The organism is Amycolatopsis sp. NPDC049688 (assembly GCF_040674975.1).
Lineage (GTDB): Bacteria > Actinomycetota > Actinomycetes > Mycobacteriales > Pseudonocardiaceae > Amycolatopsis.
Genome location: NZ_JBFANY010000003.1, coordinates 1 through 57,671, shown reverse-complemented (window position 1 = coordinate 57,671; position 57,671 = coordinate 1). Strand labels below are relative to the sequence as shown.

Below are 57,671 nucleotides of genomic sequence, written 5' to 3'. Positions count from 1 at the left end.
GAGGGTCACGCTGCCTTCGGCCGCGGTGTAGGTGCGGTCACCGTCGAGGCCGGGCACGCCGGGCATGCTCAGGTTGTAGACGTTCAGCACGCCTTCGCCCTCGGCGACGCCGGTGCTGGCGTACACGGCGGCGCCGGTCGGGAGGGTCGCGAAGGTGGCGTACCCGGTGTCGAAACGGAGGACGCCGACCGTGCCGTCGAAGCCGTCGCGGATCTTCGTGTACGTCGTGGCGTGCCGTTCCCGCACCGCAACGTTCGTCGACGGCAGGAGCATCGGGTTCGCGCCGCCGAGCACGAACAGCCAGTCGTCGTGGTGCGGCTGCCAGGCGAACTTCACGAAGCCGGGCTTGCTGACCGTCCCGGCCCAGGCGGCGGGGGAGCGGTGGGCGAGCAGGCCCGGCCCGGCGCCGAAGTCGGCGACCCCGGCCGCGTGGGCGGCGAACTCCCGGTCGCCCACCGGGACGACCGGGCCGCCGTGGCTCGCCCGCCACTCGTGCAGCAGGTAGCTGATGGCGAGCTCGGCGCGGGCCTCCGGCTCGTACTTCGGCTCACCCGAGAACTTCGTGATCCGATCTGCGGGAGCGTAGGCCTGGTAGGGCTCGAGCCGCGCAGCCAGCTGCGCTTCGGCGTGGGCGGCGTGGCGGTCGCCGAGCACCTGGGCGCGGAAGGCCAGCGGGATGACGTCGCGGCCGTAGAGGTGCTCGCGGTCGGCGACCATCGGCATCAGCGGCTCGCCGGCGTCGCTGGTCATCAGCAGCATCGTGCGCCAGAGCAGTTCGCCGTTCGGCTGCGCGGTGAGCACCTCGGGCAGCGGCGTGCCGGCGGCGAGGAAATGCATCGCGTTGCGGCCGGACGTCCGCCAGAGCTCCTCCTGGTAGTGCGGGCCGAACGAGCCGTGGTTCTCGACGAGGAAGGTGTCGTAGAGGTTCGCCGCGGTGTTCGCGCTGATCGGGCGGCCGTCGACGAGCCGCGGGTTGGCCAGGTCGGCGGCCGGCAGCCCGGCCTCGTTGCGGCTCCACGCGCCGAACGCCTCCCGCCAGCCGCCCGCCCGCGGGTCGGCCGGCGCCCACGCGAGCGCGGGGGCGAGCGACTGGGCGTAGACCCCCATCTCTTCGAGCTTGGTGTCGCCGACGTGGCCGCCGCGCAGGCCGTTCGGGGTCCAGCTGCCCGAATCGGGGTCGTCGCCGGTGCCGAGCGCGGTGGTGTAGGCGGCCTGGCCGGCGGTGATGCGCTCGACGTTCCCCCGGGTCGCGTCGTCGAGGTCCGTCCACAGCAGACGGGCGGCGAGCACGAAGTACGACTGGAAGGTCGTGTCGAAGAACAGCTTGCGGCCCCACTCGGTACCGCCGACGAGCCGGTTCGACGCGGCGAACCGGCGGATCGTGGCGAGCGTGTGGTCGCGCAGCGTCTCCCGGCCGACGCCGGCGATCGCGGCGTCGTAGCCGTCGCGGGTCAGCAGCACGGCGTTGCCGAGCACCACGGCGAAGGTGAAGTCGCGCAGCGGATAGGTGCCGGCGACCGGGTCGAACTGCTGCTCCGCCCAGCGCGTGTGCCGCAGCAGCACCCGCAGGTAGGTCGCCGCGACGGCGTCGGGCGGGCCGCTGTCCGCGGCCCGGGCGATGCTCGGGAGCAGACCCGACGCCAGTGCGGCCGCCGCGCCGCCCGCACCCAGCAGCCGCAGCACCTGCCGCCGGTCCAGCTCGCCCATGCTCCGGCCTCTCGCGCTGACAACCTTGTCAGCGCGGATTCTGGGATGCCACCGCCGTGCCCGGCAAGCCCGGCGGCGGATCCCGTCCGGTTTCGGACAACCCTTCGTATAACGCCCTATACCCGGCGGTCGTACCGCGCGATCAGCACGCCTTTGGTCGTGGGAACGCAGCTGACGAGGGAGAACTCGGTGAGCGGCGCGTCGCCGAACAAGCGCGCGCCGGTGCCGAGGGTCAGCGGGTGGATCAGCAGCGTGTAGCGGTCGACCAGGCCGGCGGCGTGCAGTGCCCGCACCAGGGATGCGCTGCCGATCACCGACAAGTCTTTGCCGGGCTGCGCCTTGAGTCCGGCCACGGTTTCGGCCGCGTCGCCCCGGAGCAGGACCGAGTTCTGCCAGGCGCCGGCGTCCTCGAGCGTGGTGGAGGCGACGTACTTGGTCGCGGCGTTCATGTGCGTGGTGAACGGATTCCCGTCGTCCCGCCCGCCCCACGCCGTGGTGAAGTCCTGCCAGGTCCGGCGGCCGAACAGCATGTCGCCGGGCCGGTTCATGCCGTCGGCCATCTCGCGGGCCATGACGTCGTCCTGGTAGCGGGTGCCCCACCCGCCGTGGGTGAACCCGCCGCGGGTGTCCTCGTCGGGCCGGCCGAGGCCCTGCACGACGCCGTCGAGGGTGACGCTCATGGTGACGGTGATCGAACGCATCGGATCTCCTCCTGATCGGTGTGTCACCACCCATACGAACGGCGGCGGCCCCGATCGGCAGCGGACGCGGCGTGATCTGATGACAACGTGATCACCGACCCGTGGGTGCTGCTCCTGCTCGTGCTGGCCGGCGTCGGGGCCGGTCTGACCGGGGCGACCGCCGGGCTCGCGTCCCTGGTGTCCTACCCGGCGCTGCTCGCCGCGGGGCTGCCACCGGTGACCGCGAACATCACCAACACCGTCGCGATGCTGGGCACCACCGCGGGCGCCGCCGCCGGGGCCCGGCCGGAACTGGCCGGCCAGCGGCGGCGGCTCGTCCCGCTCTGCGCCCTGACCACCGTGGGCGGCGCGTGCGGTGGCCTGGTGCTGCTGCTGACGCCGTCCGGCGCGTTCACCGTCATCGTGCCGTGGCTGATCGGCGGGGCGTCGCTGGTGCTGATGGCGGGGCCGCGCCTGCGCCGGCTCGCCGAAGGCGCCGAACACCACGGCCTGAGCCCGGTGACCGCCGTCGTCGCGTTCCTGATCGGCATCTACGGCGGGTACTTCGGCGCCGCCGCGGGCGTGCTCATGCTCGCGCTGCTCGTGACCGTCTGGAACCAGCCGCTCGCCCGGACGAACGCGGCGAAGAACCTGGTCACCGGGTCGGCCAACTTCCTCGCGGCGATCGTCTTCGCGGTCACCGGCAAGGTCGTCTGGTCCGCCGCGCTCGCGGTCTGCCTCGGCTCGCTCGGCGGCTCGTGGCTGGGGTCCGCGCTCGTGCGCCGGCTGCCGGCGACGCCGTTGCGGATCGCGATCGGGATCGGCGGACTGGGCCTGGCGGTCGTCCTCGCCCTGAGGGCATGATCGGCGGGGTATCGGCGAGCAGGAGACCAGATGAGCATTGTCGGGACCAGGGTGGTCCGCCAAGAGGATCGGAACCTGATCACCGCGGGCGGCACCTACGTGGACGATCTGCGGGCGGAAGCGCTTTCCGGTGCCGCGCACGCGGTTTTCGTGCGAAGTCCGATCGCGCACGCGCGGATCGGCGGCATCGACGTGAGCGAAGCGAAGGCGGCACCGGGCGTGCTCGGCGTGTTCACCGCCGCCGACCTCGGCCTCGACCCGCACCCGGCCGGGCCGGTGAAGGAACCTTGGCTGGCCGACGAGGTGGTGCGGTACGTCGGCGAGCCCGTCGCGCTGGTCCTCACCGAGGAGCGCTACCAGCTGGCCGACGCCGCCGAGCTGGTCGACGTCGACTACGAGCCGCTGGACGCGGTCGCGGGCATCGGCGCCGCGCTGGACGGCGAGACGCTGCTGTACCCGGAGACCGGCAGCAACATCGTGCAGGTCAACGGCATGGCGGAATTCGACGACGCGATCTTCGAAGACTGCGAAGTCGTGGTCACGCAGACGATCGCCAACCAGCGCGTCGCGCCCGCGCCGCTGGAGGTGCGCGGCGCGTCCCTCGCGTGGGGCGAGGACGGCAGGCTGACGGCCTGGCTGTCCACGCAGAACGCCCAGATCGCCCGGTCGCAGCTGGCGGGGAGCCTCGGTGTCGGCGAGGAGTCGGTGCGGGTGATCGCCCCGGACGTCGGCGGCGGGTTCGGCGCGAAGATCGGTGCGGACCCCGAGGCGACGGTGCTCGGCTGGGCCGCCAAGCAGCTCGGGCGGCCGGTGCGCTGGGTCGAGTCGCGCAGCGAGAACCTGACGTCGATGACGCACGGCCGCGCGCAGCTCAACACCGTGACCATCGGCGGCAAGCGCGACGGCACGGTCCTGGCGTACCGCCTCGACGTCGTCCAGGACGCCGGCGCGTACCCGCGGACGCTGTTCCTGCCGACGCTGACCGAGCTGATGGCCGTCGGCGTCTACCGGTTCCCGCAGGTCCAGACGCGCAGCCGCGCGGTCGTCACGAACACCACCCCGATCGCCGCCTACCGCGGCGCGGGCCGCCCGGAGGCGACCGCGGCCGTCGAGCGGGCGATGGACCTGTTCGCCGCCGAGCTCGGCCTGGACCCGGCCGACGTCCGCCGGGCCAACTTCATCCGGCCCGAGGAGTTCCCGTACCGGACGCCGACCGGCGCCTTCTACGACACGGGCGAGTACGCGGCGGCCTTGGACAAGGTCCTGGAGACCGCCGGCTACGCCGAGCTGCGCGCCGAGCAGCGGCGGCGGCGCGAGGCGGGCGACCCGGTCGAACTCGGCCTCGGCATCGCCGCCTACGTCGAGATCACCGGCGGCGACGGCGGCGGCGAGAGCGGCCGCGTCGACATCCACCCGGACGGCTCGGTCGTCGCGTGGACCGGCAGTTCGCCGCACGGGCAGGGGCTCGGCACGTCGCTGGCCATGCTGCTGGCCGACCGGCTCGGCGTGCCGCTGGAGAAGATCACCGTCCGCCACGGCGACACCGACGAGGTGCCGAAGGCGATCGGCACGTTCGGCTCGCGGTCGCTGCAGCTGGGCGGTTCGGCGATCCGGCAGGCGGCCGACGAGGTGATCGCCCAGGCCCGCGACCTGGCGGCGAACCTGCTGGAGGCCGCGCCCGAAGACCTGGAACTCGACGTCGAGCGCGGGGTCTGGCAGGTCCGCGGCGCGCCGTCGAGCACCGTGCTCAGCTGGGCGCAGGTCGCCGAGACGGCCAGCGACGGCAAACTCACCGCCGACGTCTGGTTCGGCGACGGCCAGCCGACGTTCCCGTTCGGCGCACACCTCGCGGTGGTCGAGGTCGACACCGAGACGGGCAAGGTGCAGCTGCGCCGGATCGTCGCCGTCGACGACGCCGGCCCGATCGTCAACCCGCTCACCTTCCGCGGCCAGCGCCACGGCGGCCTCGGCCAGGGGGCCGCGCAGGCGCTCATGGAGGTCGTCACCTACGACGACGACGGCAACCCGACGACGGCGTCGCTGGCGGACTACTCGTTCATCACCGCAGTCGAGCTGCCGGACTTCGAGCTGGTCGACATGGCCACCCCGACCGACCGGAACCTGCTGGGCGTCAAGGGGATCGGCGAGGCCGCGACGATCGGCTCGACCCCGGCGGTGCACAACGCCGTGGTGGACGCGCTTTCCACGCGCGGCGTCAAGCACCTGGACATGCCCACGACCCCGATCCGGGTCTGGGCCGCACTCTCGGAAGGAAACGTGCAGTGAAGGTCTCGATCGAGGTCAACGGGCGGCCGGTGACCGAGGAGGTGCCGGACCGGACGCTGCTGGTGCACTTCCTGCGCGACACCGCCGGGCTCACCGCCACGAACATCGGCTGCGACACGACGTCGTGCGGTGCCTGCACGGTGCTGCTCGACGGCGAGTCGGTCAAGTCCTGCACGGTGCTGGCCGCCCAGGCCGACGGCCACGAGGTCACCACCGTCGAAGGACTGACCGCTGCGGACGGTGCGCTGCACCCGGTGCAGCGGGCGTTCCGCGAGCAGCACGGCCTGCAGTGCGGGTTCTGCACGCCGGGGATGATCATGGCGTCGGTGTCGCTGCTGGCCGACAACCCGAAGCCGACCCGCGACGAGGTCCGCGCCGGGCTCGAGGGCAACCTGTGCCGCTGCACGGGCTACCACAACATCGTCAGCGCCGTGATCGACGCTTCGGGGCAGGAGGTGGACCGGTGATCCCCGCGGCTTTCCAGTACCTGCGGGCGTCCACAGTGGACGAGGCGCTGGCGTTGCTGGCCGCCCACGGCGACGACGCGAAGGTGCTGGCCGGCGGGCATTCCCTGCTGCCGCTGATGAAGCTGCGCCTGGCCGCCCCGGAGTACCTGGTCGACATCGGTGCGCTCGACGAGCTGCGGTACGTCCGGCTCGAAGGCGACGAGGTCGCCATCGGGGCGCTGTCGCGGTACAGCGCGCTGGTGCAGGACCCGGTGCTCCTCGCGCACGCGCCCCTGCTGGCGCACGTTTCGGGGCTGGTGGGCGACCGCCAGGTCCGCCACCGCGGCACGATCGGCGGCTCCCTGGTGCACGCGGACGCGGCGGCGGACCTGCCCGCGGCGGTCCTGGCGTCGGACGCGGTCCTGGTGGTCCGCGGGCCGTCGGGGGAGCGCCGGATCCCGGCGGCGGAGTTCTTCCTCGGCCCGTTCACGACGCCGCTGGAACCGGCCGAACTGCTGACGGAGATCCGCCTGCCGGCCCAGACGGGCCAGGGCTGGGGTTTCGAGAAGTTCACCCGCCGCGCGATCGACTGGGCGATGGCCGGGGTGGCGGTCGCCGGCGGCCGCGTCGGCCTGGTGAACCTGGGCGGCGTCCCGCTCCGCGCGACGGCCACGGAGGAGGCGCTGGCGGCCGGGGCGTCCATCGAAGACGCGGCCGCACTGGCGGCGGAGGGCACGAACCCGCCGGACGAGCCCCACGCGACCGCGGAGTACCGGCGCCACCTGGCGCGGGTGCTGACGCGGCGGGCGTTGCAGCAGGCGGCTTCGCGGAGCTGACGGACGGGGGCGGCGCTGCGGCGCACCGCCGCCCCCGTACCGCGACGGCCGATTCCCGCCAGCCGCGGGTCCGGTGTGGACGGCAGACTCGGCCGCGTGGAAACTGTTGCGCACACGGCGATCGAGCCGGGAATCCTGTACTTCGGCACCCCGGTCGTCCTCATTTCCAGTACCAACGAAGACGGTTCGGCCAACCTGGCCCCGATGTCCTCGGCGTTCTGGCTCGGCTGGCGGGCGATGCTCGGCCTCGGGGCCCGCTCCCGGACGGCTTCGAACCTGCTGCGCACCCGTGAGTGCGTGCTCAACCTGCCGTCGGACGCCCTCGCCCCGGCCGTCGACCGGCTGGCGCTGACGACCGGGTCCGATCCGGTTCCGCCCGGGAAGCAGGAGCGGGGGTACTTCCACGTGGCGGACAAGTTCGGGCGGGCCGGTCTCACATCGGTGCCGTCGGAGACCGTGGCCCCGCCGCGGGTAGCGGAGTGCCCGGTGGCCATGGAGGCGGTGGTCGAGGCCCACCACCCGGTGGGTGACGGGGGTGTCGTCGCGTTCGAGGTGCGGGTGCAGCGGGTGCTCGTCCACGATGCGGTCCGGACGGCCGGCACCGCGGACCACATCGACCCCGACGCCTGGCGCCCGCTCATCATGAGTTTCCAGAAGTTCTACGGGCTGGGGGAGCAGGTGCACCCCTCGACGCTGGCGCGGATCCCGGAACGGCTGTACCGGGGGCCGGACATCGAGCGGGCCCGCCGCGTCGGGGTCTGACCTGGTCGCGGGCCCGTCACGCCAGGGCGGGCACCGTCTCGTCCGGCGGCGGCGGGCCCGGCGGGGTGCCGTCGCCGAACGGGCGGCCGCCGAGTGCCTCGCGGCCGTGCGGGGCCAGCCAGCCCGAGACGTCCGGGCCCGCCGGGATGATGCCCGTCGGGTTCACGTTCTTGTGCACCACGTAGTAGTGCTCCTTGATCTGGGCGAAGTCGATCGTGTCGCCGAAGCCCGGCGTCTGGAACAGGTCGCGGGTGTAGGCCCACAGCACCGGCAGCTCCGTCAGCTTCTGGCGGTTGCACTTGAAGTGGCCGTGGTACACCGCGTCGAACCGGACCAAGGTCGTGAACAGCCGGATGTCGGCCTCGGTGATCGTGTCGCCGACCAGGTAACGCTGGTCCGCCAAGCGCTCGGACAACCAGTCCAGGCGGGCGAACAGCTTTTCGTACGCGCGCTCGTACGCCTCCTGAGAACGCGCGAAACCGGCCTGGTACACCGCGTTGTTGACGTCGGTGAACACCTTCTGCGCCACGTCGTCGATCTCGTCGCGCAGCTTCTCCGGGTACAGCTCCGGCGCGCCGTCGCGGTGGTACGCCGTCCACTCGGTCGACATGTCGAGCGTCATCTGCGCGAAGTCGTTGGTGACGACCTGGCCGGTCGGGATGTCCACGAACGCCGGCACCGTGATGCCGCGGGGGTAGTCCGGGTCGCGCTTGAAGAACGCCTCCTGCAGGCGCTCGATGCCGAGCACCGGGTCGCGGCCACCCGGGTCCAGATCGAAGCTCCAGCTGCGCTCGTCGTGCACCGGGCCCGCGATGCCCATCGACAGCACCGGCTCCAGGCCCAGCAGCCGGCGCACGATCACCGCGCGGTTCGCCCACGGGCACGCCCGCGCGACGACCAGCCGGTAGCGGCCGGGCTCGACCGGCCAGCCGTCACGGCCGTCCGCCGTGCTGCGGTCCGGCAGGTAGTTCAGGTCCCTTTTGTACTCGCCCTTGTCGCTCATCGGCGCCCTTCAGCAGTCGTCGGTCGGGGGAGCGGTGTCCAGTGCCGCGGCCAGCCGGGCCAGCACCGGCCCGGCCGTGCGGACGTCCTCGGCGCTCAGGTGGTCGAACACCGAAGCCCGCACGCGGGCGAGGTGGCTCGGGAAGGCCGCCTCCAGTTTGGCCAATCCCGCCGGAGTCAGCACGGCGTTGGACGCGCGCCCGTCCTCGGCGCACCGGCGCTTCTCCACCAGGCCGCGGCGGGTCAGGTCGTCGACCACCCGGCTGATCCGGCTCAGCGACAGCCCCGTGGTCGCGGCCAGCCCCGAGATGCGCAGCAGGTGGTCCGGCGCTTCGGACAGCGCGACCAGCACCCCGTAGTCGGTGATGGTGAGCCCCGTCTCGGGCAGGAACTGGTCCTCGAGCGCGCGTGGCAGCGCGGTCATGATGCGCATCAGCGGCCGCCAGAAGGCGGCTTCGTCGAGGTCGAGAGCGGACAGATCACCCATGTCGGCGACTCTACCGAAAGCTTGCTTGCGCAACCAGCCAAAGTGAGTACAGTGTCGTTGAACCCTCAATCACCGGGGGGTGCCACCACGAGGAGAGAAGAACAACGATGACCAGCGCGACCACCTACCCCCAGCTGACCGGCGAATACACCCTCGACCCCACGCACTCGCGGATCGGGTTCGTCGCCCGGCACGCCATGGTGACCAAGGTGCGCGGCAGCTTCAACGAGTTCACCGGCTCCGCCACCATCGACGGCGACGCGCCCGAGAAGTCGTCGGCCCAGGTGACCATCCAGGCCCACAGCATCGACACCCGCAACGCCGACCGCGACGGGCACCTGAAGAGCAACGACTTCCTGTCGATGGACGAGTACCCGCAGATCACCTTCGCCTCGACCGAGATCAAGCAGACCGGCGAGACCAGCTTCGAGGTGACCGGCGACCTGACGATCAAGGACGTCACCCGTTCGGTGACCATCCCGTTCGAGTTCGAGGGCGCCGCGAAGGACCCGTTCGGCAACGACCGGATCGGCTTCGAGGGCTCGACCACGATCAGCCGCAAGGACTACGGCATCACCTGGAACGCCGCCCTGGAGACCGGTGGCGTGCTGGTGAGCGACAAGGTCACGCTGGAGTTCGAAATCTCCGCGATCAAGTCCGCCTGATCCCGGCAGCGGGGACCGGTCACCGGTCCCCGCTGGCCCGCAGGTTCTCGATCCCCACGTCGAGGGCCGCTTCGAGGTGGTCGATGCGGCCCGTCGACAGCATCACCACCACGCCGCCCTGGATGCCGGCCAGCAAGGCTGCCGCCGTGCGGTCCGCGTCCAGCTCCGCGGCGACCTCGCCGGCCTGCTGCAGATGGCGGACGCCCGCGGCGATCGCGTCCTGCCAGCGCCGCAGCATCTCGCCGACCACCGCCTGCGCCCCCGGGGTCGACCGGCCGAGCTGCGAGATCAGCACGTTGAGCGGGCAGTGCCGGCCCCGGCCGTCGTAGTGCGAGACGACCGTGTCGCGCCAGCGCCGCCACGCCGCCCACGACGTCAGCTGCCCGAGCTCCGGCTGCTGGACCTCCAGGACCTGGTCCGACTCGAACCGCGCGACCGCCAGCAGCAGCTCCTCCTTGCCGTCGGGGAAGTAGTGGAACAGCTGGCTCTTGCTGGTCCCCGTCCGCGCCCGGACGTCGTCGAGCGTCGTGACGGCGACCCCGCGCTCGCGGATCTCCGCCGCGGCCCCTTCGACGATCCGCTGCCGCGTCGCGGCACCCTTCGGGGTCAGCTCTGGACTCACAGGTCCACTCTAGTCTTCGCGGATCGGCAGCTCCGCCCCGTCGCGGAGGAACACCGGGATCCGCTCGGCCGGGGCCGTCGCCTCGACCCAGCTGCCGCCCTCGTGCCGCGTACCGGTCACCGCGTCCGTCCAGTGCGCGCCGGCGGGCAGGTACACCCGGCGGGCCGTCACCCCGGGTTCGAGGACCGGGGCCACCAGCACGTCCGGACCGAGCAGGAACTGGTCGTCGACGTCCCAGGCCGCACTGTCCGCCGGGAAGTCGACGAACACCGGGCGCATCGGCGGGATGCCCTGCTCGTGCGCCACCCGCATCTGCTCCATCAGGTACGGCCGCAGCCGTTCCCGCAGCCGCAGCGACGCTGTGATCGACTCGTACGCCGGCTCGCCGAACGACCAGACCTCGTTGGGACCGCCGGTCATCTCCGGCCCGAACGCCGGACGCGGGTCGCGGAAGCCGTGCAGGCGGAACAGCGGGCAGAACACGCCGTACTGGAACCAGCGCACCATCAGCTCGCGGTACTCCGGCGACGACGGGTCGCCGCCGTGGAAGCCGCCGATGTCCGTCGTCCACCAGGGGATCCCGGCCAGCGCCACGTTCAGCCCGGCCCGCACCTGCGCCCGCAGTGACGCCCAGGTCGCCCCGACGTCACCCGACCACAGGGCGGCCCCGAACCGCTGGCTGCCCGCCCACGCCGACCGGGACAGCAGCACCACCTCGTCGTCGCCTTCGCCGCGGATGCCGTCGTGGAACGTCTGCGCGTTCACCTGCGGGTAGAGGTTGAACACCTCCGCGCCCGGGCCGGCGTGGAAGCCGAGGTTGTGCGGGTGCCCCGGCTGGATCTCCGGCTCGTCGCCGTCCAGCCACCACGCGCGCACGCCCAGGTCGTAGTAGTTCTCCTTGACCTTGGTCCAGACGAACCGCCGCGCCTCCGGGTTGGTCGCATCGTAGAACGCCACCGGCATCTCGACGCCGAACCCCTTGTCCTTCCACGGCGCGTGCGCCGGCACGCCGCTTTCGGCGGCCACCAGCAGACCCTGTTCGTGCAGCTCGCGGTAGTTCTCCGACAGCGGGCTCACCGACGGCCACACCGACACCATCAGCTTGACGCCCAGCTCGCCGAGCTCGCGCACCATGCCCGCCGGGTCGGGCCACTCGGCGGTGTCGAACTTCCAGTCGCCCAGATGCGTCCAGTGGAAGAAGTCCGTCACGATCACCGACAGCGGCAACCCGCGTTCGTGGTACTCCCGCGCGACGGAGAGGAGTTCCTCCTGGGTGCGGTAGCGCAGCTTCGACTGCCAGAACCCGGCCGCCCACTCCGGCAGCATCGGGGCGTGCCCGGTCGCGTCGGCGTAGTGGCTCAGGATCTGCCGAGGGCCGTCGCCGGTGGTGATCCAGTAGTCGAGCTGGCGGGCGTCGTCGGCCACCCAGCGGGTGCCGTTGGCGGCCAGCTCGACGCGGCCGACGGCGGGGCTGTTCCACAGGAACCCGTAGCCGCGGCTGGACAGCAGAAACGGCACCGACACCTCGGCGTTGCGCTGCACCAGGTCGAGCACCAGGCCCTTCTGGTCGAGCCGCCCGTGCGTGTGCTGGCCCAGGCCGTAGATCCGCTCGTCGTCGTAGGCGCTGAACCGCTGTTCCAGCCGGCCGTAGCCGTTGCGCGACGGCATGAACAGCCGGGCGCCGGGCCACCAGAAGTGCGCGCGCTGCTCGGCCAGCAGTTCCTCGCCGGTGTCCGTGCGCACGAACCGCAGCTGCGCGTCGATGCCCGTGTCGGTGTCGGCGATCTCGACGATGGCGGTCAGCCCGCCGTTGACCACCCGGCCGGTGCGCCCCTCGGCCGATGCGGCCGCCGCCGACGGCTTCGCGGGCAGCAGCGCGCCCGGGACGTCGTCGAGGATGCGGTGCCGCCCGGCGCGCACGCGCAGGCTGCCCTCGCCCCACGGCTCGATGCGCAGCACCTCGTGCCGCACGCTGACTTCGAGCGAGCGGCCGTCTTCGGTCGTGGCGATCAAGCGGACTCCTTAGTCTTTGACGGCGCCGCTGGTCAGCCCGGCGACGACGTAACGCTGGGCGACCACGAGCAGGACGGCCGCGGGGATCGCGGCGAGGACGGCGGTGGCCATGATCCCGTTCCAGTCGGCGGACTGGTTGCCGACGAACCGGTAGATGCCCACGGTGATGGGCTCGAACGACTGCCCGGTGGTGAGGGTGACGGCGAACAGGAAGTCCGCCCAGGCGAACAGGAACGCGAACAGCCCGGCGGTGACCAGCGCGTTGCGGCTGACCGGCAGGATGATCGAGAAGAACGTCCGCCAGTACCCGGCACCGTCCACCCGGGACGCTTCGGTGAGCTCCTTCGGCACGGAGATCATGAACGCCCGCAGCAGCAGGATGGCGAACGGGATGGTCGCGGTCGAGTCCGCCAGCACCAGCCCGAGGTAGTTGTCGATCAGGCCGAGGTTGCTGAACACGGTGTACAGCGCGTTCGCCATCACGATGCCGGGGATCATCTGCACGATGAGCAGCACGAACACCATGACCGGGCCGCCGCGCACCCTGAGCTGGGCGAGTGCGTACGACGCGGGCGCCGCGACCACCAGCGACACGAGCACCGTGCCGGCCGCGACGACGACGCTGGAGAGCAGGTTCGGGCCCTGCGTGGCGAGGGCCTTCCGGTAGCCGTCCAGGGTGCCGCCGACGGGGAAGAAGGCCGGGTCCGGGCGCAGCAGCGCACCGCTCGGCTGCAGCGAGGCGTTGACCATCCAGTACAGCGGGAACAGCAGTACCGCGACGATCAGCACACCGAAGACGGTCCGGGCCGGGATCCTCATGCCGCCTCCGCCAGGGTGGCCTTGGCCGAGCGCAGGTACAGCAGCCCGAACACCGTCGCCACCACGATCAGGACGTTGCCGACCGCGGCGCCCTGCCCGAACGCGAAGTCCTGGAAGGACAGCCGGTACGACCACGTGGTCAGCGTCTGCGTCGCGTTCGCCGGGCCGCCGCCGGTGACGACCATGATCACGTCGAACACCTTGATCGTGTAGACCAGCCCGAGCATCAGCACGATCCCGGTGACCGGCCGCAGCAGCGGCCAGGTGACGTGCCGGAACCGCTGCCACGCACCCGCGCCGTCCAGTTCGGCGGCTTCGTAGAGCGACGCCGGGATCGCGCGCAGCCCGCCGTGCAGGATCACCAGGTTGAACGGGATGCCGATCCAGATGTTGGTCAGGATCACCGCCGGGAGCGCCCAGTTCGTGCTGCTCAGCCACGGCACCGCGTCGAGGCCCACCGCGCGCAGCCCGGCGTTGAGCACGCCGTGGTCCTGGTCGAACATCCACCGCCAGACCGCGCCGCTGACCACCAGCGGCAGCAGCCACGGCAGCAGGAGCAGCGAGCGCAGCAGGGCGCTGCCGAGGAACCGGCCGTTGAAGAACACCGCGAGGGCAAGGCCGATGCCGAACTGGAAAACCAGCGACCCCGCGGTGAACAGGACCGTGTTGAGCGCCGCCGTCGAGAAGAGCGGGTTGTTCAGCACGGCGGAGTAGTTCGCGAAGCCGACGAACGGTGCTTCGCCGGTGTAGAACGACTTCACCGTGTAGTTCTGGGTGCTCATCACCAGGTTCGCGGCCAGCGGGTAGCCGAAGAACACGACGACGTAGGCCACCGCGGGCAGCAGGAACGCCCACGCGGCGAACCGGCTGTCCCGGCGGGACTTCCGGCTCGCCCGGGGTGCTGCCGACACCGTCGGGGCGGCGGCGAGCGTCACGAGCCGCTCGCCTGCTGCGCGGCCTTGAGGGCCTGGTCGACCGGGGTCTTGCCGGTCAGCGCCGCCTGGAGCGCGTCGGCCAGCGCCTGCGAGACCTTCGGGTACTTCTCGCCGAGCTCGGCGGTGCGGGACCGGGCGGTGCCGACCTCGTCGACGAACGCCTGCATCGCCGGCTGCCCGGCGCCGAACTTCTGCGCCGTGGCCGTCTTCGACGGGATGTAGGCGTGCGCCTTGCTCCACTCGAGCATCGTCGGCTCGGACAGGATGCAGGAGAGCACCTTGCCGGCCGCCTGCTGGCCCGGCCCGTTCGTGACCGGCACCGTGCCGACCTCGCCGCCGAGCGCGACCACCGGCTTGCCGCCGGCCTGCGGCACCGGGATGGGCACGACGCCGTAGTGCAGCGACTTCTGCTCGTCGAGCCGGGCGATGTTCCACGAGCCGTTGATCATCATCGCCGCGTTGCCGGCGACGAACTGGTCGGCGACGTCGTTCTGGTTCCAGGTCACCACGGACTTCGACGCGGAACCGGAGTTCACCAGGTCCGTGACGTACTGCAGCGCCTGCGCCGCCTTCGGGGAGTCCAATTGCGACAGTTCGGCGCCGTTGCTCCAGAAGAACGGCAGGAACTGCCAGGTGCCCTCTTCGGACGGGACGGCGGAGAAGGCCAGGCCGTACTTGCCGTCCTTGGTCAGCTTCGCCGCCGCGGCCTTCAGCTCGTCCCAGGTCTTCGGCGGCTCGACCCCCGCGGCCTGCAGCAGGTCCTTGTTGTAGATCAGCGCGAGGCCGTTGACGCCGGGGGCGACCCCGTACACCTTGTCCTGGTAAGTCCCGGCCTTCACGATGCTCGGGTAGTAGCCGTCGGTGGTGATGCCGTAGCCGTCCAGCGGGGTCAGCGCGCCGGTGGCGGCGACCTGCTGCAGCGTCGGGTTGTCGGTGAACAGCAGGTTCGGCAGTGTCTTCGAGCTGGCGCCCTGCAGCACCTTCGGCAGCATCTGGGCCGTCGGCACCTTCTGGCGCTCGATCTTGATCCCGGTCTGCTGGGCGCAGGTGTCGAGGATCTTCTGCCAGGCGGCGGAACCCTGCTCGTCGGCGTAGTAGTCGAGTTCGGTGATCGACGTGGCGGCCGGGGCGCCGGAGCCGGCCGGCGCGGACGGCGCCGGGCTGGGGCTGCAGGCGGCCAGCAGTGCGGCGCCCGCGGACAGCGCGAGGGCACGACGAAGTACGGTCATGATGATTCTCCTTCGGCGGCGGAGCAGAACCCGTTCAGGCGCGCGGTGAGGCGGTGCTCTCGCGCCGGGTGAGCCGGGGCCCGAGCAGCCGGACCTCCGGGGTGGTGTGGCCGGCGAGCCGGCGCATGGTCATCTCGACGGCCTGGGTGCCGACCTCCTCGGCCGGGATGGCCACGTTGGTCAGCGCAACCACGTGCTGCTCGGCCATGCTGTCCGGGCACACGGCGATGACCGAGATGTCCTCGGGCACCCGCAGGCCGCGGTGGCGCAGATCCGACAGCAGCCCGGGCAGCACGGCCTCGTTGTGCACGACCAGGCCGGTCAGGCCGGGGTCGGTGGCGAGCAGGTCGTCCAGGCAGGCGCTCACCGCTTCGTAGGAATGGGCGCACGACCGGGAGGCCGCGCGCACGTCACGGCTCTTCGCGGCTTCGTCGAAACCGCGCAGGAACCGCGTCGCGTAGCTCGTCCCGCGCCGGTAGACCGCCGGGGAGGGGCCGATCAGCGCGATCGAGCGGTGACCGAGGTCGGCCAGGTGCGCGACGCACGCCGAGCCGGCCGCGGTGAAGTCGAGGTCGACGCAGCTGAGCCCGGCCGGGTGGTCCGGCACGCCGATGAGCACCACCGGCAGGTCGAGGGCCAGCAGCATCGGCACCCGCGGGTCGGCGGTTTCGACGTCCATCACCATCAGCGCGTCGGCGATCGCCGACGAGGCGACCCGTTGCAGCGCAGCGGGTCCTTCGTCCTTCGTGAGCAGGAGCAGGTCGTGGTCGTGCGCGCGGGCCGCGGTGACCGCCGAGGCGACGAACTCCATCACGACGGCGACGTTGAGGTCCGTGCGCAGCGGCACGACCAGCGCCAGCACGTTGGTCTTGCTGCTGGCCAGGGCCCGCGCCCCGGCGTGCGGGTGGTACCCGAGCTTGCGGATGCTGTCCTCGACCAGCCGCCGGGTCTTCGGCGAGATCGAGCGCTTGCCGCTGATCACGTACGACACCGTGCTGGGGGCGACCCCGGCCGCGTTGGCGACGTCGTTGATCGTGACCACGGGCGGCCTCCTGGGGACGGGGGAGGAATGCGTCGGTGTCGAAGCGCATCGACGATGGCACGAAGGTAGGTGACACCGGGCGGAAACACAAGCGCCATTCGCCGTTCGCCCGCATTCGATTCGGATTCGACAACGGGCTCTCGCGTCGAATTCGTCGAAACTGCCTGATGACGATTCTTGTTGCAGCTCAGCGCCGGATTACCGGCATCCAGCCGGCCGCCCTGGGAGCGTTCCCAGGAACTCTTGACCACATGCTCACACGGCTGTAATAGTCGTCACGCTCCCCACCCTTCGACGCGAATGTTCCGCGCCGCGCCGTCGAAACGATTCGACGATTCCGGAGGCTGTCCGTGCGCAAGTCCCTGTTCCGCCGTGCCCTCGTCCCGGCGGTGGCCGCGACCCTGCTGCTGGCCCCTTCGCCGGCGCTCGCGGCGCCGCCACCGCCGTTCCGCGACCCGTCGCTGCCCCTGGCCACCCGGATCGGCGACCTGCTGTCCCGGCTGACGGCGGACGAGAAGATCTCGCTGCTGCACCAGTACGAGCCGGCCATCCCGCGGCTCGGCATCGGCGTGTTCAAGACGGGCACCGAAGCACTGCACGGCGTCGCCTGGTCGACCGACTACGACAACAAGGGCGCCGTCGTGAAGGCGGACGGCACGGTCTTCCCGCAGGCCATCGGCCTGGCCAGCACCTGGAACCCGGCGCTGGTCAAGCAGGTGGGCGCGGCCGTCGGGCAGGAAGCCCGCGGGTTCAACGCCCGCAACCCGACGCTGTGGGGCCTCAACCTCTGGGCCCCGGTGGTGAACCTGCTGCGCGACCCGCGGTGGGGCCGCAACGAAGAGGGCTACTCCGAAGATCCCTACTTGACCGGCGAATTCGCGAAGGCCTACGGCCACGGCATCCAGGGCGACGACCCCCGGTACCTGCAGGCCGCGCCGACGCTCAAGCACTTCCTCGCCTACAACAACGAGGTCGACCGCGACACCAGCAATTCCTCGGTGCCGCCGAAGATCCTGCACGACTACGACCAGCAGGCGTTCAAGATCCCGCTGCAGGCGGGCGCGGCCAACGCCGTGATGCCGTCGTACAACCTGGTCAACGGGCGGCCCAACCACGTGAGCCCGGACCTCGACGGCGCGCTGCGGAAGTGGGCGCCGCAGGACATCGCCGTGGTCAGCGACGCCGGCGCGCCGTCCAACCTGGTCAACTCCGAGAAGTACTACGCCACCAAGGCCGAAGGGGACGCCGCGGCGATCAAGGCCGGGCTCGACAGCTTCACCGACAACGACACCGACGGCTCGATCACCGTCGCCGCGGTCAAGGAAGCACTGGCCAAAGGCTTCCTGACGATTGCGGACGTCGAGAACGCCGACCGCCACCTGCTGTCGCTGCGGTTCCGGCTCGGCGAGTTCGACCCGCCGGGCCGCAACCCGTACGCCGGGATCACCCCGGCCGTCATCGGCTCGCCCGAACACCAGGCGCTGGCCCGCAAGACCGCCGACGAGCAGCTGGTGCTGCTGCGCAACAACGGGAACGCGCTGCCGCTGAACACCGCGCAGAACAAGAAGATCGCGGTCGTCGGCCCGCTTTCGAACACCCTGTACGAAGACTGGTACGCCGGTGCGATGCAGTACAAGGTGACCCCGGTGCAGGGCATCAAGGAGCGGCTCGGCTCCGCGGGCACGGTCGCGTCGTCCGAAGGCGTGGACCGGATCGCCCTGAAGGACCTGTCCACCGGCCGGTACCTGACGGCCCCCGCGACCACCGGCAAGATCACCGCGGGCGGGACCGTCGCCGGCACCGCGGAGTCCTTCGACGTCTACGACTGGGGCGCGGGCAAGAACACCCTGCGCGCGGCCGCGAACGGCAAGTTCCTCAGCTACTCCGGCGGCGCGCTGGTCAACGACGTCGACCAGCCGGCCGGCTGGTTCGTGCAGCAGCAGCTGAAGCTCGACGCCCAGCCCGACGGCAGCTACGTGCTCGAGTACGCGGGCAACGAGGTGAACGAGCCGTGGTTCGGCCCGAACAAGTTCGCCGTGGTCGGCGCCGACGGCGTCCTGACGATCTCGTCGCCGGACGCCGCGCACGCGACCAAGTTCGGCCGTGACGTGCTGACCAGCGGTGTCGGCAGCGCGGTCGCCGCGGCCAAGGACGCGGACACCGCCGTCGTCGTGGTCGGCAGCATGCCGTTCATCAACGGCCGCGAGGCGAACGACCGGACGAGCACCGAGCTCGCCCCGGCGCAGCGCGCGCTGATCGAGGCCGTGCAGAAGGCCAACCCGCACACGGTCGTCGTGGTGGAGAACAGCTACCCGACGACCGGCTGGGACACGCTTCCGGTGCCGGGCATCCTCTGGACCAGCCACGCCGGGCAGGAAACCGGGCACGCGGTCGCCGACGTGCTCTTCGGCGACCAGGACCCGAGCGGCCGGCTCACCCAGACCTGGTACGCCTCCGACGCGGGGCTGCCGAGCATCCTCGACTACGACATCGCCAAGACCGGGATGACCTACCAGTACTACCGCGGCAAGCCGCTGTTCCCGTTCGGGTACGGGCTGAGCTACACCAGCTTCCGCTACGACCACGTCCGCGCGGCGCTGGCCGGCGGGACGGTCCGGGTGAGCGTCGACGTGACGAACACCGGCGCCCGCAGCGGGTCCGACGTCGTCCAGCTCTACTCGAAGAACTCCGGCGTGCAGCGGTTGCGGGACTTCTCGAAGGTGACCTTGGCGCCGAAGCAGACTCGCACGCTGCGGTTCGAGGTGCCCGTGGCGGACCTGGCGTCCTGGGACGTCGCGCGGGACCGGTCCGTGGTGGCCGACGGCGTCTACGAGTTCTCGGTGGGCCGCAACGCCACCGACCTTTCGGCGCCGCAGCCGGTCCACGTGCCGGGGGAACGCCCTCTGCCGCGCGACTTGAGCCGTCCGACGCAGGCCCAGAACTTCGACGACTACTCCGGGACGACCTTGACCGACACGTCGAAGGTGTCGGGCACCTCGGTCGCGGGCGTGGCCGGTAGCTGGGTGGCGTACCGCAATGTGGCCCTGACCGGCCCGGCGCGGTTCTCGGCCTCGGTGTCCGCGCCCGCGGCATCGCACATCACGGTCCGGCTCGGCTCGCCGACCGGCCGCGTGCTGGCCACGGTTCCGGTCCCGTCGACGGGTGACCACTACGCCTACACGACGGTGACGGCGGCGCTGGCGAAGGCGAGCGGCCGGCACGACGTCTACCTGACGTTCGACGGCCCGGTGAACCTGGCGACGTTCACCCTGCGGTAAGCAGTCTTACGACGGCTTCCGGCCGACGCCGGCGTACGGGAGGGAGTTGACCGACGGGGTGTCGGACATGTCGCCGGCGCCCTCGGGGTTCCACATCGCGCAGCCGACCAGGCCCGGTTCGACCAGGTCGAAGCCCTGGAAGAACCGGAGCACCTGGTCGTGCGTGCGCGGGAACGGCCGGTTCTGCTCGTTCTGCCGGCTCGTGTACACCTCGATCGCCTCGTCGAGGCCCGCCGAGCCGGAGTCCGCCGCGACGTGCGTGAGGGCCAGGAAACTGCCCGGGGCAAGCCGGTCGCGGTAGCGGGCCAGGATGCCGGCCGGGTCCCACGCGTCGGGCACGAAGTGCAGCAGCAGCAACATGAACACGCCGGTCGGCTGGGCGGGGTCGAGCAGCCGGCGCGCCGGCTCCGCGTCGAAGATGTCGTTGACGTCGCGCAGGTCGGCCTGGAGCACCGCGCAGTTGTCGTTGCCCTGCAGCAGCAGTTCGCTGTGCGCGACCGCGACCGGCTCGCGGTCGACGTAGACCACCCGGCACGAAGGGTCGGCCTGCTGGACGATCTCGTGCAGGTTGCCGGCGGTCGGGATGCCGGAACCGACGTCGAGGAACTGCCGGATCCCGGCGGCCACCATGTACCGCGCGGCGCGGCGCAGGAAGGCGCGGTTGAGCCGGGCCGCGTCGCGGACACCCGGCATGATCTGCAGGATCTGCTCGCCGAGGGCGCGGTCGGCGGCGAAGTTGTGGTCGCCGTCGAGCCAGAAGTCGTACACCCGCGCCGGGTTCGGCACCGTGGTGTCGATCTCCGGCGGTACCCAGCTCAGCTCTCCGGTCACGGGACCCTCCCACCCTCGCGGACTCTGCGGTGGCGAAGCTTAGCCGCCTCCTCCGTTCGTGTGGACTCGTGCGCCGGGGCCGCGGCGCCGGAGCTAAGGTGGCCCGGTCGCGAGGAGACGAGGCCATGACGAACCCGCGTCCCGTTCCCGGCCGGCGGCCCGTGCTCGGCCATTCGGTGCCGCTGCTGCGGGACCCGCTGAAGTTCCTCACTTCCCTGTCCGCGCACGGAGAAGTCGTCAAAATCCACCTCGGCCCGCTGCCGGTGCACGTGGTCACCACCCCGGAGCTGGCCTGGCGGGTGCTGGCCACCGACGCCGGCAAGTTCGACAAGGGCCTGGTCTTCGACAAGATGCGCCCGCTCTTCGGCGACGGCCTGGCCACCTCGAACGGCGAGGTCAACCGCCGCCGGCGCCGGCTGGTGATGCCGGCCTTCGGGCACGCCCGGATCGCCGGCTACGCCGAGCACACCATGACCGGGCTGGCCGCCGAGCTGGTGGATTCGTGGCGGCCCGGCGAAGTCGTCCAGTTCGACCAGCGGATGCAGGACCTCGTGCTGACCATCGCCGGGCAGACGCTGTTCTCCACCGCGCTCGGCGACGAAGCCCTGGCGGAGATCCGGCGCTCGATCCCGGTCATGCTCAGGTACGTGCTGGTCCGGGCGTTCTCGCCGGGATTCGTCGAGAAGCTGCCGATCCCGCCCAACCGGCGCTTCGACGCCGCGGCCGCGCGCCTGCGCGAGGTGATCGGCGAAACCGTCGTCAAGGCCCGCGAGGACGGCGCCGACCACGGCGACCTGCTTTCGATGCTGCTGCTGGCCCGCGACGAGGACACCGGCGAGGGGATGTCCGACCGCCAGGTGCACGACGAGGTCATCACCATCCTGACCACCGGCGCCGAAACCACCGCCGTCGCGCTGGCCTGGTTCTTCCACGAGCTCGGGCAGCACCCCGACGTCGAACGGCGGTTCCACGCGGAGGTCGACGAAGTCCTCGCCGGGCGCCCCGCGCGCTTCGAAGACCTGCCGGATCTGGGGTACACGCACCGGATCGTGAACGAGATCGTCCGCCGCACCCCGCCGCTGATCCTGATGCGCCGCGCCCGCGAGGACGTCGAGCTGGGCGGGGTGGCGATCCCGGCGGGCAGCGAGGTCGCCGTCAGCCAGCACACCCTGCACCGCGATCCGCGCTGGTTCCCCGACCCCGACCGGTTCGACCCGGACCGCTGGACGCCCGGCCGCGCCGCCGAACTGCCGAAGGGCGCGTACATCCCGTTCGGAGCCGGCGCCCGGCTGTGCCCGGGACACGTCTTCGCGCCGACGGAGATCGGCATCGTCGCCGCCACGATCGGGGCGCGCTGGCGGCTGGTCCCGGTGCCCGGGCAGCGGGTGTACGCGCAGATCAAGGCCACGATGCAGCCGAACCGGCTGCCGATGACCGTGGTGCCCCGCCGGACCTGACGGTACCGGTTCCACTACCGGGTGTAGTGTTCTCGGGTCCTGAACAGCCAGCTGTGCCCGACGAAAGGGAACTACGGCGTGAGACGGCCGCTCAAGCTGACGTCGGCGTTGTTCGCCTTCGGTGTCCTGCTCGCCTCGCTGACCGCGGCGGTCCCCGCCGAGGCCGTCGCGATCTCCTGCACCGACACGGACCTGCCGGTTTCCGGGCCCGGCCTGCCACCCCTGGTGCCCGGCGCGCCGGCGACCGTGCACGGCCGGCTGTGCCTGCCCGCGGGGGAGGCGCCGGACACCGTCCAGCTGCTCGTGCACGGCGGAACGTACAACAGCGCGTACTGGGACCTGCCGTACGAGCCGGAGCGCTACTCCTACCAGCGCGACATGGCCGCGCACGGCTACGCCACCTTCGCCGCCGACCAGCTCGGCGCCGGGCGCAGCAGCCGGCCGCTGAGCCTGCCGCTGTCGGCCTGGGCCGAGGCGGAGGCGATGCACGAGGTGGTCGGCCACCTGCGCGCCGGCCGGGCCGGCGGGGGGCCGTTCGCGAAGGTGGTCATCGTCGGGCACTCGGTCGGGTCGGGGGTCGTCGCGGTGGAGGCGTCGACCTACCACGACGTCGACGGCGTCGTCCTCACCGGCATCACGCACCTGCCCGCGCTGCCGGTGCTCGCGCTCGGGGCCGCGCTCGGCCTGCAGCCGGCGATGGTCGACAGCGGATTGGCCGGCCTGGGCAGCGACCCGCTGTACTTCACCACGAAGCCGGGCGCCCGGGCCGGGTTGTTCTACGCCGCGGGCGATTCCGACCCCGCCGTGATCGCCGCCGACGAAGCCACCAAGGACCAGGTTTCGGTGCCCGGGATGGGCACCGTCGCGTTGTTCGGCATCGTGGTGCCCTCGACCCGGGGGATCACGGTGCCGGTTTTCCAGGTGGTCGGCGAAAAGGACGTCCTTTTTTGCGGCGTGCTGGCGTTGCGTGACTGTTCGGACGCCGGGGTGTTACGGGCCCAGGAGGCGCCCTACTACGCCGATCCTTCGAAGTTGTCGATGTACGTGCTGCCCGGGGCGGGGCATTCCGTGGCGTTGCACGAAAACGCCGGCGAATACCGCAGCGCGACCCGTTCGTGGCTGCAGGACCGCCTGGGTATCGCTCCGCAGGGTTATCACTCGATCGGACGAAACTGAATCCGTGCGTCCCGTGCAATTCCGAGACAAGATGGATCGGTTGACCCGATCCGGTGGGCGTACTGAACTTTTGGACAGCCTCAAGTGACTGCTGCTCATCCCCGCGGCGGCGGCCCGCGGAAGAAACCGTCCGCCGAACGCGCGGCGCGCCGGCTCGGCACGCTGGCGCGCAAATGGGGTTACCTGGTCAGCACCACGGCCTACCTGCCGCACACCCCCGAGGAGATCGAACGTGAACTGGCGGCCCTGTCCGGCAGGCTGTTCGAGGCGGTCGTGAGCGATCCGCCGGACCTCGAGGCGGCCGCCGCCGCGGGCGGGCGGCTGGTCGAGCTGCGGTGCGTCGGCGCGGACAGCCTGCGGCGCAGCCTGGAGGTGCTGGCCAAGGCGCTGCTGCGGGAACCGGAACTGCACGGGGTCGACGGGCTCGCCGAGCGGGTCGTGCTGGTGCTCGGCGCGTTCAGCTCGGGCTACGGCGAGATGCTGCGCGAGGACATCCAGAAACGGCAGGAAGGCTTGAGCCGCGCCCTGTTGAAGGTCGAGCAGGAGACGCGGCAGAAGCAGGTGATCACCCGCGCGCAGTTCGAGGAGGTGTTCGCCGGCTCGGCCAGCGGCGTCGCGCTCACCGAGCTGGACGGCCGGGTGCTGCGGGCCAACGCGGCCCTGGCCAAGACGCTCAACCGGACGCCGGCCGAGATCGCCGCGCGGACCCTGTTCGACCTCGTCCACCCCGAGGACGTCGAGCAGCTGCGGGAGGGCTACCGCGAGCTGGTGGCGGGCCGGCTGCACCGGCTGCGCACCGGGCGGCGCCTGGTCGGCAAGGACGGCGAGCCGATGTGGGCCACGTTCGCCGCGTCGGTCATCCGGGACGCGGTCGGCACGCCCCGGCAGGTGCTCACCATCGTCGACGACGACACCGAGGTGTCGCTGCTGCAGCGACGGCTGAGCCACCAGGCCCTGCACGACGTGCTGACCGGGCTGCCGAACCGGCAGTTCTTCGGCACCCGCCTGGAAACCCTGCTGCGCGACGCGGACCCGGCCCGCGGCGTCACGCTCTTCCACCTCGACCTCGACGGCTTCTCGCAGATCAACGGCGGGCTGGGCCAGGAGCTCGGGGACCGGGTGCTGCGCGGGGTCGCGGCCAAGCTGAAGACGGTCTTCGAACCGGAGAAGGCGCTCGTGGCCCGGCTCGGCGGCGACGAGTTCGGCGTGCTGGTGCAGAACACCGAGGACACGCCGGACGTGGGGACGCTGGTCCGCCGGATCACCCACGAGCTCGCCGAGCCGGAGTACGTCGACGGGCAGCACGGGGTCGCGGTGTCGGCCGCGGTCGGCGTCGTCCACCGGCCGCCGCGGGACGTCACGCCGGCGGAACTGCTCCGGGCGTCGGACCTGACCGTCCGGCGCGTGCGCCGCACGGGGCACCAGTGGGGCCTGTTCGACCCCGAGCTGGACCGGCGGGACCGGCACGGTTTCGGTCTCGCCGCGGCGATGGCCGGCGCGTGGGAGAACGGCGAGGTCGCCGTCGGCTACCGCGTGCTGGTGCGCCCGGAAGACGGCTCGGTCGAGAGCGTCGAAGCCCGGCTGCGCTGGAACCACCCGGGCGAAGGGGTGCTGGCGCACGACGAATGCGTCCGGCTGGCCGCGGAGACCGGCCTGGCCCTGCCGCTGGGCACCTGGCTCCTGCGCGCGGCGGCCGAGCGGCTGGCGGCCTCCGGGCTCGGCGTGCCGCTCGTCGTCGAGCTGACCGTGCCGCAGGCGGCGGACCCCGAGCTGGTCGGCGAAATCCGCCGCGTCCTGGACGACACCGGCCTGGCGCCGGACCGCCTGCGCCCCGGCTTCCCGGCCGCTGCGCTCGCGGCGGACGCCGGCGACGCGGCCGACAACATCCGGGTGCTGGCGGAGATCGGCGTGCCGGTGGAGATCCACGGCTTCGGCGACGCGACCTGCCTCACGGAGTTCCCGGTCCGCGCGGTCCGGCTCGCGCCGAACCTGGTGGCGCGCCGGGAACACCCGCTGGTGACCGGCACGTTGTCGGCGCTGGTCGACGCGGCCCACGCGGCCGGGGCGGCGGTCTCGGTCGACGGCGTCGAGACTGCCGGGCAGGCGGAGTGGTGGCAGGAACGGGGCGCGGACCGGGTTTCGGGCCCGGCGTTCCCCGGGCCGCCGGGCGGCTTGCCGTCCTGCTGAGGCGGATCCGGGTCAGATCCGGACGAGGACCTCGCCGAGGGGTTTGCGCCGCAGGTCCGGCACGACGCAGTCGTCGGCCGGGTAGCCCACCGGGATCACCGCGAACGCCTTTTCGTTGCGGGGACGGCCGAGCAGCTCCCCGAGGAACCGCATCGGCGACGGCGTGTGCGTCAACGCCGCCAGGCCCGCCACCTGCAACGCGGTGAGCAGCATGCCGACCGCGATGCCCACCGACTCGTCGACGTAGTAGTGCTTGCGGACACCGCCGTCCTCGGCGAGGGCGAACCGTTGCTGGAACACGACGATGAGGTACGGCGCGTCCGTGAGGTGCGGCTTCACCGCGTCGGTGCCGAGGGGGCGCAGGGCGGCGAGCCATTCGTCGCCGAGCCGGCCGTCGTAGGAAAGCTGTTCTTCGGCCTCGGCGGCCTCGCGGATCCGGCGGCGCACGCCGGGATCGGTGACGAGGACGAACGTCCACGGCTGCTGGTGGGCCCCGCTCGGGGCGGTCGAAGCCACCGCGATGGCGTCGAGCACCGCGCGTTCGGGGACCGGGTCGGGGGAGAACATCCGGACCGAGCGCCGCGCCTCCATGCGCTGCCGCAGCGCGGCGGCCCGGGCGAGGCTTTCGTCGTCGGACAGCCGGGCGGGACGGTAGGGGACCGGGTGGTAGGTCATGTCCGGATTGTGGCGGGGGACACGCGCCCGGCAGCAGGGCCGAACGTACGATTCGCGGTGTCGAGTGTCCGATCTACGGACAGTAAGGTCATCCTTGCTTCGAAAATTGCCCCGAACAGCCCAAGGTAACTGGACCGTTCGGTCCTGTCGCGTCCGGTGATCTCCTCATTACCCTCCAGTAGCAGACAGTGGTGCCGATCACAGTCGTTCCAGGAGGCCCCATGGCGTCGCGCGTCCGAGGACCCGGCTCCGAAGACCGGCGCGAACTGCGGCTCAGGCACCTCACCGGCTGCCTCACCTGCACGCTCAAATGCGTGTACTGCGGGCTGCCGGTGCGGCTCGCCGGCCCGGGCGACCACCCGGGTTACGGCGTGGTCGAAGAACTGACCGGCGACCTCGTGCTGCTGCACCGGTTCTGCCGCAGCGCGCTCGGCCGCTGCCGGACGCGGGGGTGCGTGCTGCGGCGCGCCCACCTCGGCCGCGCGACCGAGCAGTACGAAACCGGCCGGCGGCCCGGGCGTTACCAGCGCCTCGGCGTCCGGCGGTCGCCCGACCTCGATCTGTACCGGAAACGCTGGCGGGTCGCGAAGATGCGGTACGCGTGCCAGGCGTGCCGGTACTACACCGGCTCGCACTGAGCCGGTCCTTCCATCACGACGCGGAGGACTCGTGCTCGTTCGTCTCATCCTCGGCCTGCTCATGACCGTCGTCGGCCTCGCCGTCGCCGGCAAGCGGGTGGCCTTCCTGTACCGGCTGATCAAGGCGGGCCAGCCGGACACCAAGCGGTCCGACGACCTCGGCGCCCGCGTCTTCGCGCAGGTGCGCGAGGTGTTCGGCCAGCGCAAGCTGCTGAAGTGGTCGGTGCCCGGCCTGGCACACTTCTTCACGTTCTGGGGCTTCGTGATCCTCGCTTCGGTGTACCTCGAGGCGTACGGCGCGCTCTTCGACGAGCGGTTCGCGATTCCGTGGATCGGCCACTGGGCGGTGCTCGGCTTCCTGCAGGACTTCATCGCCGTCGCGGTGGCCGTCTCGCTCGCCGTGTTCACCGTCATCCGCATCCGGAACGCCCCCGAGCGCAAGGACCGCGCGTCCCGCTTCTACGGTTCGCACACCGGCGGCGCGTGGCTGATCCTGTTCATGATCTTCAACGTCGTCTGGACGATGTTCTTCTTCCGCGGCGCGTCCTCGGCGTCCGGGAACTTCCCGTACGACAACGGCGCCTACGTCTCGCTCGGCGTCGGGAACCTGCTGGAGCCGCTCGGGCACTCGACGACCGAGGTGCTGGAGACGGTCGGGCTGCTGCTGCACATCGGCGTCATGCTGGTGTTCCTGTCGATCGTGCTCTACTCCAAGCACCTGCACATCTTCGTGGCCCCGATCAACGTCTCGGCGAAGCGGCTGCCGGACGCGCTCGGCCCGCTGCTGCCGATGGAGTCCGCGGGCAAGCCGATCGACTTCGAGGACCCGGGCGAGGACGACACGTTCGGCCGCGGCAAGATCGGCGACTTCACGTGGAAGGGCATGCTCGACTTCGCCACGTGCACCGAGTGCGGCCGCTGCCAGTCGCAGTGCCCGGCGTGGAACACCGGGAAACCGTTGTCGCCCAAGCTCGTCATCATGAACCTGCGCGACAACCTGTTCGAGGAGGCGCCCTACATCCTGGCGGGCACCGAGCACGAGGGCGCGCGCCCGCTGGTCGGCCCGGAGGACGACGGCGGCGTCATCGACCCGGACGTGCTGTGGTCGTGCACCACCTGCGGCGCGTGCGTCGAGCAGTGCCCGGTCGACATCGAGCACGTCGACCACATCGTCGACATGCGCCGCTACCAGGTGATGATCGAGTCGGCGTTCCCGACCGAGCTGGGCGGGCTGTTCAAGAACCTCGAAACCAAGGGCAATCCCTGGGGCCAGAACAACTCGGAGCGCCTGGCCTGGACGAAGGACCTGGGCTTCGACGTCCCGGTGTTCGACGGCGAACTCGCCGAGGACGTCGAGTACGTCTACTGGGTCGGCTGCGCGGGCGCGTTCGACGACCAGGCGCGCAAGACGGTCCGCGCCACGGCGGAGCTGCTGCACATCGCCGGCGTGAAGTACGTGGTGCTGGGCAACGAGGAGTCCTGCACCGGCGACCCGGCCCGCCGCGCGGGCAACGAGTTCCTGTTCCAGATGATGGCCCAGCAGACGGCCGAGACGCTCAACGCCGTGTTCGAGGGCCGTGAGCCCCGGCTGCGCAAGATCGTCACGACGTGCCCGCACTGCCTGAACACGCTGAGCCGCGAATACCCCCAGCTGGACGGCCACTACGAGGTGGTCCACCACACGCAGCTGCTCAACCGCCTGGTCCGCGGCGGCCAGCTGACCCCGGTCAAGCCGGTCGAGGACGGCCCGCGCGTCACCTACCACGACCCCTGTTACCTGGGCCGCCACAACAAGGTCTACACCCCGCCGCGCGAGCTGGTCGGCGCGACGGGCGCCACACTGGCGGAGATGCCCCGCCACGCGGACCGCGCACTGTGCTGCGGCGCGGGCGGCGCCCGGATGTGGATGGAGGAGCAGATCGGCAAACGCATCAACCTGGAGCGCGTCGACGAAGCGATCGCAACGGACGCGGAGACGATCGTGACGGGCTGCCCGTTCTGCCGCGTGATGCTGACCGACGGCCTGGTCCAGCGCCAGAGCGAGCAGAAGGCGGAGAACGTCGACGTCCGCGACGTCGCCCAGCTGCTCCTGGAGCGGGTGAAGACCCCGGACACCTCGGCCCCGAAGGCCTGACCGGGCGGCATTCGTGGCTGGAATGCACGAATGCGCCCCACAGTAGAACGGCGAGATCGCGGTCGGCGTCGGTCGAGGGACCGGCCGGCGCCTTCCGCGTGCGCTGCACCGCTGTGCGAAGCGCCTTGTGCCGAGTCCACCGAGCATCGTGAGAGCAATGATCTGCAGCCGTGCGTGAGGTTCGACCTCCGGTCGAACCGGTAGCTCAACGGTCTCCGCGGGAGCTCAGTCGAACGAACTATCGCGCTGGGAGTCGTCGGGGACCATCCGGGCCGCGAAGAGGGCGCACCGGGGCGCACTGCCGGGCGCGGCCAGGACGCGGCGGTCGCAATGATCGACCGGGCACCGGTGGGGGACGCGGAACTGTCCGCGCAGCCACGACGGCGTTCTGCCGGCCGAGTCACCGTCACGGATGATCTGGGTGCCCCCGTTGCGCAACAGCCGGTCGATCTTTCGCGTCAATGCGCTCCAGCCGTCGAGGGTGTCCAGTCCCGCACGGGTATCGGCCAGCAGGTGTTCGTACCGGCCGCGTTCCTGCACCACGGTCGCTTCGTCGTGGATCCGCAGCAACCGGGCGCAGATATCGGCCCACAGCTTCCGGTGTTCCTCCGGCATTTCGTCTCCGATCACGGATCACGGTCGTCCATTGGGTAAGGTGGCACACCACGCAGGAGGTGTCGATGTCTTCGGTTCCCGAGATCGTTCCCCGGGATTTTCCTTTCCCCGAGGGCACGCGGGGAAAGATCCACGACGCGATCCTGCGGATCACCACGTCGCGGCAAGGCTGGCACGGGCCGGTGGAATCGGTCAGGATACGCCGGGTGTTCGATGGTGGGCGCAGCGGCGCCCTGGTGCTGGACGTCGTATTGCGGGCGGGTTCCGAGCGCCGCCAGCGGGTCGTCAAAATCGGGCCGGTTGCGGAGATGGTGACGGAGTTCGCGAATTTCCGGCGGTTTCTGGGCGACTACCCCACAGCGGTTTGCGCACCCATCCAAGAGGTGACGGACGGCGCACGCGGAGAGGGTGGCCGGCCGGGCATCGAAGCCGAGGCTGTGGTCTACGCGCACGTCGAGGAGTACGCCGGCCGATCGGAGGTGCCTGCGGTCACCCTCGAGGACGTCGTCGCCGGGGCGTTCGGCAGCGGGACGGCGGAACAGCTTGCCCACGGGCTGATCACCGCGTTGTTCACGGCGATGGCAACACCGTTCCACAATCGCCGGGAGGTGCAGGCCGAACGAAGCCTGCGCGACCTCAACCCGGTGCTCGGGCCGGACATCGTGATCGAGCCGGGTGTGGTGACCGCGGAGCTGACCTACCCCGAAGACATCCTGCAGGCGTCGCTGGAAGGGACGGAGAACTTCCCGCCCGGTACGCCGATCCGCCTGGCCGATCCGGCGCATTCGGCTGTGCGGGTCGTCCTGTCCTCACCGTCGGACGGGCCGATCTCCGGAGTGGTCGTCAGCACGAGGTTCGCCGAACGACGGGCCCGCTTCGACGGGGCGTTCGAGACGGTCGAGCGGACGGCGGACGCCGTCGTCGCCGACGGTGTCCGCACAGCCGATCCGGCCCGTGGGCTGCAGCGCGTGCTGACCGACCCGGAGCTGGGCCGGGTCCGCGGTGTCGTGCACGGAGACCTGAACGGCCGGAACGTCATGTGCGTGGACGGCCGCCCGGTGCTGATCGACTTCGCCGCCACCACCGACGACCAACCGGTGCTCGCCGACGCGGCGTACCTGGAGGTCAGCCTGATCCGGGACGTCTTCGCCGAACTGACGTACGCCGAATCCGTCCGGATTCAGCGGCTGCTGGCGCTGGCCGGCCGGCTGTCTGCTCCCGGTGCGGACGAACGGCTGGCGGACCTGCTCGACGGACGGCAGGCGAGGATCGCCTTCGGCATCTTGGCCAAAATCCGGTCGAGCGCTGCTCGCTCGTACCCGCGAGAGGTGGTCGCGTGGCGTGACTACCTGGCACAAGTGCACTTCACCGCTTACCGGACCGCGAAGTGGGGGCCTGAGGTCCAGACGGCGGCCAAGCTCCGCGCGGTGCACGCAGTCGCTGCGGTGGCCACCGAGTGGCTGGCCGACGACGATTCGTTCGCGCACTGGCCGGACCCGGACGAAGTACTGAAGTGCGTGGCGAGCTTCGCCGACCCGGCCGATCCGGAGACCCTTGATGTGATCGCCGGGCTGGTGGCGGCCGCCGACCGGGAGCAGCCGGGCGCCGACGTGGATCTGCGCGAGTTCACCGATCGCTACGTGATCCGGTACTTTTCGGCAGAAGCGCGCGAAATGGTGCTCGAGTTGTCCCGAGAGCATGACTGGTTCATGGGCGGTGCGCCGGAGGAGACGCCGACGCCCCTTGTCGTGGCCGGTGGTGCGGGCAGCGGGAAGACCACGGTTCTCCGCGAACTCGCTTACCGGGCCGCGATGGACATCGTCCGTCCCGACGGCGGGGTCGCCGGGCTCGGGATGCCGCGGCTGGTCCACGCCCGCAGGCTCCTCGACGACACGGACACCGGGGGATTGCCACGGGAAGCGCTCGCCTTGGGTGCGATCCGACTGCTGGTGGACGGTGTTGACGAGGTCCCAGCCCCCGACCGGGCCCGGTTGTTCGAGCGGCTCGACGTCCTGCACCGTCGTTTTCCCCGCGCTCGGGTGATCCTGGCGGCCCGGAACCCGGAGCAGGCCGTCCGGATGGGTTTCGAGGTGGTGCGGATTGATCCGTGGCCCCCGAAACTCGCGATGCGATACATCGTCGACCACAGTTCCTCGGTGGTGACCTGGAGCTATTCTCGCCTGCGGCAGGAATTCCGTGGCGTCGAAGGCGTCACGCCCGGACTGTTGACCATGTACCTCGACGTCCTCCGTGAGCGTCGCACTTTCGTGGCTTTGACGGACGTCTACCACGAATACTTCGTCGCGCTCCTGGACGGGCTGGACCCGTCGGAGCTGGTCCGTGCGGCAGAGGTGAGTGTCGGCGCCGACGGTCCGGTCGCGCCGCCGGCGGGGACCGACGACTTCGTCGCGCGTGGCGTGCTCCGCCGCGAAGGCGGCGAAATCCACTTCGCGCAGGGCATCGAGCGTGACTTCTTCGCCGCGATGTCCCTCACCGAAGCATCCGAGGCCACCCTTCGCGAACGGGCCCGCAGCTTCGCCTGGCGACCGATCACCCTGCTGGCGGCTCAGCTGCCCGAGGTGCCCGACGATGTCCTGGAGACCATCGTGCGGGCCACCGGGGACGGCGACCCCGAATTCGCCGCCCGGCTCCTGCGCAGGCGGCCGTCGGTGCCGTACTGCCGCGAGTTCGTCCAGGCCCAATCGGCCGCCCTCGGCGATCCGGCACGGGGGCGGTTCACCGCGTTGAGGGCACTCCGCGCACTCGGGATCCTGGGGACTCCCGACGCGTTACGACAGCTCATGGGACAGCTCACCGCCCAGGCGGCGTCACCCGAACTGCTGCGCGCCGCACTGGATGCGCTGACCGGCCGCTCGCCGTCGAAGCCGGAAGACTTCGCGGTGCCCGAAGAGTGGCTGCGAAACCTGCTCGGTGAGCTCCTCGACGCGAACAGTCCCCGTGAGACGCGCCTCGCTGTCATCCGCGTTGTGAAGGACGAACGGGTGCGCGGGCTGGACCTTATGCTTGCCGGCCTCGTCACCGGCCTCGATGACGAGGTCGCTCAAGCAGCCGACGACGCGTTGGCGGCCCTGGACGTCGTCCTGCCCAGCTCCCTCCGTTCCCGGCGCCCGGGGCTTGCCGCCGCGCGGTTGGCCGACATCGAACGAGTGCTGCCGACCATGTCGGTGGACGCCGAGATCCAGGCGGCGCGGGCGGACCGGCTCCGGCAGCTGGAGCGGCTGGACGATCCCGCGTTCTGGTCGGAGCGCCTCTACTCCTACGGGATCCGGCACGACGTGGCCGACCGCGTCGACGGTCTGTTCGACGGCCCGGTCGATCTGAGCGAAGTGCGGCACCTCGGAGCCATGGAGGTCGGGGCGGCGAATATCCTGGCCCACCGCATTTTGGCGGAGCACCCCCGGCTGCGTGACGAGCTGGTGTTCGCGGCCGACCGCGGATCGCCGACCTCGGTGCTGCTGATCGCGGCGGCGGCCGTGGGTTCTCCGACGACGGTCTGGATCGCCGCAAAGCTGGTGACCGAGCTGGCCGAACACGATAGGGGAGAGCGGATCGAAGGCCTTGCGGCGCTGGCGCACGCGATCGTCCAGGCCGATCCGGCCACCGGGTTCCGGATCAGCCGGGATGCCGCGAGCCGGCTGCAGGATCGCGCGGTCGCCGCCCGCCTGCACTGGCCGTGGATCACGATGCTGGCACACACCCGTCCCGCCCCGGAAGAGCTGGACGTCCTGCTGGCCGCGGGCGACGTTCGGGCGATCGCCGAGGTGGCGACGGCATGCACGGCATTCGATGGTGCTCCGCCCGACCCTCTGGAATTCGGCGAGGCCGCCTGCCGGTTCCTGCTTGCCGACCGAAGCGGGGATCCGGTCGTCCGCGCGCTGGCCCTCTGCGCGGCGGGGCTGCCCCAGGGGCTGACGGAGATCACCGAGCTGATCGCCGACCGCAGTCTGGGCGCGACGGCGTCGACGATCTCTTCCGGCCGGTACGGCCTGGTGGAGGTGGCCCCGCTGGGCGAAATCCTGCCGGCGTACGGTCAGCTGGCCCGCCGAAGCGGGAAAGGCGACGCAGCTCGCCGGCTTCTGGCCGACTTCCATCCGGCCGGGCTGCATGCCAGCGTCGCGGAGGGCAAGGCGATCGCCCTCGGCTACCTCGGTGACTGGATCCCCCTGGTCGAGGCTGCATCGGGCGACGGGGGTCGGTTGGACACGGCGGCCCGGCACACCGTGCGCGAGTGGGTGCCCGGTCCGGCGACGCCTGCCGGCTTGGGCGAGCCGGTCGCCGTCGCGTCGTGGCTCAAGCAGCGGCTGGCGGACGCAGCGCTCTCGCCCGGCCGCCGGTCGCTCGCGGAGGAGCTGCTGTTCGAGGTGGAGCGACAGCACGGCGCTCTGCTTCCGGATCAGCGCTAGGCCGAACGGGCTGACGCCCTGTGGTGGCTCACCGGCCCGCGCGAGCGTCGACTTCAGCGGGTACGACGTCCCGGCCCGAGTCGCTCGTGCCCTTATCACCCTCGCCCGGTCCCGCGGGACCCGTACCCCGCGTGGCTGGAAAACCGGCTGCACCTCCTCGCCGATCTACCGGACTGAGCCGGACAATCCCGTCCTGGCACGGGGTTCGCCGCACCTGGGCACGGCACAGTCCGTCTGGTGAACGCCATGTGCTGGCCACCCGCCTCCCTGCTCGGCAGGCTTCGCCGGCCGGATGCCGAAGCCCTGCTCGGCCTGGGCAGACCGGTGACCTTTCCGGCCCAGCTGCGCGTCATGCGGCAGGGCGACGCCGTTCCGCACTCGCTTCTGGTCATCCAGGGAGTCGTCAAGGTCGTCGTCGACACCGAGCGCGGGCGCGATGTCGTCGTCGCCGTCCGGGGTCCCGGCGATCTGCTGGGCGAGATGTCGACGCTGGAGCACCGCCCGCGATCGGCGCACGTATTGACCTGCTCACCCGTGCAGGCCCGCGCCATCCACAGCACCGATCTCGCGCAGTTCCTGGCCCGCAACGCCGAGGTGTGCCTCGCGGTCGCACGGATGCTCAGCGAGCGCCTGAGGTCCGCGGACCGCAAGGGGATCGACTTCGTCGTGTGCCCGGCTCCGGTCCGCGTCGTCCGCGTGCTGCTCGACGTCGTTCAGCAGCACGGTTCGTGCACCTCCGCCGGGTGGGAGATCGGGATCCCGCTGTCCCAGGCGGAGATCGCTTCCATGGCCGGCACCGGGCTCAGCACGGTCGAGAAGGCGTTCCGGCGCCTCGAGTCGGCGGGTGTGCTCGGACGCCGCTACCGACGAGTACTGATCGTCGACCTGCCCGGCCTCCGCCGATTCGGGGAACTTCCTGGCGGAATCCCGTAATAGTACGGCGTTACTCGTCGCGATCTGTCACAGAGTGATCCACGTCAGCCTCGTGCACCACCGTGAACCGTCCGAAAGGGCGCGCATGCAGAATCTCCGTGACGTTCTCCGCCGCAAGTTCCGCTCTGTGTTCAGCGTGCTGGCCACGGGCGCCACCAGACCGGCCGTCGGTGACCAGTTGTTCGCCCGGGCCCATCCGGAGCGCGTCACGGTGACCGAATGCCACCACTACGAACAGGAGATCTCTCGTAACCCGGCGATCGGGAGCGTCGGCGCGCCGACCGGGCGGATCGAGATCGTCGTGCCGTTCGACGGGGCCGACCACTTCACGCGCCAGGCTTGTGCCGACGTCGCACCCGTGATCGAGGCGGGGGAGAAGATCCCCCGGAACGCGGTGATCGGCCACCTGGCGTTCGCCGGGCACCAGCACACCGACCTGGGCGCGGTACTGGGATTGGACGACAGTTACGGCGCCTTGCCCATCGAGGTGCCGGTCACCGGGCCCGACGCGCCGGGCGGCCGGAACGAGCTGCGCCGGGATCGGCAGGCAGGGGTGATCCGGCACGAGTACCGGCCTCAGCCGGGCCTGCTCGAAGTGGTCCCGGTGAACGTCCAGATCGACCTGCTCGACCCGGACACCTACGGGGGGACGATCACCACGCAGGACTCTCCGGACTTCGCCCGGCTTTCGCAGCAACCGAACTTCCGGCCTTACCTCTGGCTCCGGGTGCGGGTCACGCTGATCATCCCCTGGCCGGACGACCGGCCGGAGCCCGCACCGGTCATCGACCGCATCTCGCTGGACTGGCCGACGATCACGTCTTTGCAGGTTCTGAAGGTCGAACAGCGCGGCAGCGACGAGAGCAGCCGGCCCATCACCTACAACCCGGTGGACCGGACCATCGAATGGCGGAACGTGTCCATGCAATTGGACGGCGACCACCAGCGGCGGGACGAACGGCGCTTCGTGAGCGATCCCATGGTGGTTTCGATCCGTCAACCCGGCGAACTGTACCGGCAGCCGAGTCTCGACGGCACGGTGGAGATCGAGATCCCGGACGTCCTGCTCTCCGGCATGCGAACCCGGCTGTTCGACAGTCTCGGCCGGCTGGTGGAGGACGATCACCGGGAGTGCACCCGGCTGACGTCCCGGGTGCACCTGATCTTGGGCGAGGCCTTCGCGCGGCGGAAGCTCAAGCCGCACCAGCACCTCCACTTCGACGAGGTGATCCCGGAGCAAGCGCGCATCGCCGACATCGAAAACGCGCTGTCCGACCGGGGATTCGACGTTGCCTTCACGGAGAAGTCCGAGCAGGGCGGAGCACGCCGATGGCAGGGCCGGGCCCAGCGCGCCGAGGGGCCGGAGACGATGACTCTGATCATCTTCGTGGAGGGAAGTCACCACGAAACCGAGCGCACGGTTCACAAGCCGGGGGGCCATTCCTATACGAGCAAGCTGCCCAGCGGGGAGCTGAAAGTCTTCATGTACGGCGAACTTCCGCGGGCCAGCCGAGCGGTCACCCGTGAGATGAACGCGCTGCACGCGGCAGTCCGCGACCGGTTCGACCGAATCCGCGCGCTGCGGTGAAACCCGGGACTCGACGAGGAGCGCCACCGAATGTCCTATGAACTCCGCGAACGTGCCCCCCGTGTTCGCTGCCACAGCTGCGGCTCGGCCGAGATCGTCGCCGTCTGCCACCACTGCGGCCGGCCCCTTTGCCGGGAGCACGTCCGCAAACCGGCGGTCACAAGTGAATTCGAAGGTTTGGGTCTGCGCAAGTCCCAGCCGCACCACTGCGCCACGCACGACCACGTCGTCGGTGCGTCGCTCTGGCAGATGTACTACGTGGTGGGTGGTATCGCCGCCGCCGCCCTGGTCGTGCTCTTCCTGCTCCCGCCGGCCGGGGTGATCCTCCTGCTCGGCTGCGCCGGCGCCGTGGGGCTGATCCGGTACGTGGATCGCCGTCGCGCTCGCGCCGCGCTGCTGGACCGGCCGGCGCTGCCGGTGGTGCCCAGCATCGACGCGGTCGAGGTGCGGGAAGTCCTGCGCGGTGAGCTCGTGCTCGAAGAGGACGGCACCTACCGGACGTCGGTGACGCCGGTCGACGGGCACATCAAGGTCGAGACGACCTTCGGCCGGCCGGATCAGGACCGCCTGCGCGAGTACCGCAAGAAGTTCGGGTTGAGCAGCGCCGAGAACGTCCCGTTCTCGGCGGGCTACCTGGTGCTTCGCGGGCCCGCCGGACTCGAGTTCACCGACCGGGTCGGGAGCAGCTTGGTGGTTCCGCTGGCCGGCATGGCTGACACACAACCCTTCCTCGCCTCCCAAGACGTTCCCGTGAGCGCCAAGTGGCAGGTGAACCTGGGGCACCGCGTCACCGGAGTGCCAGGGCAGAGTGAAATCCCGCTGTGGCTCACGCCGGCCCTGATGCCGGAGTCCGACCAGCGCACCCTCCAGCTGGACCTGCAATGGCTCGGCAACTGGCCCTCGACCGAATCGAGTCTCGACGCCGACCGCGTCGAGCGCTTGACGCTCCATGTGCCGGCCGCCTGGGGGAACGTCGAATTCGTCGAAGAAGCCGCGGTCGAGAGCCGGGCCAACCCGGACACCGGCCGCCGGCGCATCGAATGGAAGCAGATTTCCCTGGACCAGGAGAAACGTCGGCTGGAGCTCGCGGTCCACTTCGAGGAGAAGATCAAGCTCACCGACGTGATCACGGGGTCGTTGGTCGTTTCCTTCCGCGGGGCGCTGTCCGGGCTGGAGGGAGTCGACCTGTTCGAGCCGCTCGGCGGAAGGCGGCGCGGCGCCCGGTACTCCGACGTCAAGACCGAAGTCACCGCGGACATCGAGCTGAGCCTGAACGGTATCCGCTACCAGGACATCCGGGTGGTCCCGGACCCGCGCAAGGACCACCCTGCCCGGATCCCGGAGACCCATGAGTTCCCGGGCGTGATCCCCGACCACGAGACGCTCATCGCCCTCACCGACGCGATGAGCGGGGACGGGTACTACGTCAAGCGCGTCATCGAAAACCCGCCGCGCGACCGTGGCCGCGCTGACCTCGTCAACCGGGCCTGGGACGTCGCCGGACGCCGTTATTTCGGGGTCTACCCGGTCGATTTCCACGTCGTGCTGACCGGCGAGGAGGTCTACGGCAGCGACATCCGTGCCGACGCGGGCAACACCAAGGTGCGGCTCTACGTCAAGGGTGCGTTCGCCAGCAAGGACATGGAGGACGAAATCGAGTCGGTCTGGTACGGGCTGCAGGGCATCATCTCGGACACCCTCCTGCAGCAGCGCAAGGCGGCCCGCTCGAGCGAGGAGCACGGCGTCGGGGCGCGGAACCCGGCGTCCGACCTGCGCATCCAGGAGCTCAAGCGGCGGCGTGAGAAGTTCGAGGACGCTCTGCTGGATCGGCGGATCTCCGAAGACGCCTGCCGGGACTTCATCGCCCGCATCGACCGCGAGATCGCCGACCTGGACGAAGGCTACGGCGGCCCGCAGAACTGGGAGGGGTGAAATGACCTGGAAGTGCGGTGACTGTGACGCCGAGGAAAGCAGCGACGGAAAGGTGCTGGTCGACGCCGTCTGCCATCACTGCGGGAAGCCGCTTTGCCGGTCGCACCAGCAGTCCGTGATCGACGATGCCTTCGCGGCGACCGACTCCACCCGTCTGATCCCGGTGAACCGGATCGCCGTCCACTGCGAAAGCTGCCGTCGGGCCCACCACCCGCGGGCCACGCTCATGGACGGGAGGCCACAATGATCCACGCGGAAGTCACCGCCGCTGTGCTGCACGTCGGCGAGGACGCGAACATCGTCGTCCATCTGCGCAACGACGGATCGAGTGCGTGCACGAACATCCACTTCGCTCTGCGGTTGCCGGCTCAGATCCCGGCGTTGTGGGGCAACAAGGAGTTCGCGGTGGCCCGGCTCGAGGCAGGCACGGAGTGGACGGCGACAGTGAAGGTCCGGCCGTTGCGGGCGGGCTCTTGGACGGCGACCAGCACGAACTTCTCGTTCCGCGATGAGGTGGGGAACGGTCACCGCGTCGCCGACTTCCGCGCGGTGATCGAGGTCTCGGCGCCGGTGGAGCGGCCACCGGCCTCGCCGCCGAAGTTCGAGATCGAACTGTCCACCGTGCGGATCGCCTGCGGGGAGTGGGACGCCATCAAGGGCGAGGTCATCAACACGGGGGCCACCGCCATCACATCGGGACGGCTCGCTCTGTGGGGACCGTTCTCCGTCGACCCGAAGGGGGTCGCCGTCTCACTGGGCAACCTGCCGCCAGGGGCGCGCGAGCCGTTCGAGTTCCACGTCCTGGCCAAGGACCCGGGGCAGGCTGTTCCGGTGCACCTCTCGGCGGAGTGCACGGGCGGATCGGGCGGCCGGATCGAGCGCCGGGTCCGGCGAACGGTCGCGGTGGGACACCTCGGCCAGCAGCGGGCCGGCACCGTGGAGATCCTGTACCTCGCCGCCAATCCGACCGACACCGAGCGGATCAGCTGGGATGCCGAACTGCGGGATGTGCGGGACACGCTCCGGATGGGCGTGCACCGGGACCGGTTCGAGCTCCACGAACGGGGTGCACTGCGTGTGCGGGACTTGACCCAGGCACTGCTCGACTTTTCGCCGCGGATCGTCCACCTTTCCGGGCACGGCACCGATGACGGGCGCTTTCTCGCCGAGTCCGCCGGCGGCGAGGGCCGGATCCTTTCGGTACCGGGTCTTGCTGCGTTGTTCAAAGAGGTGTCGGACAGCGTCGAGTGCGTGATCGTCAACGCCTGTCACAGCGCGAGGCTGGCCGAGGCGCTCTCCGAGCACATCAGCTACGTCATCGGCATGCGCAGCTGGCTGGGTGATCGCTCGGCCACGGACTTCAGCGTGGCGTTCTACCAGGCCCTCGCCGCGGGCCTGGCGATCAAGCCTGCGTTCGGGCGCGCCCGGGCGGCGATGGCCCTGGGCGACGAGCGCACCCACGGGGAGCACGTCCCGGTGCTGTACCGCCGCCCGTGACCCCTTCACGGCCGCGGTGTGTGCACCCACGCGCGCTCGGCGAAATCCTTGTCGGGCAGTACCGCGTCGACCGGCTCGAAGCCGACCGGATCGAGGTCACCGCCGCCGGTGGCGATGACATCGGCGAAGACCACGTCCGAGACGATCAGTGCGAAGTCGGCGGACCCGTCCCGTTCGAGCCGGATCCGCAGCGGCGCGCAGTCGAGCAGCCGGTGCACGGCGACGGTGACCGCGCCGACCCAGCCGTTCACCCCGGGGGCGACGTGGCCCCGGTGCAGCGCGACCCGCAGTCGCAGCCGGGCTCGATCGCTCAAATCCGCGTTCACCGTGGCCAGCGCGGTGCGGACCCCGTCGACGAGCCGGGGGATGACGACCGTCTCGTCGAGACCGGTCGGAAGGATCGCGAACTGGCCGTCGCCGGAGGGCTGCAGGTCGACCTCCGCCTCCGGGATTCCGGCAGCCCGCCTCGCTTCGGCCAGGACCGTCACTAGCCGTTCCTGCGTCCGCGCGGCTTCGCTCGTGGTGAAGCGGCGGTAGGAGGCGGTGTCGGCGGCCATGCACAGGCGCACGGCCGGCTTCCGGTTGCTGACGGGCCGGGGCGGTGGCAGCGGGCGCCTCGCCCACCCGGGCGGCAGAGCCACGGAAAAGGGAACCGGCCCGATGCCGGCGTGCAGCCGCCGGCGGTGCCAGGCGGGACGCAGGATCGTGCTGTCGAATCGGCTGACCCCGGACAGCTCTGCTCGGTCTCGGGGGATCCACAGCTTGGCCCGGACTTCGCCGGTTCGAGGCGCCGGAGTCACCCCCAGCGGATCACCGGCGAGCCAGCCGCAGCCCTGCGGCAGTTCGGAGACGACCAGTTCGGTGGCGGGACCGGCGGTCATGCCGGACAGCTCCCGGACGCGCACCCGTGGGTCCGAGAAGCCGGCGATGAAGTACGTGGCGGCGATCCGTGCGCGGCGTCCGATGGGTTCCAGGCTGTACTGCTGGCGAAACTCCACCAAGCTGAGCCCTTCGGGAGCTTCGTCGGGCGGTTCGACCGGGTTCACCGTCGGAAGGCCGAGCCGGACCGCGCCGAGGGGACGTTTCCGGGAGGGGGTGCGCAGCTCCGCGATGTGCGGTTCGGGGTTGGTCATCGCAGCGGCGGCAGGTCCGGGGCGAGCCGTGCCGGACCGAGGAGGAACGCGCTCTGCGGGGCGATGAGGGCGCGATCGAGGCGGCCGTGGGCGATGTCGTCGAAGCCGGCCAGCAGGACACCGGGATATGCGTCGTCCGTGGCTGCGTCCGCCAGCGTCCTGTTCAGCCGGCGAGCCGCTGAATTGGTCATTGCCAGCTCGCGCACATCGAATCCACGTAATTGCCGGTAATTTTTGCCCGGCACAGAATGGGGACCCTCCTGTATCGTCCGAACGGAGGTGAACTTCAATTCTGAAACGACCTCATCCAGTCCGTGGATGCCGACTTCGGCGAGCTCTTCGCAGAGTTCGCGGCGCAGGCATTCATCCGCGGTCTCGCGGTACGCTCCGGACGCGAACCAGACGCGGAACCGGCGGAGCGCGCCGGCCGGAAGGATGCCGCGAAGGTCCGCTCTGAGCTTGCGCTGGGGAGAGCCGGTGCGTTCGGGCTGGAATCCCAGGCTCTCCAGGATTCGCCCAGCCGGGGGAAAGTACTTGACGACACCGCCCGGTGGTCCGAAGGCGCCCGGGCGTTTGGGTGCGTCGAACAACACGAAACCGTCGTCCTCGACGAGCCGCAGCAGGACACTGAAGGAAATCCGCACGCGGTCTGGGCGGCCCGGCAAGAATGCCGGTGGGGGTTTCGCGATCACAGTCCTCCCGTCGTCCGGAATCGTGACCTTGTGATCGTAACAGCTCTTGACGAAACTTCGAGCTGATCAGTGGTTCGCCGGTTGTCGGCGGGGATGGAGAATGGTTGTGGGCCGCCCCCCCAGACACGGCGAGACGGTTGCGCTGGTCGCCGTGGAGGACTACGAGGAAGGTTTGTAAGGTCGCGATCGGCCCCGAAGGCCTGACCGGGTTCACCCGTTCGTCCTATATTCCCGCCCCCGCCCGGCGGCTCTTCCTTCGCGAAGACGCCGTGCGGCGGGAGGAGGGCCGATGGCCGGGCAGGCTGAGGCGAGGATCGAGACGCTCGACGGGGCCGTCGCGCGGCTGGCCGTGCGGCGGGGTTCGTGGCTGGTCGGGCGGGGGCCCGAGGCGGACCTGCGGCTGTACTCGGACCAGGTGTCGCTGCGGCACGCCTGGGTCCGCCGCGACGGGCGGGGCACCTGGGTCTCCGATGCCGGGTCGCGCAACGGGACCCGGCTCAACGGGCGGCGGCTGGCCGCCGGGCAGGACCACCCGCTGCGGCACGGGGACCGGCTGGAATTCGGGCCGATCAGCGCCGTCTACTCCGACGGGACGTCGCCGGTGGCGGCCACCCGGACGTGGCAGCGCTCCGGGGGTGTCTCGTTCGGCGACGTGTCGGCCGGGACGATCAACAACGCCGGGCGCGACGTCAACCACAGCTACGACAACCGGCGGCACTACGAATTCAGTACCCCCGAAGGGCAGCTGATCTCGGAACTGGCCACCGGGCGGGGCGCCGGCCGCGCGGTCATGGTGCTGGGGCTGCTGATGATGCTGGCCGGGTTCGCGATCTGGGCGTCGGTGATCTTCCGGTTCGCCAAGGCGGTTTCCCGCGCGGGCTTCGAGACGCCGCCGTCGCTGCTGGGCCCGGACGTCTTCGACGGCGTGCCGCTGGGCGCGGTGGGCTTCGCGCTGTTCGGGCTGGGCGGCGTGGTCGCGATGATCGGCCTGGTGCTGGCCAAGGCCGCGCGGCACCGGAGGCGTTAGATGGACGGCATCCACTTCCACGGCGACGTGCGGGCCGGGACGGTCAACAACGCCGTGCACGGCGACATCAACACCGTCCACGGTGGACTCGACCCCCGGCAGGTGGCCGGGCTGGTGCGGGCGGTCCGCGGCGAGCTGGACGCGGCCCGGCTGCCGGCGGCCACGAAGGAAGCCGTGCACGACGCCCTCGACGAGGTCGACCGGGACGTCGTGCACGGCGGGCGGGGAGCGGGCGCGAAGGTCCGGGACCTGCTCCGGGACGCCGGCGGTCTCGCGACCGCCGGCGCCGGGCTGTGGACCGCGGTGCGCGCCCTCGCCGCCGCGGTGGGCGTTCCCCTCTAGCCGTCTACAGTGGACGGAACCAGGGGCGCCGCGGGTGCCGCGCCGCCGAGTTCCGCGGTCGGCACGCGGTAGGTCTCGCGGGCCGTCGCCGCGGCGAGCGCCGCCACCGCGCACACCGCCGCGGTGAAGATCGCGACGCCGAGCCAGTCCTGCTTGCCGGAGCCGATCGCCGCCACGACGCTGGGGGCGAACCCGGCCACCGCGAAGCCGATCTGGGTGCCGATGGCCATGCCGGACAGGCGGACGCGGGCGCTGAACATCTCGCCGTACAGCGCCGGCCAGACGCCGTTGACGCCGGAGTACGCCACCCCGAACAGCACGATCCCGAGCACGAACAGCAGCGCGTACGAGCCGATCGAGATCGACCACAGGTAGGGGAAGATCAGCACCCCGCAGGCGAGACAGCCGGCGATGAACACCGGTTTGCGGCCGACGCGGTCGGCGAGCCCGGCCAGCAGCGGAATCGCCGCCAGCGCGACGACGTTCGCGAGCACGCCGACCCAGAGCATCGGGGTGCGCGCCAGTCCGATGGTGTTGACCGCGTAGCTCAGGGCGTAGACGGTGAAGATCGTGCTGACCGAGGCGATCGTCGCCGCGACGACCACGCGCAGGACGTCCGCCCAGTGGTGCCGGAACAGGATCGCGACCGGCAGTTTCGCGACCTCGGTGCGTTCGAACACCGGCGTCTCGTCGAGCTTGCGGCGGATCACGAACCCGACCACGACGACGAGCGCGCTGCCCCAGAACGGCACCCGCCAGCCCCAGCTGAGCAGCTGCGCCTGGGGGAGCGCGGCGACCGGCAGGAAGATCGCGGTGGCCAGGATCTGCCCGGCCTGCGTGCCGCTCAGAGTGAAACTGGTGAAGTAGGCCCGCCGGTGTTCCGGGGCGTGTTCCAGCGACATCGAGTTGGCCCCGGCCTGCTCACCGGCGGCGGAAAGCCCCTGCAGCAGGCGAAGGACGACCAGCAGCACCGGGGCCAGGACACCGACGCCGGCGTAGGTCGGCAGGCAGCCGACGCAGAACGTCGCGAAACCCATGAGCAGCAGGGTGAAGACGAGCACCCGCTTGCGCCCGAACCGGTCCCCGACGTGCCCGAGCACGAAGGCCCCGACCGGCCGGGCGAGGTACCCGACGCCGAAGGTGGCCAGGGCCAGCAGGGTCCCGGTGGCGGGGGAGGAGGCGGGGAAGAACACCTTGGAGAACACGAGCGCGGCGGCGGTGCCGTAGATGAAGAAGTCGTAGTACTCGAGCGCGCTGCCGATCCAGGCGGCTAGCGCCGCCTTGCGGGGCATCGATCCGGTCACGGGGAGGTGCTCCTGACGTCCGTGCTTCGTTGCTCAGACTCGGCGGGGAAGCAATGTACGGTCTAGTTAGTTAATAAAGAGTGCGAGAGCCGACCCCGGGTGTCAAGAGATCCTTTTCGCCGGGCGGAGCGGGGAGCTCAGCGCGCGGTCAGGTAGTCGATCACCAGGTCGCCCAGCATCGCGCGGTAGTGCTCCCGGCGGGCCGGGTCCAGCATGTCGCGGCCGAAGATCGCCTGGAACGTGTGGCGGTTCGCCAGGCGGAACACGCAGTACGAGCTGATCACCATGTGGACGTCCAGCGGGTCGGCGTCGCGGAAGCGGCCGGCCGCGCGGCCGCGCTCGAGGACCACCTTCAGCGCGCCGAGGGCCGGGTCGGCCAGGCCGGACAGGATCTCCGACTGGGCCAGGTGCTGGGCGTTCTCGATGTTCTCGATGCTCACCAGCCGGATGAAGTCCGGGTTGGCTTCGTGGTGGTCGAACGTCAACGCGGCCAGCTGACGCAGGGCGTCCTCGGGGTCGAGGTGTTCGACGTCGAGCTGCTGCTCCAAGGCGCGGATCGCGGAGTACGCCTGCTCCAGCACGGCGATGTACAGCTGTTCCTTGCCGCCGAAGTAGTAGTAGATCATCCGCTTGGTCGTGCTGGTGCGGGCGGCGATCTCGTCGACGCGGGCGCCGGTGTAGCCCTTGTCGGCGAACTCGCGCGTGGCCACCGCGAGGATGTCGGCGCGGGTGCGTTCCTTGTCGCGCTGGCGCTCGGCTTCCGACGATGGTGCGGCCACCGGGCTCCCTCCGCTGCAGGTCGACCGCCTCACTCTAGCCCAGCCCTTTCGCGGGAGCCGCCGCCGCGCTAACGTGAACGTACTAGTTCGTACATTAATCCGGAGGCCACGCTTGACCAGCTACCTGATCGGGCTCGTCGGCTCGGGCATCGGCCCGTCGGCCAGCCCGGCGCTGCACGAACGCGAGGCCGACGAGCTCGGCCTCCGCTACGTCTACCGCCTGCTGGACCTCGACGTGCTGCGCCGCCCGGTCGCCGACGTCCTCGCCGCCGCCCGGCTCGCCGGGTTCGACGGGCTCAACGTCACCCACCCGGCCAAGCAGCTGGTCCTGGAGCACCTCGACGAGCTCTCCCCGGAAGCCGCCGCCCTCGGCGCGGTCAACACCGTCGTCTTCCGCGACGACCGCGCGGTCGGCCACAACACCGACGCCACCGGCTTCGCCCGCAGCCTCCGCCGCGGCCTGCCGGACGTCCGGCTCGACGACGTCGTCCTGCTCGGCGCCGGGGGAGCGGGCGCGGCGGTCGCGCACGCGCTGCTCTCGCTCGGGACCGGCCGGCTGACCATCCACGACGTCGACCGCGAGCGCAGCGGGAACCTCGCCGAGGCGCTGCGGCGCAGGTTCGGCGCCGGGCGCGCGGGGACCGGCGGCCTCGACGCGGTGCGCCGCGCCGACGGCCTGGTCCACGCCACCCCGACCGGGATGGCCGCCCACCCCGGCTCGCCGCTGCCGGCCGAGCTGCTGCGCCCGGACCTGTGGGTCGCCGACATCGTCTACCGGCCTCTGGAGACCGCCCTGCTGGCCGCCGCCCGCGCCCGCGGCTGCCGCGTGCTGCACGGCGGCGGCATGGTCGTGCTGCAGGCCGCCGAGTCGTTCCGGCTGTTCACCGGCGTCGACCCGGATCCGGCGCGGATGCTGCGGCACTTCGACGCCCTCGAAGGGGAGGCCGCCCGTGCCGCCTGAACCGCGTACCGCGATCGCCACCGTCTGCCTGTCCGGCACCCTCGAAGACAAGCTCGCCGCGGCGGCCGCGGCCGGGTTCGACGGCATCGAGCTGTTCGAGAACGACCTGCTGGTGTCCCCGTCGAGCCCGGCCGAAATCCGTCGGCGCTGCGCCGATCTCGGCCTGTCGATCGACCTCTACCAGCCGTTCCGCGACTTCGAGGCCGTCCCGCCGGAAATCCACGCGGCCAACCTCCGCCGCGCCGGGCACAAGTTCGACGTCATGGCCGAGCTCGGCACGGACACCGTGCTGGTCTGCTCGTCGGTCTCCCCGGACGCGATCGACGACGACGAACTCGCCGCCGGACAGCTGCACGCGTTGGCGGACCTCGCGCAGCAGCGGGGGATGCGGATCGCGTACGAAGCCCTGGCCTGGGGACGGCACGTCAGCGGGTACGAGCACGCCTGGCGCATCGTGCGCCGCGCCGCGCACCCCGCGCTCGGCATCTGCCTCGACAGCTTCCACATCCTGTCGAAGGGCCACGACCCGGCGCCGATCCGCGCGATCCCCGGCGAGAAGATCTTCTTCCTGCAGCTCGCCGACGCCCCGCGCCTGCCCATGGACGTCCTGCCGTGGAGCCGCCACCACCGGCTCTTCCCCGGCCAGGGCGAGTTCGACCTGACGGCGTTCACCGGGCACGTGCTGGCCGCGGGCTACCGCGGCCCGCTGTCCCTGGAGGTCTTCAACGACGTCTTCCGCCAGGCCGACCCGCGGCCGGCCGCGGTCGACGCGATGCGGTCCCTGCTGGCGCTGGAGGAATCCCTCGGCGTGCGGGACCTGCCGCCCGCCCCGGCGCTGAGCGGCCACGCGTTCGCCGAGGTCGTCACCGACCCGGGCGGCGGGCGGGTGCTCGCCTCGCTGGGCTTCGCGCGCACCGGCGTGCACCGGACCAAGCCGGTCGAGCTGTGGGAGCAGGGCGACGCCCGGGTGGTGGTCAACGAGGGCGGCGCGGCACACGGTGCCGTCGGCGCGGTGGCCCTGGCCAGTGCCGACCCGGCCCGCTCGGCCCGGCGGGCCGAAGCCCTGCTCGCGCCGGTCCTGCCGCGGGTGCACGGCCCGCGCGAGGCCGACCTGGCCGCGGTGGCGGCGCCGGACGGCACCCAGGTGTTCCTGTGCGGCGACGACTGGCGCGACGACTTCGTGCCGACCGGCGAAACGGCGGCCGGCGCCGGGGTTTTCGGAATCGATCACGTGGCGCTCACCCAGCCCTTCGACCACTTCGACGAGGCCGCGCTGTTCTACCGGTCGGTGTTCGGGCTGACGCCGTCGCCGGCGGCCGAGTTCGCGGCGCCGTTCGGGCTGGTGCGCAGCCGCGCGGTGGCGGCGGGGGAGGTCCGGCTGACGCTGGACAGCGCCCTGGTCCGCCGCGGCGAATGGGCGCCCGCGGTCCCCGAACCGCAGCACGTGGCCTTCGCCTGCACCGACGCTCTCGCGGCGGCCGCGGCGATGCGGGCCGCGGGTGCGCCGCTGCTGGACATCCCGGCCAACTACTACGACGACCTCGAAGCGCGCCTGGACCTGCCGGCCGGGCGCCTGGCCGGGCTGCGGGCGCACTCGGTGCTCTACGACCGGGACTCCGGCGGCGAGTTCCTGCACTTCTACACGGCACTGGCCGGGGCGCGGGTGTTCTTCGAGGTGGTGCAGCGGATCGGCGGGTACCGCGGGTACGGGGTGGCGAACGCGCCGGTGCGGATGGCCGCGCACCGCGCCCGGCGACATGCGGTGCCATCGGTGAAAACGCCGGCCTGACCGCCACCGCCGCCCCGGGAACCCTTTCCCGGGGCGGTTTTCGTCGTGCCCCGCCACCGCGGGCGCGCCGGATTCCGGTGCGCAGGCGGTGAAAAACGTCCGGGACACCTTCCTATCCGGACGACTTCTGGCGCACCGCCCGCCTCACGTGTAACCGCCCGGCTACTCCTCGCATGCGTTTACAACGTTCCGGCAACCGCCTTGACAGGGCCTGTGGTACGTACCACTCTAACCCCAACATTGGTCTACACCATTTGGGGCGCCTGGCCACGGTGGCCGGGCATCGAAAGGACGGCATCGAGTGAAACGCTGGCTCAAGCTGGCGGCGGGCGCCGCCGCACTCACCCTCGCGACCGCAGGCTGCGCGGGCTCCAGCGGCTCGGACACGGCCGCTTCGTCGAGCGGTGCTCCCGCGCAGCTCAGCGGCACGGTCACGGTCTGGCTGATGACGGGCTCCGCGCCGGCGACGCTGACCGACGCGCTCAACAAGGAGTTCGAGAGCGCGCACCCCGGCGTCAAGGTCAAGTACGAAGTCCAGCAGTGGGACGGCATCCAGCAGAAGCTGACCACCGCGCTGGCCGGCGGCACCCCGCCGGACGTCATCGAGATCGGCAACACGCAGACCGCGGCGTTCGCCTCGCAGGACGGCGTCCTGACCGACCTTTCCGGTGACAAGGACAGCTTCAACGGCGCCCAGTGGCTGAAGGGCCTCGCGGACTCCGGCACCTACGACGGCAAGACCTACGGTGTCCCGTTCTACGCGGCCAACCGCGAGGTCATCTACCGCAAGGACATGTTCGAGCAGGCCGGCATCACCAAGACGCCGACGTCGAACGACGAGTGGATCGACGCGATCGGCAAGCTGAAGACCAAGTTCGGCTCCGACCCCGACTTCCAGCCGCTGTACATGCCGGGCCAGAACTGGTACGCGCTGCTGTCGTTCATCTGGGACAACGGCGGTGACATCGCCAAGGCCGACGGCAAGAACTACAAGGCCACCCTCGACACCCCCGAGGCCAAGGCCGGCCTGGACTTCTACAAGAAGCTCGTCGACACCTCCGCCACCAAGGCGCCGAAGGACGCCGACGAGGCCAAGCCGCAGCAGGCGACCGTCTACGGCGCCGGCAAGGTGGCCATGATGATCGGTCTCCCGTGGGAGCTGGCGACGGCGGCGAAGACCGACCCGAGCCTGACCGCCAAGACCGGCGCGTTCGCGATCCCGAGCAAGACCGCCGGCCAGAGCGCCCCGGTGTTCCTGGGTGGTTCGAACCTGGCGATCCCGGCCAACAGCAAGAACGCGGCCGCCGCCAAGGAGTACATCAAGCTGCTCTCCAGCGCGAAGTACCAGAGCCAGCTCGCCGCCGCCGGCGTCGTGCCCGGCACCTCGACCGACCTCACCGGCCTGGACAAGGACCCGCTGGGCAGCGTGATGGCGAAGGCGTCCGCCAACGGCAAGGCCGTCCCGGCCAGCCCGAAGTGGGGTGACGTCGAGTCCGGCCAGAACCCGATCAAGGACATGCTGACCGCGTACCTGACCGGCAAGAAGACGCTCGACCAGGCGACCGCCGACGCCAACGCAGCGCTGAACAAGCTCATCGGCGGATGACAGCGACCGCGAACGTGACGATGCCGGCGGGGGCGACCCCGCCGGCATCGCCGCGCGACCCGGGGATCAGGCGGCGCAGGCGGGGCCGGTTCGGCGACCGGGTGCTCCCGTACCTGCTCCTGCTCCCCGCGTTGGCGGCCATCCTGGTGCTGCTCGCCTGGCCGCTGGTCCAGGTGCTCGCGATCAGCTTCCGCAAGCTCGACATCGGCCAGCTCGTCTCCGGCAAGACGATCTGGATCGGCTTCGACAACTACACGAACACCCTGTCGGACCCGGAGTTCTGGACGGTCACCGTCCGGACGCTGGTCTTCACCGCCGCCATCGTGGCCGCCACCATCCTGGGCGGCCTGCTGCTGGCGGTGCTGATGCGCCACCTCGGCCCGGTCGTGCGGATCATGGTCCAGGTGACGCTGGTGCTGGCGTGGGCGACCCCCGTGATCGCCACCACCACGGTGTTCCAGTGGATCTTCGACGAGCAGTACGGGATTCTCAACAAGACCCTGGACCGGCTCGGCTTCCCCGGCTTCATCGGGTTCTCGTGGTTCTCCAGCGGCGCCAGCACGCTGACCGTGATCGGCCTGCTCATCGTGTGGCAGGCCGTCCCGTTCGTGACGTTCTCGCTGTACGCGGGCATCATCGGCGTCCCGCGCGAGCAGTACGAGGCCGCCGGCATCGACGGCGCCAGCGCGTGGCAGACCTTCCGCGCGGTCACCTGGCCCGCCATCCGGCCGATCACCACCATGGTGACGTTCCTGTCGGTGCTGTGGGACTTCAACGCCTTCGCGCAGATCTGGGCGATCCGGGAGGGCGGCCCCGACGGCGGGAGCACCACGCTGGCCGTCGTGCTGTACCTCAAGGGCATCGCGGGCAACCACTTCGGCGCGGCGGGGGCGATCGCCACGCTGATGCTGATCGTGCTCGCGCTCATCACCGGCCGGTACATCCAGTTGCTGGTCCGGACCCCGGAAGGTGATCTCAAGTGAGGAAGTCGCTGCCGCAGCGGATCGCGCTCTCGGTCGTGGGCGTGGTCGTGGCGCTGCTGATCCTCTTCCCGACGTACTGGATGTTCGTGACGTCCCTGCGGACGCCCGGTGAGATCCTCTCGCCGAAGTACGACCTCATCCCGACGTCGTTCTCCTTCGGCAACTTCGCCACCGCGCTGGGCAAGGACAACTTCCCGACCTACCTGATGAACAGCCTGATCGTCACGGTCGGGTCGGTGCTGTGCGCACTGGTCGCCGGGACCCTCGCCGCGATCCCGCTGTCGCGGCTGCGGTTCACCGGCCGCAAGGGCTTCCTGGTGCTGGTCATGGTGGCGCAGCTGGCGCCGGTGTCGGCGCTGTTCATCCCGCTGTTCCTGCTGATGCGGGACGCCGGGCTGCTCAACACGCTGCCGTCGCTGCTGCTGATCTACTTCGCCACCACGCTGCCGTTCACGGTGTGGATGCTCTACGGCTTCGTCAACGGGATCCCGTACGAGCTGGAGGAGGCCGCGATGATCGACGGCTGCAGCCAGACCGGCGCGTTCCGCCGGGTGACGCTGCCGCTGCTCGGCCCGGGCCTGGTCACCACGTCGGTGTTCAGCTTCATCACCGCGTGGAACGAGTACCTGTTCGCGCTGGTCTTCATCCAGGACAAGCCGAAGGAGACCCTGCCGGTGTGGCTGGCGTCGTTCCGCACGGCGTTCGCCACCGACTGGGGCGGCGTGATGGCCGCGTCGGTCATCTACGCGATCCCGGCGCTGATCTTCTTCCTGCTCGTGCAACGCAAGCTGGTGTCCGGCGCGACCGCCGGCGCCGTGAAGGGGTAGGGCGTTGAGTTCTCCCGAGAAGCTCGCCGAGGCCGTCCTCCTGCCCGGGTTCGCCGGGACCACCGCGCCGGACTGGCTGCGCCGGCGGATCGCCGGCGGCCTCGGCGGGGTGGTGCTGTTCGGCCGCAACGTCGTCGACGACGAGCAGGTCGCCGCGCTCACCGCGCAGCTGCGGGGTGAACGCGACGGGGTCGTGGTCGGGATCGACGAAGAGGGTGGCGACGTCACCCGCCTCGACGTGAACACGGGCTCGTTCGTGCCCGGCCCGCTGGCCCTCGGCGCGGCCGACGACCCGGAGCTGACCACGGCCGTCGCGGCCGCGCTCGGCGAACGGCTGGCGGCCTGCGGCGTCACGCTCAACCTCGCACCCTGCGCGGACCTGACCCTGGCGGCCGAGGACCCGATCATCGGCGTCCGGGCGTTCGGGTCCGACCCGGCGAAGGCGTCCCCGCACGTCGCGGCCTACGTCACCGGCCTGCAGAAGTACGGGGTCGCGGCCTGCGCGAAGCACTTCCCGGGACACGGCGCCGCGACGGAGGACTCGCACGTGGCGTTGCCGGTGCTGCCGCGGACCGTCGAAGAGCTGCGGGAGATCGAGCTGGTCCCGTTCGCCGCGGCGATCCGGGCCGGGGTGCGCTCGGTGATGTCGGGCCACCTGGTCGTGCGGGCCTGGGGTGACGAGCCGGCCACGCTCAACCGGGTCGCGCTCACCGGCGTCCTGCGCGGCGAGCTCGGCTTCACCGGCGCGGTGATCACCGACGCCCTGGAAATGGGCGCGGTGTCCGGCGCGTACGGCAAGCACGACGGTCTCGGCCGCTCGGCCGTGCGGGCCCTCGCCGCCGGAGCCGATGCCCTGTGTCTCGGGGGTGCGGCCTTCGAGGCCGAGCACCTGGACGCCTGCGTGTCGGCGATCGTGGCCGCCGTCGAAGCGGGGGAGCTGCCCCTGGACCGGCTGGAAGAGGCGGCCGCGCGCACCGCGGCGCTCGGCACCGACCCGGCGCCGGCTTCGGTGGGCCCGGTGGACCGGCGGCTCGGCCTGGAAGCGGCCCGCAAGGCGCTCCGGGTGCAGGGTGAGCCGCGGCTCGACGGGCCGCCGCTGGTGGTCGACGTCCAGACCGAGCCGACCATCGCCGCCGGACCGATGCCGTGGGGGCTCGGCGCGCACCTGGCCGAGCTGGTGCCGGGGACGCGGGCGATGACCGCGACCCCGGACGACGCCGAGGCGGTGCTCGAAGCGGCGCGGGAGTTCCGCAGCGTCGTCGTGGTCACGCGGGAGGCGCACCGGCACCCGGAGGTGCGGGCGCTGCTGGCCGCGTTGTCCACTGTGGAGTTCATCCGGGTGGAAACCGGCGTGCCGGGCCCCGCGGGCGACGGCCCGCGGATCGACACGTTCAGCGGCTCGTGGGTCAGTTTGCGCGCCGCCGCGGAACATCTCGCCTGAAACCGGACGAAACCCCGCTCACCGAGCGGGGTTTCGTCCGCTTTGCCGCAACTCCAGAACCCCGCCCGCGGTTTGTACGGGCCTTGTACCGGCGGTCCCCATGCTGTTCCCACACCGGAAAACTGGAGGACGGAACAATGAACATGGGGATCGTGAAGCGGATGGCCGGGGTGGCCGGCATCGCCGCGGCGATCGTGGTCGCCGGGGCGGGCCCGGCGTTCGCGGCATCGGGCACGGTGCACACCGACTCGGGTGCCGCGCTGACCGTGCGGGCCACCCCGAGCACCAGCGGCGCCTCGGTCGGCTCCATCGCCGACGGCACCGCCGTGACCATCAGCTGCCAGACCAACGGCTCGACGGTCGACGGCAAGTACGGCACGTCGGACATCTGGGACAAGGTGGGCGACGGCTACGTCAGCGACGCCTACGTCTACACCGGCTCCGACGGCCGCGTCGCGCCGGACTGCGCGGGCTCGACGCTGACCTGCTCCACCGCGGGCACCGGCGACCCGAACACCTGCGCCGAGGCGGTCACCAAGGCGAAGTCCCGGATCCACACCAACGACCTCGACTCCTACGAGGGCTGGTGCGACCGGATCAACGCGCAGAACTACGGCTGGTCCGCCTCGGGCTCGGAGACGGCCTACATCCACTGGACCCAGATCCCGGCGTCGTTCAAGCACCCGGGTGACTACCAGGTCCCGGCCGGCGGCCTCGCGTTCTTCAAGAGCAGCGGTGCCGGGCACACGATGATCTCGATCGGCGGCGGCAAGTTCCTGTCGAACGACATCAACGGCTACGGCAGCTACACCGAGACGACGATCGCGCAGATCAAGCAGAAGTGGGGCCAGACCTACCTCGGCTGGTCGCAGCCGTGGTTCAAGGTGAACCACTGACCCGCTGACGACGGAACCAGCCCGGCCACCATCCCCGGCCGGGACCACCGCCGAACCGGCCCCTGCCCCGTCCCGGGCAGGGGCCCGTTCGTGGTTTCAGCCAGGCACCCGGGCGTTCAACGGCCGGGCGAGCAACGCCGGACCCGGCTTGAGGGCCCCGATCCGCTCCCAGCCCCACCGCAGGTACATCGCGTACGCCGGCGCCGCGGGCGCGGCCGCGAGGACCGCGAAGGGCTCGGGCCGCCCGGCCAGCAGGTCGCGCAGCAACCCGCCGCCGTGCCCGCGTCCTCGCAGAGCCGGCAGGACGGCGAGCTCGTAGACGTAGAACAGCGAACCGCCGGAGAGCCACCGCGGGGCCGGCGTCGCCGCGGCCGGGTGCCACCAGCCGGGTCCGTGGCCGACGCCGTAGGCGAACCCGCCGAGCGCCTCGCCGTCGCGCACCGTCGCCAGGGCGAACCCGGGCAGCGCCGAGTGCCGCACCAAGGTTTCGCGGAAGCGGGCCGCGTCCGCGGCGTCCTCGCCGTACGGCGGCTCGCGGTAGACCGAAAGGTACGCCTCCGCCAGCTCGTCCCACCGGTCACGCACCCGCCGGCTCCTTCGCTTCGGCCACCCGCGCCGCCGCCGGCTTCAGCCCGGCCAGCACGGCGAACGCCAGGCCGCAGCACCCGGCGAGCACGAGCCACGGTAGCAGCGCGCTCCCCGCCAGCAACGCCGTGAACGTCACCGGCGCGATGACCCGGGCCGCGCCCCACAGCAGCTCTTCGAGCCCGAAGTACCGCCCCCGCAGGTGGGGCGGGGCCAGCGCGACCGTGAGGGCGCTGCTCGTCGGCGCCTGCAGCAGTTCGGCGGCGGTGAACACCGCGGTCGCCACCGTGAGCACGGCGATCGCCGCGCCGGGCACGGCCGCGGGCACCACCGCGAACAGCAGGAACGACAGGGCCCACACCGCGGCGGCGACCTGCAGCACCCGCGGCTGCCCACGGCCTTCGAGCCGGCTCGCCACCACCGTCTGCCCGGCCACCACCAGCACGGTGTTGAGGGCGAACAGCAGGCCCGGCTGCCACGACGGCAAGCCGAGGGTGTCGATCACGTACGCCGACAGCAGCACGGTGAACGCCAGGTCGCACAGGGCGAACACGAACACCGTCACCAGCACGCGCCGGAAGGCCCGGTCGGCGAGCACGGCCCGGTAGCCCGCGCGGGCCGCCGGTTCCCTGGCCGACGGCGCGGGCGTGGCGGCCGACCCCCGCCAGGAGGCGACCAGCCCGGCCGCGACCAGGAACGTCGCCGCGTTCGCCAGCACGATCGCCGTGTAGCCGCCCACGCCGCCCCAGGCGACGAGGACACCGCCGGCCAGCCCGCCGGCGCCGATGCCGACGTTGCGCAGCGCGCGGTCCATCGCGTACCAGCGGGCGCGCTGGCCGTCGTCGGCCACCTGCGCCACGAGCGCGCTCGAGGCGGGCCAGAACAAGCCCTCGCCCCAGAAGGTCAGGGCCGCCAGGACCACCAGCTGCCACAGCGAGCCCGCGACGACGTACCCGGCGAAGGTCAGCACCCGCAGCAGGTTCGCGATGACGACGACCCGCCGGGCGCCGAGCCGGTCGACCAGCGGTCCCGCGAGTGGTCCCGCGGGCAGCGCCAGCAGCGCCGCAGCCGACAACGCCCCGCCGACCGCGGTCAGGGGGAGGCCCTTGGCCGCGTGGAAGTACACGACGGCGAACGGCAGGAACAAGCCCGTGCCGAGCGCGTCGACGGCCTGGGCGGCGACCAGGGGCCGCCGCCCGCGGGTGCGGGGCAGGCCGAGCAGTTCGGTGACCGTCATCGCCGTCCTCACGCGTGCGGGAGCGGGAAGGTGTTCAGCCGTTCCTCGGGCAGGGGCGCGGACCGCCAGCCGAGGTCGACGGCGGCGCGCCGGATCCGGCCGTCGCCCCAGTAGGGGAACCCGGCGGGGAAGTTGGACACCAGGCCCGGCACGATCGTGTGCGCCGCGCGGAACCCGGCGGCGGCGACGTCCCGGGTGGTCAGGTCGACGCTGATCACCTCGAAGCCGCGCTCTTCCACGCGTTCCTGGTACGCCTTCAGCCGCCGCTCGCCCAGTGCGGGCAGGCCTTCCCACGAACGCACCGGCAGGTCGCGCACCCACGGCGCCACCCGCGTCGCGGCCCGCGGGTCGAGGTAGACCTGCTGCTGGCACAACAGGTCCACGACGTCGCCGAAGTCCTCGCGGTAGGAGTCGAGGTAGCGCCGGTCGGCGCGGTAGGGCTTCAGGTTGCCCAGGTGCGGCAGGTCCGCCTGCATCCCGGCGAGCTCGTGCTCGTCGTCCAGGGCGAGGCAGGTGTGGTGCAGCGTGAACCCTTCGGCCAGCGCCTTCTTGGCCGCCTCGAACGCGTCGGGGCGGGTGGCGAACCCGATCGACAGCCAGCGCCGGGTGCGGTCGAACACGGCCGCGGCGACGATCGGGACGGCGAACTCGTTGTCCAGCGGGATCAGCGTGACGTCGTAGGTGCCGGTGGTGTCGGCGATCAGCGCCTGCAGCTCGGCCGGGATCGGCAGCCGGCGCAGGCGCGGGGTGTTGGCCCACCAGATCATGGTCGCGTCGCGTTCGAGGACCTCCTCCAGCCCCGACGTGACCGCGTGTTCTTCACTGGTGCCGCTGGCCAGCCCGGCGATCAGGGGATCGGTGAAGCGCCCGCCGTCGGCCTCGGAGGAGACCAGGCAGGCGGGGATCCACAGCTCTTCCTCGGTGGTGTGGGAAAACGCTTCGAGCCACGTGCAGTCCGTGTCGGGCGTCAGCGGCTGGAAGGGGAAGCCGGGAGTGGCGTGCTGCCGCGCCGAGTACAGGTTCAGGCGGCGCGGGTCGAGCGCGGGCACGCCGTCGCGGCACAGCTGCCGGTAGCTCGCGCGCCGGAGTTCGCGCTCCGGGGGCAGCCAGCTGCCGCAGTAGCGCTCGACGGCTTCCCCGATCGCGGAGTCGCGGGCGAGGTCGAAGTCGTGCCAGGACGTGCCGAACGCCTGGCGGTCGTTGGGCCAGTCGACGACCCGGCGCATGTCCGCGACGTCCACGGCGCACACCTTCAGCCGGGCGGGCATGCCCTGGGCGGGCGGGAGTTCGTGGACCGCCGTGACGATCCCGGTCCGGTCGTCGACGAGCAGCCCGGGCCGCGAGCCGCGCGCGTCGACCGGCCGGGGCCGGTCCGGCAGCGGCAGCACCGGCCGGGGGAGCACGCTCAGCCGGACGGGGTCGAGCTCGAGCTCGCCGGTGGTCGTCTCGGCGGGTTCGCCGGCGAGCCAGCGCTCGAGCTGGACGGCCAGCACGGTCAGCATCCACTGGGCGTCGCCCGGGCGGAACCGGCGGCCGGACGGCGGGGTGGCGGTGGCGAAGGCGTCGAGCACGCGCGGGTCGAGAGCCGCGGCGCGGCGGCGGGCGAGCACGTCGGCGAAGTCGGGTCCGGGGCCGCCGGGGGTGATCGCGGGCCCGGCGACGCCTTGCCCGCGTTCACAGCGCAAGGGCAGCAGCCGCAGCCCGCGGTCCGCGCAGTAGGCGTCGAGCGCGGTGAGTTCGGAATACGCCGGGTGGGTGAAGGCGGCGACGACGACGGTGTCGGCCGGGTCGGCGGGGAAGGGGCGGCCGTCGAAGTCCGAGAGGGTTTCGACTCGCGCGTAGCCCGCCGGGGCGAGGATCCGCCCGAGGGGCACGGTCAGCTCCGGCGTGCCGGCGATGAGAACGGTGGTGGTGGCCGGGTTCCGGGCGCCGGCGGGGTCCGCGACGGGGCGCAGGCTGCCGTCGTCGGCCAGGACGTCGAGCACCTCCGCGTAGGCGGGGTCCATTCCGGACAGCAGCTCGGCGCGGGTGCGGGTGCCGTCGCAGCGCGCGAGCCACGCGCGGAACTCCCCGGCCGGCGCGGTGATCCGGTACTGGCCGCCGTTCGGCGTGATCAGCAGGCACAACGCCGGTTCGAGGTCGTGCACCTCGATCCCGGTCAGTTCGAGGCGGACGTCGTCGGACAGCATGGCGGACCCCCTTGTCGGATACGGGCGCCGGCGTCTCGCGCCAGGCCGTCTACGAGCAGTTCGGCGACCGCGCGACGCTGTTCGCCGAGGTCGTGGCGGTCACCGAGGAAAGCGCGTTCA

48 protein-coding genes and 1 pseudogene (1 of these 49 running past the window's edge) are annotated in these 57,671 nt (G+C 71.3%); 29 read left to right on the top strand and 20 right to left on the bottom strand.

Annotated features, from left to right (window positions below):
- Together AB0J55_RS11390 and AB0J55_RS11385 are read right to left on the bottom strand one after the other, a co-directional pair.
- Positions 1-1,707, bottom strand: the 5' portion of a protein-coding gene (locus tag AB0J55_RS11390; protein WP_364246170.1) for a discoidin domain-containing protein. Its footprint begins 1,314 nt before the window's first position; only the first 1,707 of its 3,021 coding nucleotides appear in the window; the start codon lies at positions 1,705-1,707; its stop codon lies beyond the left edge, outside the window.
- Between the two features lie 116 nt (positions 1,708-1,823).
- A complete protein-coding gene (locus AB0J55_RS11385; RefSeq protein WP_364246167.1) occupies positions 1,824-2,408 on the bottom strand; it encodes a dihydrofolate reductase family protein in 585 nt (194 codons plus the stop codon).
- An 87-nt stretch (positions 2,409-2,495) separates the two neighbouring features.
- Between AB0J55_RS11385 and AB0J55_RS11380 the strand changes: the two genes are divergently transcribed.
- The 5 genes from AB0J55_RS11380 to AB0J55_RS11360 all read left to right on the top strand — a co-directional run bounded on the left by AB0J55_RS11380 (position 2,496) and on the right by AB0J55_RS11360 (position 7,581).
- A complete protein-coding gene (locus AB0J55_RS11380) occupies positions 2,496-3,251 on the top strand; it encodes a sulfite exporter TauE/SafE family protein (RefSeq protein WP_364246165.1) in 756 nt (251 codons plus the stop codon).
- A gap of 30 nt (positions 3,252-3,281) precedes the next feature.
- Positions 3,282-5,537, top strand: a complete 2,256-nt coding sequence (locus tag AB0J55_RS11375; RefSeq protein ID WP_364246162.1) for a xanthine dehydrogenase family protein molybdopterin-binding subunit — start codon at positions 3,282-3,284, stop codon at positions 5,535-5,537.
- Positions 5,534-6,004, top strand: a complete 471-nt coding sequence (locus AB0J55_RS11370; protein ID WP_364246160.1) for a (2Fe-2S)-binding protein — start codon at positions 5,534-5,536, stop codon at positions 6,002-6,004. Before AB0J55_RS11375 ends, AB0J55_RS11370 begins: the two co-directional genes overlap by 4 nt.
- Complete coding sequence (locus AB0J55_RS11365) at positions 6,001-6,819, top strand: xanthine dehydrogenase family protein subunit M (RefSeq protein WP_364246157.1); 819 nt, start codon at positions 6,001-6,003, stop codon at positions 6,817-6,819. The genes AB0J55_RS11370 and AB0J55_RS11365 overlap by 4 nt, the downstream gene beginning before the upstream one ends.
- Before the next feature lie 96 nt (positions 6,820-6,915).
- Positions 6,916-7,581 carry a flavin reductase family protein gene (locus AB0J55_RS11360; RefSeq protein ID WP_364246154.1) on the top strand — a complete coding sequence of 222 codons (666 nt, stop codon included), beginning with the start codon at positions 6,916-6,918 and terminating at the stop codon, positions 7,579-7,581.
- A gap of 16 nt (positions 7,582-7,597) precedes the next feature.
- Here the strand turns inward: AB0J55_RS11360 and AB0J55_RS11355 are convergent, their stop codons facing one another.
- Complete coding sequence (locus AB0J55_RS11355) at positions 7,598-8,584, bottom strand: glutathione S-transferase C-terminal domain-containing protein (protein WP_364246151.1); 987 nt, start codon at positions 8,582-8,584, stop codon at positions 7,598-7,600.
- Positions 8,585-8,593: 9 nt separating this feature from the next.
- Positions 8,594-9,070: a MarR family winged helix-turn-helix transcriptional regulator gene (locus AB0J55_RS11350; RefSeq protein ID WP_364246148.1), complete on the bottom strand. Its 477-nt coding sequence runs from the start codon at positions 9,068-9,070 to the stop codon at positions 8,594-8,596.
- Between the two features lie 107 nt (positions 9,071-9,177).
- Here AB0J55_RS11350 and AB0J55_RS11345 point away from each other — a divergent pair, with 107 nt between their 5' ends.
- On the top strand, positions 9,178-9,735 hold the full coding sequence (locus tag AB0J55_RS11345) for a YceI family protein (protein ID WP_364246145.1): 558 nt from the start codon (positions 9,178-9,180) through the stop codon (positions 9,733-9,735).
- Positions 9,736-9,754: 19 nt separating this feature from the next.
- Here AB0J55_RS11345 and AB0J55_RS11340 read toward each other — a convergent pair whose 3' ends face one another.
- From AB0J55_RS11340 to AB0J55_RS11315, 6 genes are read right to left on the bottom strand one after another with little or no spacing between them, the layout of a single operon-like run.
- The gene (locus tag AB0J55_RS11340) at positions 9,755-10,357 is read right to left on the bottom strand and encodes a TetR/AcrR family transcriptional regulator (RefSeq protein ID WP_364246143.1); all 603 of its coding nucleotides are present in this window, start codon (positions 10,355-10,357) and stop codon (positions 9,755-9,757) included.
- A 9-nt stretch (positions 10,358-10,366) separates the two neighbouring features.
- Positions 10,367-12,370, bottom strand: coding sequence for a glycoside hydrolase family 31 protein (locus tag AB0J55_RS11335; RefSeq protein WP_364246140.1), 2,004 nt, complete (start codon positions 12,368-12,370; stop codon positions 10,367-10,369).
- 9 nt (positions 12,371-12,379) lie between these two features.
- Entirely contained in the window at positions 12,380-13,189 is an 810-nt protein-coding gene (locus tag AB0J55_RS11330) for a carbohydrate ABC transporter permease (protein WP_364246137.1), read from the bottom strand.
- Positions 13,186-14,124, bottom strand: coding sequence for a sugar ABC transporter permease (locus tag AB0J55_RS11325; RefSeq protein WP_364246134.1), 939 nt, complete (start codon positions 14,122-14,124; stop codon positions 13,186-13,188). The genes AB0J55_RS11330 and AB0J55_RS11325 overlap by 4 nt, the downstream gene beginning before the upstream one ends.
- Positions 14,121-15,353, bottom strand: a complete 1,233-nt coding sequence (locus tag AB0J55_RS11320; RefSeq protein WP_364246131.1) for a sugar ABC transporter substrate-binding protein — start codon at positions 15,351-15,353, stop codon at positions 14,121-14,123. Before AB0J55_RS11320 ends, AB0J55_RS11325 begins: the two co-directional genes overlap by 4 nt.
- 34 nt (positions 15,354-15,387) lie before the next feature.
- Positions 15,388-16,395, bottom strand: coding sequence for a LacI family DNA-binding transcriptional regulator (locus tag AB0J55_RS11315; protein WP_364246128.1), 1,008 nt, complete (start codon positions 16,393-16,395; stop codon positions 15,388-15,390).
- 35 nt (positions 16,396-16,430) lie between these two features.
- On the opposite strand from AB0J55_RS11315, the gene AB0J55_RS11310 reads away from it, so the two are divergent.
- The gene (locus AB0J55_RS11310) at positions 16,431-16,664 is read left to right on the top strand and encodes a hypothetical protein (protein ID WP_364246126.1); all 234 of its coding nucleotides are present in this window, start codon (positions 16,431-16,433) and stop codon (positions 16,662-16,664) included.
- 81 nt (positions 16,665-16,745) lie between these two features.
- Positions 16,746-19,673 (top strand): glycoside hydrolase family 3 C-terminal domain-containing protein, encoded by a 2,928-nt coding sequence (locus AB0J55_RS11305; RefSeq protein WP_364246123.1) that lies wholly within the window; start codon positions 16,746-16,748, stop codon positions 19,671-19,673.
- 6 nt (positions 19,674-19,679) lie between these two features.
- Here AB0J55_RS11305 and AB0J55_RS11300 read toward each other — a convergent pair whose 3' ends face one another.
- Positions 19,680-20,504, bottom strand: coding sequence for an SAM-dependent methyltransferase (locus tag AB0J55_RS11300; protein ID WP_364246120.1), 825 nt, complete (start codon positions 20,502-20,504; stop codon positions 19,680-19,682).
- Between the two features lie 125 nt (positions 20,505-20,629).
- Between AB0J55_RS11300 and AB0J55_RS11295 the strand changes: the two genes are divergently transcribed.
- From AB0J55_RS11295 to AB0J55_RS11285, 3 genes are all read left to right on the top strand, one after another.
- Positions 20,630-21,961: a cytochrome P450 gene (locus AB0J55_RS11295; protein ID WP_364246117.1), complete on the top strand. Its 1,332-nt coding sequence runs from the start codon at positions 20,630-20,632 to the stop codon at positions 21,959-21,961.
- A 78-nt stretch (positions 21,962-22,039) separates the two neighbouring features.
- Complete coding sequence (locus tag AB0J55_RS11290; protein WP_364246115.1) at positions 22,040-23,137, top strand: alpha/beta fold hydrolase; 1,098 nt, start codon at positions 22,040-22,042, stop codon at positions 23,135-23,137.
- An 84-nt stretch (positions 23,138-23,221) separates the two neighbouring features.
- Positions 23,222-25,324: a diguanylate cyclase gene (locus AB0J55_RS11285; protein ID WP_364246112.1), complete on the top strand. Its 2,103-nt coding sequence runs from the start codon at positions 23,222-23,224 to the stop codon at positions 25,322-25,324.
- 12 nt (positions 25,325-25,336) lie between these two features.
- Here the strand turns inward: AB0J55_RS11285 and AB0J55_RS11280 are convergent, their stop codons facing one another.
- Positions 25,337-25,999 (bottom strand): nitroreductase family protein, encoded by a 663-nt coding sequence (locus tag AB0J55_RS11280; protein ID WP_364246110.1) that lies wholly within the window; start codon positions 25,997-25,999, stop codon positions 25,337-25,339.
- 221 nt (positions 26,000-26,220) lie between these two features.
- Here AB0J55_RS11280 and AB0J55_RS11275 point away from each other — a divergent pair, with 221 nt between their 5' ends.
- Together AB0J55_RS11275 and AB0J55_RS11270 are read left to right on the top strand one after the other, a co-directional pair.
- Positions 26,221-26,637 carry a hypothetical protein gene (locus AB0J55_RS11275; RefSeq protein ID WP_004558371.1) on the top strand — a complete coding sequence of 139 codons (417 nt, stop codon included), beginning with the start codon at positions 26,221-26,223 and terminating at the stop codon, positions 26,635-26,637.
- A 31-nt stretch (positions 26,638-26,668) separates the two neighbouring features.
- Complete coding sequence (locus AB0J55_RS11270; protein WP_364246108.1) at positions 26,669-28,771, top strand: (Fe-S)-binding protein; 2,103 nt, start codon at positions 26,669-26,671, stop codon at positions 28,769-28,771.
- A gap of 225 nt (positions 28,772-28,996) precedes the next feature.
- On the opposite strand, the gene AB0J55_RS11265 is transcribed toward AB0J55_RS11270, so the two are convergent.
- Positions 28,997-29,233: a hypothetical protein gene (locus AB0J55_RS11265; RefSeq protein ID WP_364246105.1), complete on the bottom strand. Its 237-nt coding sequence runs from the start codon at positions 29,231-29,233 to the stop codon at positions 28,997-28,999.
- Between AB0J55_RS11265 and AB0J55_RS11260 the strand changes: the two genes are divergently transcribed.
- The 6 genes from AB0J55_RS11260 to AB0J55_RS11235 all read left to right on the top strand — a co-directional run bounded on the left by AB0J55_RS11260 (position 29,233) and on the right by AB0J55_RS11235 (position 39,760).
- Positions 29,233-33,810: a hypothetical protein gene (locus AB0J55_RS11260; protein ID WP_364246103.1), complete on the top strand. Its 4,578-nt coding sequence runs from the start codon at positions 29,233-29,235 to the stop codon at positions 33,808-33,810. The genes AB0J55_RS11265 and AB0J55_RS11260 overlap by 1 nt on opposite strands.
- Positions 33,811-34,056: 246 nt before the next feature.
- Positions 34,057-34,743, top strand: a complete 687-nt coding sequence (locus tag AB0J55_RS11255) for a Crp/Fnr family transcriptional regulator (RefSeq protein ID WP_364248157.1) — start codon at positions 34,057-34,059, stop codon at positions 34,741-34,743.
- A gap of 85 nt (positions 34,744-34,828) precedes the next feature.
- A complete protein-coding gene (locus AB0J55_RS11250) occupies positions 34,829-36,331 on the top strand; it encodes a hypothetical protein (protein ID WP_364246100.1) in 1,503 nt (500 codons plus the stop codon).
- Positions 36,332-36,508: 177 nt separating this feature from the next.
- Positions 36,509-38,263, top strand: a complete 1,755-nt coding sequence (locus AB0J55_RS11245; protein ID WP_364246097.1) for a hypothetical protein — start codon at positions 36,509-36,511, stop codon at positions 38,261-38,263.
- A gap of 1 nt (position 38,264) precedes the next feature.
- The gene (locus tag AB0J55_RS11240; RefSeq protein WP_364246095.1) at positions 38,265-38,510 is read left to right on the top strand and encodes a hypothetical protein; all 246 of its coding nucleotides are present in this window, start codon (positions 38,265-38,267) and stop codon (positions 38,508-38,510) included.
- Positions 38,507-39,760, top strand: coding sequence for a CHAT domain-containing protein (locus AB0J55_RS11235; RefSeq protein ID WP_364246093.1), 1,254 nt, complete (start codon positions 38,507-38,509; stop codon positions 39,758-39,760). Before AB0J55_RS11240 ends, AB0J55_RS11235 begins: the two co-directional genes overlap by 4 nt.
- A 5-nt stretch (positions 39,761-39,765) precedes the next feature.
- Here AB0J55_RS11235 and AB0J55_RS11230 read toward each other — a convergent pair whose 3' ends face one another.
- The gene (locus AB0J55_RS11230) at positions 39,766-40,893 is read right to left on the bottom strand and encodes a hypothetical protein (protein ID WP_364246090.1); all 1,128 of its coding nucleotides are present in this window, start codon (positions 40,891-40,893) and stop codon (positions 39,766-39,768) included.
- Complete coding sequence (locus AB0J55_RS11225) at positions 40,890-41,585, bottom strand: hypothetical protein (protein ID WP_364246087.1); 696 nt, start codon at positions 41,583-41,585, stop codon at positions 40,890-40,892. The genes AB0J55_RS11230 and AB0J55_RS11225 overlap by 4 nt, the downstream gene beginning before the upstream one ends.
- A gap of 289 nt (positions 41,586-41,874) precedes the next feature.
- On the opposite strand from AB0J55_RS11225, the gene AB0J55_RS11220 reads away from it, so the two are divergent.
- Together AB0J55_RS11220 and AB0J55_RS11215 are read left to right on the top strand one after the other, a co-directional pair.
- On the top strand, positions 41,875-42,612 hold the full coding sequence (locus AB0J55_RS11220) for an FHA domain-containing protein (protein ID WP_364246084.1): 738 nt from the start codon (positions 41,875-41,877) through the stop codon (positions 42,610-42,612).
- On the top strand, positions 42,613-42,954 hold the full coding sequence (locus AB0J55_RS11215) for a hypothetical protein (RefSeq protein WP_364246081.1): 342 nt from the start codon (positions 42,613-42,615) through the stop codon (positions 42,952-42,954). It abuts the gene before it with no gap.
- Here AB0J55_RS11215 and AB0J55_RS11210 read toward each other — a convergent pair.
- Together AB0J55_RS11210 and AB0J55_RS11205 are read right to left on the bottom strand one after the other, a co-directional pair.
- A complete protein-coding gene (locus AB0J55_RS11210; protein ID WP_364246078.1) occupies positions 42,951-44,258 on the bottom strand; it encodes an MFS transporter in 1,308 nt (435 codons plus the stop codon). The genes AB0J55_RS11215 and AB0J55_RS11210 overlap by 4 nt on opposite strands.
- A 137-nt stretch (positions 44,259-44,395) precedes the next feature.
- Positions 44,396-45,037: a TetR/AcrR family transcriptional regulator gene (locus AB0J55_RS11205; RefSeq protein WP_364246075.1), complete on the bottom strand. Its 642-nt coding sequence runs from the start codon at positions 45,035-45,037 to the stop codon at positions 44,396-44,398.
- A 112-nt stretch (positions 45,038-45,149) separates the two neighbouring features.
- Here AB0J55_RS11205 and AB0J55_RS11200 point away from each other — a divergent pair, with 112 nt between their 5' ends.
- The 7 genes from AB0J55_RS11200 to AB0J55_RS11170 all read left to right on the top strand — a co-directional run bounded on the left by AB0J55_RS11200 (position 45,150) and on the right by AB0J55_RS11170 (position 53,540).
- Positions 45,150-45,998: a shikimate dehydrogenase gene (locus AB0J55_RS11200; RefSeq protein WP_364246072.1), complete on the top strand. Its 849-nt coding sequence runs from the start codon at positions 45,150-45,152 to the stop codon at positions 45,996-45,998.
- Positions 45,988-47,787 (top strand): TIM barrel protein, encoded by a 1,800-nt coding sequence (locus AB0J55_RS11195; RefSeq protein WP_364246069.1) that lies wholly within the window; start codon positions 45,988-45,990, stop codon positions 47,785-47,787. The genes AB0J55_RS11200 and AB0J55_RS11195 overlap by 11 nt, the downstream gene beginning before the upstream one ends.
- Before the next feature lie 301 nt (positions 47,788-48,088).
- On the top strand, positions 48,089-49,393 hold the full coding sequence (locus AB0J55_RS11190; RefSeq protein WP_364246067.1) for a sugar ABC transporter substrate-binding protein: 1,305 nt from the start codon (positions 48,089-48,091) through the stop codon (positions 49,391-49,393).
- Entirely contained in the window at positions 49,390-50,376 is a 987-nt protein-coding gene (locus tag AB0J55_RS11185; protein ID WP_364246064.1) for a sugar ABC transporter permease, read from the top strand. Before AB0J55_RS11190 ends, AB0J55_RS11185 begins: the two co-directional genes overlap by 4 nt.
- Positions 50,373-51,203: a carbohydrate ABC transporter permease gene (locus AB0J55_RS11180; protein WP_003096592.1), complete on the top strand. Its 831-nt coding sequence runs from the start codon at positions 50,373-50,375 to the stop codon at positions 51,201-51,203. The genes AB0J55_RS11185 and AB0J55_RS11180 overlap by 4 nt, the downstream gene beginning before the upstream one ends.
- A 4-nt stretch (positions 51,204-51,207) precedes the next feature.
- Positions 51,208-52,644: a glycoside hydrolase family 3 N-terminal domain-containing protein gene (locus AB0J55_RS11175; protein ID WP_364246060.1), complete on the top strand. Its 1,437-nt coding sequence runs from the start codon at positions 51,208-51,210 to the stop codon at positions 52,642-52,644.
- Between the two features lie 137 nt (positions 52,645-52,781).
- Positions 52,782-53,540, top strand: coding sequence for a hypothetical protein (locus tag AB0J55_RS11170; protein ID WP_364246057.1), 759 nt, complete (start codon positions 52,782-52,784; stop codon positions 53,538-53,540).
- Between the two features lie 96 nt (positions 53,541-53,636).
- Here the strand turns inward: AB0J55_RS11170 and AB0J55_RS11165 are convergent, their stop codons facing one another.
- Genes AB0J55_RS11165 through AB0J55_RS11155 form a run of 3 tightly spaced genes read right to left on the bottom strand, consistent with a single transcriptional unit; the run spans position 53,637 to position 57,551 of the window.
- Positions 53,637-54,125, bottom strand: coding sequence for a GNAT family N-acetyltransferase (locus AB0J55_RS11165; protein WP_364246055.1), 489 nt, complete (start codon positions 54,123-54,125; stop codon positions 53,637-53,639).
- Positions 54,118-55,362, bottom strand: a complete 1,245-nt coding sequence (locus AB0J55_RS11160; RefSeq protein ID WP_364246052.1) for an MFS transporter — start codon at positions 55,360-55,362, stop codon at positions 54,118-54,120. Before AB0J55_RS11160 ends, AB0J55_RS11165 begins: the two co-directional genes overlap by 8 nt.
- A gap of 8 nt (positions 55,363-55,370) precedes the next feature.
- A complete protein-coding gene (locus AB0J55_RS11155) occupies positions 55,371-57,551 on the bottom strand; it encodes a YcaO-like family protein (RefSeq protein ID WP_364246050.1) in 2,181 nt (726 codons plus the stop codon).
- Between the two features lie 26 nt (positions 57,552-57,577).
- Between AB0J55_RS11155 and AB0J55_RS11150 the strand changes: the two are divergent.
- Positions 57,578-57,671 (top strand): annotated as a pseudogene (locus AB0J55_RS11150) (TetR/AcrR family transcriptional regulator); the annotation flags it as partial.

What these genes read in the sequence shown, in the direction of transcription:
- AB0J55_RS11155 (WP_364246050.1), bottom strand. Translation starts at nt 57,551, where the DNA reads ATGCTGTCCGACGACGTCCGCCTCGAACTGACCGGGATCGAGGTGCAC.
- AB0J55_RS11235 (WP_364246093.1), top strand. Translation starts at nt 38,507, where the DNA reads ATGATCCACGCGGAAGTCACCGCCGCTGTGCTGCACGTCGGCGAGGAC.
- AB0J55_RS11385 (WP_364246167.1), bottom strand. Translation starts at nt 2,408, where the DNA reads ATGCGTTCGATCACCGTCACCATGAGCGTCACCCTCGACGGCGTCGTG.
- AB0J55_RS11260 (WP_364246103.1), top strand. Translation starts at nt 29,233, where the DNA reads ATGCGCTCCAGCCGTCGAGGGTGTCCAGTCCCGCACGGGTATCGGCCA.
- AB0J55_RS11295 (WP_364246117.1), top strand. Translation starts at nt 20,630, where the DNA reads ATGACGAACCCGCGTCCCGTTCCCGGCCGGCGGCCCGTGCTCGGCCAT.
- AB0J55_RS11255 (WP_364248157.1), top strand. Translation starts at nt 34,057, where the DNA reads ATGTGCTGGCCACCCGCCTCCCTGCTCGGCAGGCTTCGCCGGCCGGAT.
- AB0J55_RS11215 (WP_364246081.1), top strand. Translation starts at nt 42,613, where the DNA reads ATGGACGGCATCCACTTCCACGGCGACGTGCGGGCCGGGACGGTCAAC.
- AB0J55_RS11350 (WP_364246148.1), bottom strand. Translation starts at nt 9,070, where the DNA reads ATGGGTGATCTGTCCGCTCTCGACCTCGACGAAGCCGCCTTCTGGCGG.
- AB0J55_RS11170 (WP_364246057.1), top strand. Translation starts at nt 52,782, where the DNA reads ATGAACATGGGGATCGTGAAGCGGATGGCCGGGGTGGCCGGCATCGCC.
- AB0J55_RS11375 (WP_364246162.1), top strand. Translation starts at nt 3,282, where the DNA reads ATGAGCATTGTCGGGACCAGGGTGGTCCGCCAAGAGGATCGGAACCTG.
- AB0J55_RS11250 (WP_364246100.1), top strand. Translation starts at nt 34,829, where the DNA reads ATGCAGAATCTCCGTGACGTTCTCCGCCGCAAGTTCCGCTCTGTGTTC.
- AB0J55_RS11355 (WP_364246151.1), bottom strand. Translation starts at nt 8,584, where the DNA reads ATGAGCGACAAGGGCGAGTACAAAAGGGACCTGAACTACCTGCCGGAC.
- AB0J55_RS11240 (WP_364246095.1), top strand. Translation starts at nt 38,265, where the DNA reads ATGACCTGGAAGTGCGGTGACTGTGACGCCGAGGAAAGCAGCGACGGA.
- AB0J55_RS11185 (WP_364246064.1), top strand. Translation starts at nt 49,390, where the DNA reads ATGACAGCGACCGCGAACGTGACGATGCCGGCGGGGGCGACCCCGCCG.
- AB0J55_RS11160 (WP_364246052.1), bottom strand. Translation starts at nt 55,362, where the DNA reads ATGACGGTCACCGAACTGCTCGGCCTGCCCCGCACCCGCGGGCGGCGG.
- AB0J55_RS11220 (WP_364246084.1), top strand. Translation starts at nt 41,875, where the DNA reads ATGGCCGGGCAGGCTGAGGCGAGGATCGAGACGCTCGACGGGGCCGTC.
- AB0J55_RS11275 (WP_004558371.1), top strand. Translation starts at nt 26,221, where the DNA reads ATGGCGTCGCGCGTCCGAGGACCCGGCTCCGAAGACCGGCGCGAACTG.
- AB0J55_RS11330 (WP_364246137.1), bottom strand. Translation starts at nt 13,189, where the DNA reads ATGAGGATCCCGGCCCGGACCGTCTTCGGTGTGCTGATCGTCGCGGTA.
- AB0J55_RS11230 (WP_364246090.1), bottom strand. Translation starts at nt 40,893, where the DNA reads ATGACCAACCCCGAACCGCACATCGCGGAGCTGCGCACCCCCTCCCGG.
- AB0J55_RS11320 (WP_364246131.1), bottom strand. Translation starts at nt 15,353, where the DNA reads ATGACCGTACTTCGTCGTGCCCTCGCGCTGTCCGCGGGCGCCGCACTG.
- AB0J55_RS11280 (WP_364246110.1), bottom strand. Translation starts at nt 25,999, where the DNA reads ATGACCTACCACCCGGTCCCCTACCGTCCCGCCCGGCTGTCCGACGAC.
- AB0J55_RS11345 (WP_364246145.1), top strand. Translation starts at nt 9,178, where the DNA reads ATGACCAGCGCGACCACCTACCCCCAGCTGACCGGCGAATACACCCTC.